A 57,671-nucleotide genomic window follows, 5' to 3' on the forward strand; every position below is an offset into this window, starting at 1 on the left:
TGCCCCGAATTTCCGGTGGTGGCCTTGTCTGCTGCGTGTGGTTTTGTCTTAATACCCCCCCCCCCCCCCCCCCCCCCCCCGCGGCGGCGGCCCCCCCCCCCCCCCCCCCCCCCCCCCCCCCCCCCCCCCTCCACTCACTATTTGGTGATATCGACCCCGGGTGCGGCATCGGTGATCACCGAATCGGCGGCCACGACCGCGGCACCGCGCTTGCGGCGGCCGGAACGCAGCCGCTTCTCCAGCTGGGTGGCGATCGTGGAGAGCAGCACGTTCAGCACGATCATGATGATCGCGACAACGATCAGCGCGGGGATGGTGTTCGATTCCGCGGCACCGAGCTGCTGGGCGCTGCGGACGACCTCCTCGTAGGTGATCACATAGCCGAGCGCGGAATCCTTCAGCGCGACCACCATCTGCGAGACCAGAGCCGGCAGCATGGCGGTGATCGCCTGCGGGAGCAGGATCAGCCGCATCAGCTGGCCCTTGCGCAGGCCCAGCGCGACACCGGCTTCGGTTTGCCCTCTGGGCAGAGTGAGGATGCCGGCGCGCACGATCTCGGCGATCACCGAGCCGTTGTAGATGGTCAGCGCCGTGACCACCGCGCCGAGCGCCAGGTACTCGGAGTCGAACACGTCGTACTCGGAGTACAGCGCGAACAGGAAGATCATCAGGATCAGCACCGGGATGGCCCGGGCGAATTCGACGATCGTGCCCGCGGTCCAGCGCACCCAGCGGTGATCGGAGAGCCGCGCGATCCCGAAGACCATACCGAGGATCAGGGCGAAAACGATCGACAGGACCGCGGCGATCACAGTGCCTTCGAGGCCGGGCAGGATATAGGTGGTCCACACCGCCCCGTCGAGGAACGGCTCCCATTTCTCGGCCGTGAACTGGCCCTGATCGGCGAAACCGCGGTAGACGAACCAGCCCGCGACGAGCACCGCCGCCAGCACGACGAGCGAGTAGACGATATTGCGGACGCGGGCGATCGGGCCCGGGGCGTCGTAGAGAACAGATGCCCTACTCATGATCGAGCCTCCTCGAAACAGCGTGATGTGGTCGGCGGAGATATCGCATTACCGGACCACCTCGAACCGTTTGGCCAGATGCCCGAACAGCAGGCCGGCCGGCAGCGTCAGGACCACGAAACCGAGGGCGAAGATGAGCCCGATGGTCAGCAGGGCCGCCTCGGTTTCGATCATGTTCTTCATCAGGAACGAGGCCTCGGCCACGCTGATCGCCGAGGCGACCGTCGTGTTCTTGGTCAGGGCGATGAAGACGCTACCCAGCGGTGCGATCACCGACCGGAAAGCCTGCGGCAGGACGATGATCCGCAGATTCTGCAGGAAGCTGAGTCCCAGCGACCGGCCGGCCTCGGATTGGCCGAGTGACACCGTGTTGATCCCGGAGCGCAGCGATTCGCAGACGAACGCCGCCGTGTACACGCTCAAACCGATAACCGCCCAGCGGAAATTGTTATCGGCCAGCGAGGTGGGACCCTCGGATGCCAGGTTCAGCCCGAGCGTGGAGTACAGGCCCAGCGAGCAGAACACCAGGATGAGGGTGAGCGGGGTGTTGCGGAATACGGTCACGTACGCGGTGCCGACCCAGCGGGCCACCGGTACCGGGGAGACCCGCATACCGGCGATGATCGTCCCCAGTATCAGCGAACCGACCGTGGCCAGCACGGTGAGTTTGATGGTCATCCAGAAGGCTTCGAGCAGTTGTGTGTCGTATTCCGAAATCAAGTCGAACACGGTACTTACGCGTCTCCAATCGGCGGGACAGGCCAGGACCGGAGGGCCGGGCCGGATCGAGTCCGGCCCGGCCCTCCGGTTCGGTGATCAGTACCGGTCCACCTTCGGGGATTCCGGGGTCTCGTAGCTGGCGGCCTTACCGACCGACTCCTGGAAAGCGGTGTCCCAGGCGCCCGAGCTGATCATTTCCTCGATGGCGTTGTTGATCTTGTCGCGGGTTTCCTGATCACCCTTCTTCACGCCGATCCCGTAGTTCTCGGTGGTGAACTTCTCACCGACGACCTTGTACTTGCCGGGCGACTGCGAGGCGTAGCCGGCGAGGATGATGTCGTCGGTGGTCACCGCCGCCACCGCGCCGCTGTTCAGGCCTTCCAAGCACAGCGAATAGGTGTCGTAGGTCTGCAGCTGCGTATCGGGATACTTCTTCTGGATGTTCTGCGCCGGTGTGGAGCCGGTCACCGAGCACACCGTCTTGCCGGCGAGACTGTCCGGACCGGTGACCTCGTTGTTGTCCGCACGCACCAGCAGGCTCTGCCCGGCCACGTAGTAGGGGCCGGCGAAATCGACCTTCTCTTTGCGCGAGTCGGTGATCGAGTAGGTGGCGACCACGAAATCGACCTGGCCGTTCTCGATCAGGGTCTCGCGCTGTGCGGAGGGCGCTTCCTTGAAGGTGATCCCGTCGGGTTGCACGCCGAGCTTGGCGGCGACATACTTGGCCACCTCGACGTCGAACCCGCTATAGGTGCCGTCGGTATTGCGCAGGCCCAGACCGGGCTGGTCGTATTTGATGCCGATGGTGAGCTTGCCCTCCTGGGCATTCTGCACGGCGGTCTTATCGCTGCCACCACCACAGGCGGCGGTGGTGGCAGCGGTCACAGCTACGGCCACCGCACCGACCGCGAGGCGGAGTGCTCGGTTGATCCTCATCGGGTTCCTTCCCTCATCATCTTCTCGATGCTGCTGTGCCGGGGCGCCGTGTTCGCGTCCGTACCGGCAGGCGAAGTGTCAGTGGCTGAGAATCTTGCCCAGGAAGTCCTTGGCTCGATCGGACTTCGGCGCACTGAAGAATGTTTCCGGGTCGGTATCCTCCACGACCTGGCCGTCCGCCATGAACAGCACCCGGTCGCCGGCGCGGCGGGCGAATCCCATCTCGTGGGTGACGACCAGCATGGTCATCCCCTCTTTCGCGAGCGAGACCATCACATCGAGCACCTCGTTGACCATTTCCGGGTCGAGGGCCGAGGTGGGTTCGTCGAAGAGCATCACCTTGGGGCTCATCGCCAGGGCCCGGGCGATCGCGACGCGCTGTTGCTGGCCGCCGGACAACTGAGCCGGGTATTTATCGGCCTGATTGGCGATACCGACACGTTCCAGCAGTTCCATGGCCCGCGTGCGAGCCTCTTCCTTCTTGGTCTTGCGAACCTTGGTCGGCGCGAGCATGACGTTCTCCAGGATCGTCTTGTGCGCGAAAAGGTTGAACGACTGGAAGACCATGCCGACATCGGCCCGCAGGGCGGCCAGGCCACGTCCTTCGGCGGGCAGCGGCACACCGTCGACCTGGATCTCTCCGGAGTCGATCGGCTCCAACCGGTTGATCGTGCGGCAGAGCGTCGATTTACCGGAACCGGAGGGGCCGAGCACGATCACCACCTGCCCGCGCGGCACCTCGAGGTTGACATCGCGCAGCACATGCAGGGCGCCGAAATGCTTGTCGACAGCGCGGAGGGAGATCATCGGCGGTGCGGTGGTGTCGCCCGCCGCAGCAGGCGCGTCGGTGGCGTCGGTGGCGTCGGTCATGAAGATGACCTTAAGCCGAAATTCCTGATTTGCGCGCCTTTTGCCGACACACCCGGACGCCACACCGTTCGGACATTCGCCTTTAACTCGCCGGTAATCCTTTGTAATCCTTTCGCCCGGTGGCGATTTGCCGACCGGGACGCCGAGCCGGCATCGGGCTCCCGTGCCCTCCGGCCGGCGCGGAGACTGGTACTCCGGCGCATCCGGATGGTAGGGCTTCCAGGGGGTGGGCCCGTCTGGTGCCGGAGCGACCGAGCGGGGGAGCGGCGCGGAGGAGTGAAGAAACAGACCACGGGCCCGTACCCTGCGACGCCGGAGGCGGCGCCGAAAGTACAGCCCGTACCCTGGACGGGTGGATTCGATCGGACAGGTAGCGCTTCCCAGCCGGGTAGCGCCGGCGGACGGGCGCAGTTACGAGGTCCGCACCTTCGGTTGCCAGATGAACGTGCACGATTCCGAACGCTTGTCCGGCCTGCTGGAGGATGCGGGCTATACCAGGGCCGCGCCCGGCGCGACCGCCGACCTCGTGGTGTTCAACACCTGCGCGGTGCGGGAGAACGCCGACAACAAGCTGTACGGCACGCTCGGCCACCTCGCGCCCATCAAGGCGTCGCGGCCCGGTATGCAGATCGCGGTCGGCGGCTGTCTGGCCCAGAAGGACCGCGATACCGTGGTGCGCAAAGCGCCCTGGGTGGATGTGGTGTTCGGCACACACAATCTCGGTGCCCTGCCGGTATTGCTGGAGCGGGCCCGCCACAACGATGAAGCCCAGGTGGAGATCCTCGAATCGCTGGAGGCCTTCCCGTCTACCCTGCCCGCGCGGCGGGAATCGGCCTACGCGGGCTGGGTGTCCATTTCGGTCGGCTGCAACAACACCTGCACCTTCTGCATCGTGCCGTCGCTGCGCGGGAAAGAAGTCGACCGGCGACCCGGCGATATCCTCGCCGAGGTTCAGGCCCTGGTCGACCAGGGAGTCGCCGAGGTCACGCTGCTCGGGCAGAACGTCAACGCTTACGGTGCGTCCTTCGCCGATCCGGACCAGCCCCGCGACCGGGGCGCATTCGCGAAGCTGCTGCGGGCCTGCGGGGGTATCGAGGGGCTGGAGCGGGTGCGGTTCACCTCCCCGCATCCGGCCGAATTCACCGACGATGTGATCGAGGCGATGGCCGAGACCCCGAACGTGTGCCCGCAGCTGCATATGCCGCTGCAGTCGGGGTCGGATCGGGTGCTGAAGTCCATGCGGCGCTCGTACCGGCAGGCCCGGTTCCTGGGAATCATCGAGAAGGTGCGGGCGGTGATGCCGCATGCGGCGATCACCACCGATATCATCGTCGGCTTTCCGGGGGAGACCGAAGAGGATTTCCAGCAGACCCTCGAAGTGGTGCGCCGCGCGCGGTTCACCAGCGCGTACACGTTCCAGTATTCGCCGCGGCCGGGAACGCCGGCGGCGGAGATGGCCGATCAAATTCCCAAACAGGTGGTGCAGGACCGGTACGACCGCCTCATCGCGCTGCAGGAACAGATCTGCCTGGAGGCCAATCAGGCCTTGATCGGCACGGAGGTGGAACTGCTGGTCGCCGCCGGAGCCGGGAAGAAGAACGCGGCCACTGCCCGGATGAGCGGCCGCGCCCGCGACGGCCGGCTGGTGCATTTCCGGCCCGACGGAGCCGCCGAGGGGATCCGGCCCGGCGATGTGGTGACCGTCGAGGTGACCGGAGCGGCCCCGCATCACCTCGTCGCAGACAGCGGAGTCCGTATCCATCGCCGGACCCGGGCCGGTGATGCGCATCAGGCCGGTATCACCCCCAAGACCGCGCCCGTCGGGGTCGGGCTCGGGTTGCCGCGGATCGGCGCCCCGGAACCGGAACCGGTCAGCGCGGGGTGTGGCTCCGGATGCGGAATATGACCGTGCCCGGTGACGGTGATCGGGAGCCCGCGGATCGGCCGGACGACGACGACAGGTCCGGGGCCGGCCCGGAAGACGAATCAGCCGATGGAGACGAGGACGCAGTGAACCCGGCCGAGACCACGGAGAAATTCGAGGAGTTCCGCGACGACCTGGACGAGGTCGAACGCCGGATCGCGGGGGAGATCGATCCCGGTGTGCGCGCCATGGTGGTGGCGGTCGCGGTATTCGTCCTGCTGCTGTCGCTGGTCCTGCCGCACGCCGGCACCGCGCGCGGATTCGACGTGCTGCTGGGGTCCGAAGCGGCCGGTTTCGAGCACATCGGATTGCCGTCGCGGATCTTCGTCTGGTTCGTGCTGGTGTTCGGGATCGGGTTCTCGCTACTGGCCCTGATGACCCGGCGCTGGGTGCTGGCCTGGCTCGCGGTGGCCGGTTCCGCGATCGCGAGCGCTTTCGGTGTCTTCTCGATCTGGCACCGGCAGACGCCGGGTATCGACAACTATATGGGGGCGGGCCCGGGGGTCGGCCTGATCGTGGGCACGATCGCGGTCATGGTGCTCACCTTCCACTGGGTGAAGGTCGTATGGAGCCGGACCGCGGTGCAACTGGCCGCCGAGGAACAGCGGCGGATCGCGGCGGCCGCCGACGAGGAGCGGCAGCGGCGCCGCCGCCTCGGCGAGGACTGATGACCCGGGGTGCGCCGCGGAACATACCGCGGCGCCCGGATCAGAGGTTGCTGACCGCGCCCTCCGCAGCCTCGGCCCATTCGCGCCACTGTTTGGCCTGTTCGAGAGCCTTCTCGGCATCACGGGTCTTGCCCGCGGCGCTGGCCTTGGCGGCCTGTTCCTCGAACTGGGCGACCCGCTCGCGGAATTGTGCCGCGCGCGCCAGGGCCTCCGGGTCGGTCCGGCGCCACTGCGCGTCGGCTGCCTGACGGACCCGCTTCTCCAGCGCACGCAGCCTACTTTCCAGGTCGTGCATCCGCTCGCGGGGTACCTTTCCGATGGCGTCCCAGCGTTCCTGCAGGTCACGCAGGGCGGCCCGGGCGCCCTCGAGATCGGTGTCGGGGTCGATATGCGGTTCGTAGCTGCTGAGCAGCTCTTCCTTCGCGGTCGCGTTATCGGTGAACTCGGCATCACGCTCGGACGCGGCGGCATTGCGGGCGGCGAAGAAGACATCCTGGGCGCTCTTGAAACGGCGCCACAGGGCCTCGTCGGCTTCCCGGGGTGCCCGGCCGGCGTTCTTCCATTCGACCAGCAGGTCCCGGAAGAGCCCGGCCGTGGCCGGCCAGTCGGTGGAACCGGAGAGTTCCTCGGCGCGGACGCACAACTCTTCTTTGCGGGTCTTGGCGGCCGCGCGTTCCCGGTCGAGTTCGGCGAAATGCGCGCCGCGGCGCCGGTTGAACGCCTCGCGTGCCTTCGAATACCGGCGCCAGAGGGCATCGTCGACCTTGCGGTCGACCCCGCGGATGGTCTTCCACTCGTCGAGGATTTCGCGTAGCCGGTCACCGGCCGCTTTCCACTGGGTGGATTCCGCGGCGATCTGCTCGGCCTCGGCGGCGAGCAATTCCTTGCGTTCGGTGTGCTCGTGCCGGGTGCGCTCTTTTTCCTCCTTGGCATGCGCGGCCGCTTCGTCGGAGTGTTCGGCGATCGCGTCGAGCCGGGCCGCCAGACCTTCGATATCGCCGATGACCGCGGCCGTGGGCAGGCTCTCCGCCAGCGCGAGCGCGGCGGCCTTGGTCTTGCGGGCGTCGGTCCCGGCGGCCAGGCGGGCCTCGAGCAGAGCCACCTCGGTGGCCAGGTCGTCGAACCGGCGGCCGAAATGCGCGAGACCTTCGGCGGCATTACCGGCCTGCCAGGAGCCGACGATCCGTTCGCCGTCGGAGGTTTTCACCCACGCGGTGCCGTCGTCGTCGACCCGGCCCCACTTGCTGGGGTCGGTCGTGGTGGGCACGACCACCGGATGCGGATGTTCGACGGCCGGATCGGCGGCTTTCATCGCGGCGGGCGAAGGATGGGCCTCGCCGGGTTTGGGACGGCTGCCGGGCTTGGGAGCGGGAGACGGGCGGCCGGCGGTGCCGGGGCCGGGTTTGGCTGTTCCGTTGCTGTGGGTCATTGCTCCTCGTCCCTGCCGCGCGTCACGGCTGCCTGGTTTACGCGCTGCACATTCTGGCTATGCTCTGCTCATTCTGGCTACGCCCGCGCATTCTGGCCACATCCGCCTGTCGACGAGGTCGTCGCGCGGACCCGGCGCTCGTCGCATCCACCACTCATCGGCCCACGCCGCCGTGCTCCGGCAACCGCTCTGCCGACCCGGCGACATAGGGCCGGACCTGCGGATCCGGACTCGCCGACACCTGTTCCGGATACTTCGCACCCTAGCAATTACCACCCGGTTTCCGGGAGAGACACTCATACCCGTCGCATGAGCACGACGGTGCCGGGCGGACCGACCGCATCCCGGCCGCGCGGGCACGGGCTACGGTTGACGTCGTGTTCTGTCTTGCGGCTCTCATCCCCTCGCCGCCCGTCCTGGTTCCGGAAGTGTGCGGCGGGGCGGCGCCGGCCGATGCGGGGCCACCGGCGGGCACGGCTGCGGCCGAATCGCCGGCGGCTGCGGTCGCCGCGTTGCGCACCGCGGTCCTGGCAACCGGACAGGCGCTGGCCGAGGTGACCTCGCAGTGGACCGTGCTCGGGGTGGGCGCCGCCGAGCAGGTCTACGACGCCGTCGCGACGGGCACATTTCGTGGTTTCGGCCCGGACGTGGTGGTCTCGCTCGGGGCGGGGTCCGATGTCCCCGCCGATCCCGACTTGCCGCTGGCCGTGCTCATCGCCGGCTGGTTGCGCGGTGCCGTGGCGCCACGTGCGGTGGTCCGGGCGCAGATCCTGGCGTCCGGCAGCCCGGCCCAGCGGTATGCCGAGATCGGGGCGAAACTGCGGGCTGAACTCGACGCGGCCGACGAACCACAGGGAGTGCTCGTGGTCGCCGACGGCGCGGCGACCTTGTCCACGGCCGCGCCCGGATATTTCGATCCCCGGGCTGCCGCTGTGCAGGACGCGCTCGAGCGGGCGCTGGCCGCGGGTGACGGAGCCGCGCTGCTGGAGATGGATCCCGATCTGTGCGCCGAGCTGATGGTGTCCGGGCGGGGTGCGTACCAGGCGCTGGCCGGGCTTTTCGCCGGCGATCCGGCACCACCCGTGGTGAGCGAGCGGTACCGGGACGCACCGTTCGGGGTCGGCTATTACGCAGGGTTGTGGCGTCCGGGCGGCGAGCGGTGATGCGATACCTCCGCCTTCGCTGCGGCATCCCCGGATCACGCGCGCTCCTTTCCGGGGATGCGCTGTGAGCGGGGGGTGCCCGGTCGCGGTGGTCGGTCCGACGGCCACCGGGAAATCGGATCTGGCGCTCGAGCTGGCCGAACGGCTCGGCGGCGAGATCGTCAACATCGATGCGATGCAGTTGTACCGGGGGATGGATATCGGGACCGCGAAACTGCCGCCGGAGCAGCGGCACGGGATCGTCCACCACCAGCTCGACGTCCTCGAGGTCACCGAGACCGCCACGGTTGCCGCCTATCAGGTGGCGGCGTCGGCCGATGTCGAGTCGATCATCGCGCGCGGGCGTATCCCGGTCATCGTGGGGGGCTCGATGATGTATGTGCAGGCCCTGCTGGATCAGTGGGAGTTCCCGGCCACCGATCCGCAGGTGCGGGCCAAATGGGAGGAACTGCTGGCCGAGCAGGGTGTCGCCGCGGTACACGAGGCATTGCGCCGCGCCGACCCGGCCGCCGCGGCCACCATTCTGCCCACCGATGGGCGCCGGATGGTGCGGGCCCTGGAGGTCGTCGAACTCACCGGACGGCCGTTCGCGGCGTCCGCGCCGGCGGTCGGTGCGCCGCGCTGGGGGACGCGGATCCTCGGTGTGGATCGCGAGACCGCGGAATTGGACGACCGGATCGCGCAGCGCACCGCGGCAATGTTCGATACGGGTTTGGTGGACGAGGTGCGCGGACTGGTCGACCGTGGCCTACGGGAGGGTCAGACCGCACGCCGCGCGATCGGTTATGCCCAGGTGCTGGCGTTCCTGGATCAGGAGTACGACCTGGACGAAGCGCGGGAGCGCACCTTCATCGGTACCCGGCGCTATGTCCGGCGGCAGCGCTCCTGGTTCCGCCGCGACCACCGGGTGCGTTGGGTGGACGGCGCGGATCCGGCCTCGGCCGAGACGGCGCTCGCGCTGCTGGCAGACTCTGCTGTGCCCCGTTCCGGGGCGTCCGATTCCGTAGCGAAGGAGCCGACCCGGCCGTGACCCGGCAGATCCACAGCCGCAATGCCGCTGTCCAGGTGTGGACGGCCTATCTCGACAACCGGGCGAAACGGAATCGGGACGGCCGGTTCCTGGTGCACGGTGTCCGGCCGATCACCCAGGCGCTGGCCCACGGCTGGCCGTTGGAGACCTTGCTGTACCGGCTCGGTGACGATCCGGGCCTCTCCTCGTGGGCACGGGACGTTCTCGACAGCTGCGCCGTACCGGCTGTCGGTCTCGCCCCGGAACTGATGGCGGAGCTGGGGGAGAAGAGCGCCGGTGCGCCCGAACTGGTGGCGGTCGCCGAGTACGCCCCCGCCGACCTGGCGGGCTACACCGCCGGCGATCCGGGTGACGCCCCCGTGGTCGTGGTGTTCGATCGGCCGAACTCACCGGGGAACCTGGGCACCCTCATCCGGTCCGCCGATGCCTTCGGAGTCTCGGCTGTCCTGGTCAGCGGGCACGGCGCCGACCAGTACGACCCGCGATGTGTTCGTGCTTCCACGGGCTCGCTGTTCTCGGTGCCCGTCTTCCGGGTGGCGGGCCCGGCGGAGGTGCTCGAATTCCGGGACAGGCAGGTGGAGCGGGGCATCCCCACCCGGATCGTGGGTACCGACGAGCGCGGCGCCCGCGCCGTGTTCGACCATGATCTGCTCGACGCCACGATCCTGGTGCTGGGTAACGAGACCAGCGGGATGAGTGCCGCCTGGTTGGCAGCCTGCGACGATACGGTTTCCATCCCGATGGGCGGTACCGCGAGCTCACTCGGGGCGCCGTCCGCCGCGGCGGTGGCCCTGTACGAAATTTCCCGGCAACGCCGGACGTTTGCCAGATGACAACTCCGGACGAGGAGAACCGACCGACGTGCACGAGGGCGAAGACGTGACCACCAGGAGCGAGAAGGCCGTCGAATTCACCAAGGGGCACGGCACCCAGAACGATTTCGTGGTGCTGCCCGACCTGGACGTGCGACTGCACCTCACCCCGGCACGGGTGGGCGCACTGTGTGACCGGCGCCGCGGGCTCGGTGCCGACGGTGTGCTGCGCGTCGCGCGCGCCGGCCGGCTGCTGGCTGCCGATGTCCTGCCCGGCCTGCCCGAGGGCGTCGGTCCCGACGACTGGTTCATGGACTATCGCAATGCCGACGGCTCGATCGCCGAAATGTGCGGTAACGGCGTCCGCGTGTTCGCCCACTACCTGGTGTCGCGTGGACTGGCCGGAGGTGAGCGTTTCGTGGTGGGCAGCCGGGCGGGCGCGCGCCCGGTCACCGTGCACGCCGCCGGGGCGGCGCTGGGCGAGGTGACCGTGGAGATGGGGCCGGTGGGTGTGCTCGGGGAGTCGACGGCCACGGTCGCCGGATGGGGCTACTCCGGGTTGGGTATTGATGTCGGAAACCCGCATCTGGCGTGCGTCGACCGCACTTTGTCGGCGGAATCACTGGCGAAACTGGATCTCACGGCACCGCCCGGATACGACCCCGATATGTTCCCGCGCGGCGTCAATGTCGAGATCCTGACCGGACTGGACGCCGGGCGTGGGGTCGATATGCGAGTGTACGAACGTGGGGTGGGGGAGACCCGTTCGTGCGGTACCGGCACGGTCGCCGCGGCCGCATCCGCGCTGGTCGCCGATGGTTTCGACCTCGCCTCCGACAGCGGCGAAGTGGCTGTCCGAGTACCCGGCGGCGAGGTCCGGGTCGGGGTGAGCGGGGGTGCGGCCTGGCTGCGCGGTCCCTCCGAACTGGTCGCGACCGGGGAGCTGTCCGCGGACTGGTGGACCGCGCAGTAAGCCCACCACCGGGAAATTCATATGCGCCGACCAGCGCATCAGTGGCAGCATGGATGGTGTATGAGAAGAAATGACACGTCCGGGACCAGCGGATGGTCCCATGAAGCGTTCGACACCGAGTCGCCCGAGCTGGATCCGGGCGACGATGCGGACGTTATCGATATCAGCGCCGCGGGCCGCGGCGGCGATACCCGGCTGCCCGACGGCCGCGCCACCGACCCCACCACCGGTGAACTCCAGTTGGACGAGCGCAGTGCGCTGCGGCGAATCGCCGGTCTGTCCACCGAGCTCACCGATATCACCGAGGTCGAGTACCGGCAGCTGCGCCTCGAGCGCGTGGTGCTGGTGGGTGTCTGGACCGAGGGCAGCGTGGCACGCGCCGACGCGAGCATGGCCGAATTGGCCCGGCTCGCCGAGACCGCGGGCTCGGAGGTACTCGAGGCGCTCATCCAGCGCCGTGACCGTCCCGATCCGGCCACCTACATCGGCTCCGGCAAGGCCGACGAACTGCGCGCGGTGGTGCTGTCCACCGGTGCGGACACTGTCATCTGCGACGGTGAGCTCACACCCGCGCAGCTGACCGCGCTGGAGAAGGTCGTGAAGGTCAAAGTGGTGGATCGCACCGCGTTGATCCTCGATATCTTCGCCCAGCATGCCACCTCCCGTGAGGGTAAGGCGCAGGTCGCGCTCGCCCAGATGGAGTACATGCTGCCGCGGTTGCGCGGCTGGGGTGAGTCCATGTCGCGGCAGGCGGGCGGCCGGGCCGGGAGCAACGGCGGGGTGGGCCTGCGCGGTCCCGGTGAGACCAAGATCGAAACCGATCGTCGCCGGATCCGGGAGCGGATGGCCAAACTGCGCCGCGAGATCCGCGAGATGAAGACCGCCCGCGACACCAAACGCGCACGCCGCACATCCAGCGGTGTGCCCGCGGTGGCGATCGTGGGCTACACCAACGCCGGTAAATCGAGTCTCATGAACGCGCTGACCGGGTCCGGCGTGCTGGTGCAGGACGCGCTGTTCGCCACGCTGGATCCGACCACTCGCCGCGCACCGCTCGAGGACGGCCGCGAGGTCGTGTTCACCGATACCGTCGGTTTCGTCCGGCACCTGCCGACCCAGTTGGTGGAGGCATTCCGCTCCACCCTGGAGGAGGTCACCGGGGCCGATCTGCTGCTGCACGTGGTGGACGGTTCCGATGCATTGCCGGTCGAGCAGATCAAGGCCGTGCGCGAGGTCGTCACCGATGTGGTGCGTGAATCGGGTCAGCCGGCGCCACCGGAGTTGCTCGTGGTCAACAAGATCGACGAGATCGATCAGGTGGGCCTGGCCCGCCTGCGTGCCCTGCTGCCCGACGCCGAATTCGTCTCCGTGCACAAGGATCTCGGCATCGAGCAGTTGCGCACCAGGCTCGGCGAGGTGCTCGGCGGTCTGGATGTGGAAGTGAGCGTTCTGCTTCCGTACAGCCGCGGCGATCTGCTGGCCAGAATCCATGCCGACGGCCGGATCGCGCAGTCCGAGCACACCGAGAACGGAACGCGGGTCCAGGCCCGGGTGCCGCGCTCACTGGCCGCCGCGCTGTCGGGCTACGCGCACGCGGGGGCCGCTGAAACGTAGCGGTTACCGGCGCGCGTCGGCCCGGCTAATTCTGTCCGTCACAGTGTGGGACTTCGCATATCCGGGTGTTACTTCCGCTGATGTCGATTCACAATTGATAGCGATCGACTTCAGGAGGGATTTATGTCACATACCGGCGGCGGTTCCGGTACCGGCCGGGACCACGACGAGCCGGCCCGGCGGTTGAGCGACGGCGCGCCGCTGTCGGTCGACCTCAGCGACACCGATCTGCGGGTGCTGGAGGCGGCACTGGCCCCGATGCGGACGTGGAGCGACCCGCGGTTCTTCGGTCTGTCGAATATCCCCGAGTCCGGACCGGTCCTGCTGGTCGCCAACCACAACCTGCTCGGCATGATGGACGCGCCGCTGCTGCTGCCGGAGATCCTGCGCCGGCGGGGCCGCCTGATCCGCGGCCTGGCCGAGAATGTGCTCATCCGGGTTCCGGGCGTGCGCCACGTGCTGCACTACTACGGCTCGGTGCGTGGTACCCGGGAGAACTGCCGGACACTGCTCGAGCACGGTGAGGCCGTGATCGTCTTCCCGGGTGGCGGCCGCGAGGCGATCCGCCGTAAAGGGGAGAAGTACGCACTGCGCTGGGAGGGGCGCACCGGTTTCGCCCGGATGGCGATCGAATGTGGCGCCCCGATCCTGCCTGTGGCCATGATCGGTGTCGATGACGCCTATGACATCGTCGCCGATAAGGACGATCTGCTGCTGCGCCCGCTGCGCCGGGTGGTCGAGGCCCTCGGTATACACGCCGAGCTGACCCCGCCGCTGGTGCGTGGTCTGGGCCCCACGCTGATCCCGCGACCCGAGCGGTTCTATTTTTCGGTCGGTACCCCGATCGATCCGGAGCCGTGGCGCGAAGCTCCTGACCTCGACGACGCGGCGGAACAGCTGTCGCTCATGGTGCAGAAGGCGGTGCGCGAGGAATTGACCTTCCTGCTCGGGGAACGCGACCGCGACCGTGGCCGGACCCTGTACGGACGCCTGCGCGAACTGCTTCCGGTCTGATTCGGCGCCCACGCTACGCATCGGTGAATGGTTGCGCGGTGCGATTACCTGATGCAGAACCGGAGCACCTGCGAATTCCGGGTGTGAAGTGAACAGCGGTTCGCACTCCGGGTACGGTGGATCACAGTGACGGGCCGGCGCGGCCCCGTCCGGAGTGTTCACTAGGAGGTTGGTGTGGAGCGCACACTGTTCGAACCCGAGCACGACCTGTTCCGGGAGTCGTACCGGAAGTTTCTCGAGACGCATGTGGCGCCGTTCCACGACCAGTGGGCGGAGCAGGGTGTCGTGGACCGGGCTGTCTGGCTCGAGGCCGGTAAGCAGGGATTCCTCGGGATGGCGATGCCGGAGGAGTACGGCGGCGGCGGGGTCAAGGATTTCCGGTACAACTCGATCCTCACCGAGGAGACGGTCCGGGGTCAGTACTCCGGGCTGGGTTTCTCGCTGCACAACGATGTCATCGCGCCCTATCTGCTGGAGCTGGCGAACGAGGAGCAGAAGAAGCGCTGGCTGCCGAAGTTCTGTTCCGGCGAACTCATCACCGCTATCGCCATGACCGAACCGGGAACCGGTTCGGACCTGCAGGGCATCAAAACTCGTGCGGTGCGCGACGGTGACGACTGGGTGCTCAACGGCGCGAAAACCTTCATCACCAACGGCATCAACTCCGATATCGTCATCGTGGTCGCGCAGACCGACCCCGAGAAGGGGGCGATGGGCTTCAGCCTGCTGGTGGTCGAACGCGGGATGCCGGGCTTCGAACGCGGCCGCAATCTGGACAAGCTGGGCCTCAAGGCCCAGGACACCGCCGAGCTCAGTTTCACCGATGTCCGGGTGCCCGCCGCCAACCTGCTCGGGCAGGAGGGCATGGGCTTCGTCCATCTGATGCAGAACCTGCCGCAGGAGCGGCTGTCGATCGCCGTGATGGCGGCCGCGGCGATGGAAACCTGCCTGGAGTACACCTGTCAGTACGTGCGCGACCGTAAGGCGTTCGGCAAGCCGATCGGTGCGTTGCAGAACACCCGCTTCGTGCTGGCCGAGCTGGCCACCAAGACGACCGCGGTGCGGGTGCTGGTGGATCGCTGCATCACCGAACTGAACGCCGGCACGCTGTCCGTCGAGGACGCCGCCATGGCCAAGTGGTGGAGCACCGAGGAGCAGGTCGAGCTGATCGACCGCTGCCTGCAGTTGCACGGCGGTTACGGCTATATGCGGGAATACCCGATCGCCCAGGCCTATCTGGATGCGCGCGTGCAGACCATCTACGGCGGCACCACCGAGATCATGAAGGAAATCATCGGGCGCAGTTTGAAGCTCTCCTGAGCTCGTATTGTGGCCCGGTCCGGGGTTCCCGTCGCGACGGAAACCCCGGACCGGGCCTTTCTGTGATGACTCCGGGCGCCGCGGACTGGAACCGGGTCAGGCGCTGATCCGGAAGTCCTCGGTCTGTTTGCCGCCGAAATAGGCCCGCGTCTCGCGGTATACCAGCGGAGACAGGATCAGCAGGCCGATCAGGTTCGGCAGTGCCATCAAACCGTTGGCCACATCGGAGAAGGTCCACACGGTCTTCAGCTCCGTGGTGGCGCCGAGATAGACCACGGCGATGAACACGATCCGATACGGCAGCACCATGGTATTGCCGAACAGGAACTCCATACAGCGGTCGCCGTAGTAGGACCAGCCGAGGATGGTCGAGAAGGCGAAGAAAACGATGCTGATGGTCACGATGATGCTGCCCCACGTGCCGGGCAGTGCGTCGGCGAAGGCTTGGGCGGTGTAGGTCGCCGGTGAGGCGTCGGTCTCCCAGACTCCGGTCACCACGATCACCAGGCCGGTGAAGGAAACCACGACGAGCGTGTCGATGAACGTTTGCGTCATCGACACCAGCGCCTGCCGCACCGGGTGGCTGGTCGAGGCCGCGGCCGCGGCGATACCGCCGGTGCCCAGCCCGGACTCGTTGGAAAAGATCCCCCGCGCCACGCCGTACTGAATGGCCGCGGCCACGCCGGCGCCGACAAAACCGCCGGTCGCGGCGGTACCGGTGAAGGCATCGGAGAGGATCTCGCCGATCGCCGCGGGCAGGTCGTCGATGCGGAAGATCAGCACCGCGAGTGCGCCCAGGATGTACAGCACGATCATGACCGGCACGAAGATGCTGGCGACCCGGCCGATTCCCTTGATCCCGCCGAGAATGACCGCGGCGGCCAGGACGGTGATGATCAGCCCGGTGATCCAGGTCTGCAGACCCCACTCGGATTCGATATTCGCCGCGACCGTATTGGCCTGCGTCATATTGCCGATACCGAACGAGGCCACGACGCCGGCGACCGCGAAGAATCCGCCGAGGACGATGCCGAGCGGGCCTTTGATGCCTTTCCGAAGGTAGTGCATCGGACCGCCGGCCTGTTTTCCGGCGGAATCGGTGCGGCGGAAGCGGACACCCAGGAACGCTTCGCTGTACTTGGTGGCCATACCGACCAGCCCGGTGATCCACATCCAGAACACCGCGCCCGGTCCGCCGAGTGAAATAGCGGTGGCGACGCCGGCAATGTTGCCGACACCCACGGTGGCTGCCAGTGCGGTCGACAACGCCTGATAGTGGGAGATATCGCCTTCGGCATCGGCATCGGCATCGCTGCGATCGACGAAGCCCAGCCGGAACGCGAGGGCGAACCGGCGGAACTGTATGCCGCGCAGTAATACGGTCAGATACAGCCCCGTCAGCAGGAGTAGGGGGATGAGCAGCCAGGGACCCCAGATGAAATCACTGGCGTTGCCGAGGAACTCGCCAATATCGAACATTTCCGCCTCGTGGTATGGACTGCGGGCACGGCCCCGCAATCACCGGGCCGCCGGTAGGTCACAGGCGGCATTCCGGTTGGCATTCAACCACTCATCTCCGATGCGGGTGCGGTGAGTATGCATGATACAGATCAGACACACTGGCACATATGTATCTAAATAGGCCTGATGGGCAGCGCCGGGGACGCCGCAGTCGGTCGTTCGCGCGGCCTGTCCAGGGGATGGATCGTGATCCGGCTGCCTGTACCCGGGGCACCTGCCTCGGCGAGGCGGACCGAATTCAGGAAACGTCGTGGAGGGGTTCCTCCCGTCCGGGAGCGGTGACCAACGGGAGGTCCAGCGTGGTGCGAATACCCGGTGCCGCCGCCACCACAGCGGGAATGGCGTTTACCACGCGCATGGCGGTGGCCACCAGTCCGGCGTGGTTGTGGTCGCCGTGATCGCTCGAGAGGCGGATATCGACGCTGTAGTGCGGTTCGCCGGTGATCTCGACCCGATACGAGCCGCCCTCCTGGGCCGGTTGCGGCCACTCGGGGGCCAGATCCGCCCGCAACCGGGTGACATGTTCGAGCACCGTGACCACTTCGTCGCCGACCATCCCGCGAACCTCGAACCGCATCCCCGCGGTGGTGCCCGCCGTAATCGCCCCGGCCGCGATCTGGAAGTCCTCCGGCGCGGGAATCCGCTCGTGGGTTTCGGTCACGGCATCCAGTTCCACCCCGAGCCCGGCCGCCAATTGCCGCACCACACTGCCCCAGGCCAGGGACAGCACGCCCGGTTGCAGCAGCATCGGGGTCTCGTCCAGCGGCTTGCCGAAACCCATGATGTCGAACATCACCGCGGCATTGTCGTAGGTGGCGTAGTCGACGATCTCCATGCAGCGGACCTGGTCGACCCGCCGGCAGGTGCCCGCCAGGGCCAGCGGCAGCAGATCGTTGGCGAAACCCGGATCGATACCGTTCACGAACAACGACGCGCCACCCGCCGCCGCGGCCTCCTCGATCGGGCGCAGCAGATCATCCGGTAGGACCTGCCACGGATACTGCAGGAACACCGGGGCGCTGGCCACGATGTCGACACCCGCTGTCAGGATCTTCCGCAGATCCGCGAGTGCTTCGATGAGCCGGTTGTCGGTCATGGCCGTATAGACCACACAGTCCGGTTTCGCGGCGAGCAGGGAATCCGAATCGGTGGTCGCCACGACCCCGGTGCGGATATCGAGGCCGGCGAGTTCCCCGGCGTCGCGCCCCTCTTTCTCGCTACCGGAAACCCGGACCCCCACCAGTTCGAGCCGCGGGTCGGCGATGATTCCGGCCAGGGCATGCCGGCCGACATTGCCGGTGCCCCAATGCACTACGCGAAATGTCACGGGTTTCTCCTCACAGATCCGGGATCGGGATATCGAGATTGGGGGCCACCAGACCGCCGTCGGTCTCGATGACCTTCCCGGTCAGGTAGCTGCCGGCCGGTGAGGCCAGGAACAGGGCGGTGGCCGCGATTTCGGACGGGTCGCCGAGCCGGCGCAGCGGTGTCGCCCGTTCCAGCGCCCCGCGCATGGTGTCGTCAGCGGCGACGACCTCCAGGGACGACGTCGCGATGGACCCGGGAGCAATGGCGTTGACCCGGATACGCGGGCACAGGTCCATGGCGGACAGCCGGGTGTAGTGCGCGAGTGCGGCCTTGGCGGTGCCGTAGGCGGCGAACGCACGGCCCGGCATCCGGCCCATCGCCGAGGTGATATTGATGATCGAACCGCCGTCGGCCGTGTCCAGCATGATCGGTACGGCGGCCCGCACCAGGGCGTGGGCATTGGCGACGTTGAATTCGAACGCCCGGGTCATGGCGTCCGGCGTCGTATCCAGCAGGGGCTTCGGCATGGCGCCGCCGACATTGTTCACCACGATATCGAGACGGCCGAATTCGTCCGCGGCGGTGGTCGCCAGCGCGGCACAGGCCTCGGCATCGGCGAGATCGGCGACCACGATATGGGCTCGGCGGCCCAGTTCCCGTACCTGATCCGCGACCGCGGTGAGGTCGGATTCGGTGCGCGCGGCGATCACGACGTCCGCGCCGGCCTCGGCGAAGCCCACGGCGATCGCGGCGCCGAGCCCGCGTCCCGCGCCGGTTACCACGGCGACTCGGTCGTCGAGCCGGAACTTCTCCAGAATCATGGCTGCTCCTGAGGTCGAGTAACGATGCTGTCGAGTATTCGACGTACTACTATCGGATAGTCGATGCAGTGTAGGGCCGGACCGGCCGGGCGACAAGGGAGCAGATGGATATGACACCTTCGGGATCACCGCCCACCCGCCGGGTGGTCTCCGTGGTGGAACTGCTCGCGGAATCCGAACGTGCGCTCACGGTTTCCGAGATCGTCGACCGGCTGTCCCTGGCCCGTGCGACCGTGACCGCCGTGCTCAACGAACTGTCCGCGGCCCACTGGGTGGTTCGCGATGCGAGCCTCGCCTACCGGCTCGGACCGGCCCTGGCCCGGCTGTCCGCGGCCGGACCGGCGGAGGCCGGTGCGGTGGTCGGCGTGGAACTGGCCGCGCTGGTCGACTCCGCGGGTTGTGGGGCGACGCTGAGCCGGATCGCCGACGATCGGCTGACCATAGTGGCGAAACGGCATGCGGGCGAGCGAATCGTGCCGGGTCTCTCGGTGGGACAGTCGATTCCGCTGGCCTATCCGGCGGGTGCGGCGGTGATGCCGTGGCGCCCGGCCGCCGAACGGGAACGCTGGCTGAGCTCGCCGGCCGCGCGGCCCGGAGCCCGTGACCTCCTGGACTTCGTCACGGCGCACGGGTTCGCCATGTTCCGCCCCGAGGCGGACGATGCCGGGCTGGTCGACGTCCTCACCGAACTCCTCGGCGCCCTGGGGGCCGAACTGCTCCAGCCGGCGCTGCGGGCGAAGCTGCTGCGCCAACTCGGACGCCTCACCGCGCGTGCCTACACCGAAGCCGATATCGAAGACCCGCAGGCCCTTCCGGTCAGCTACGTCTCCGCGCCCGTGTTCCGTGGCAGCGACGCCCCCTACGAGGTGCAGCTCGGCCCCTTGCGCGCGGAGGTCGGACCGGCTGACCGGGCGCGCTATATCGAGGTTGCCCGCGCCGGCGCCGCGGCGATCTCGGTGGCCCTCGAGTCCACCGCAAAGCCGGTCGGCGCCGGCACTTCTCGGGTGGAATGACCCCGGAGCCCTGCCGCGGTGTGCCGGGCTTCCGGAGGGGCCGCGGCGATCACCCGACATCGCGCCGCGGTGGCGAGGTGGCGCGGCCGATGGATGTGCGGCTGTTCCTGAATTCCGGTGCGGCGCACCGAGTGGCGCGCATTCGGTGCCCTGCTCCTGCGGGGAACAGTCCCCGGTGCGCGGGGGTTCCGGTCAGCGGAGCAGTTCGGCGACCTCGCGCGGGGTCCAGCGCCCGGATGCGCCCGGGCGGCTGGCGAGGTAGGCGGCGGTGTCGTCACGCGACCAGCGGTGGGCTGTGCGCAGGCCGGTGCCGATCTGGCGCAGGTACTCCGGAGCCGGTGGATTACCGCGCAGCTCACGCCAGCGCCAGGCGGCGGTGAAGGTGACGACCGGCACGCCCTCGTACGACCCGGGGCAGACAAGGGTTTCGTATCGGCCCGGGCCGAAGCTCGTGCGACCGGTACGCAGTGCCTCGGTCAGGTCCAGGTCGGTTCCGGCCGGGCGGTACATCTCCTGGGCCGCGATATCACTGAACTGGGCGCGGGTGAGCAGATAGGCGTGCGCGGGGGTTTCGGCGGGGGTGCCGGGATCGTAGAAGGCCCGTCCGCCGGTCCAGATCGCCGATTCGGTGGCGAAATAGAGCAACCCGGGCAGGACGATCCCGGCCGACCGCGCGGGAAGCGTCCGATCCCGGCAGCCGCGCCCGGGCCGGCCGTCGCGCTCGGCACCGGGGGCCCCGGCGGTCGCGCCGGTCGGGGGGACGCCGGTCAGATAGCAGTGCAGGCGATCCGGATTCGCGTTCGACCCGTACGCGGCGTACCACACCAGGTCGAGAGTGCCGACGGTATCGGCGGCGCTACGTGGGCGCGCCGCCGGGACACCGATTCCGGCCATCTCTGCTCACTCCGTTCGTCGCCGCCGGCACCGCCCGCTCGCCGCGCCATCCGGACTTCGGCCGCCGGGAGGACCGCGCAGCGCCGTCCGAGCGGCTGCTCAGATCTTGCGGATCACCGTCACCACTTTGCCCAGAATCCGCGCGTCGTTGCCCGGAATGGGCTCGAACAACGGATTGTGCGGCATCAGCCAGACATCCTTACCGCTGCGTTTGAACGTCTTGACAGTGGCTTCGCCGTCGAGCATGGCCGCGACGATATCGCCGTTGTCGGCCACGTTCTGCTGCCGGACCACCACCCAGTCGCCGTCGCAGATGGCGGCGTCCACCATGGATTCACCGACGACCTTGAGCAAGAACAGTGATCCGTCGCCGACCAGTTCGCGGGGCAGCGGGAACACGTCCTCCACAGCCTGTTCGGCCAGGATCGGCCCGCCCGCGGCGATCCGCCCCAGCACCGGGACGTAGGTGGGGATCGGCTGGTCGGTAGCGCCGTCCTCGGTGCCGGGGCGCGTGGTCTCGGCGGGCGTCAACGTGGTCACCGAGCGCACCGCTTCGTCCATCCCGCGGACATCGACGGCGCGGGGACGGTTGGGGTCGCGCCGCAGATAGCCTTTGCGTTCCAGCGTGCGCAGCTGGTGGGCGACCGACGAGGTCGAATTCAGTCCGACCGCGTCGCCGATCTCGCGGATGCTCGGCGGGTAGCCGCGCATGCTCACCGAGGAACGGATGACGTCGAGCACCTTGCGCTGACGCACGGTGAGATCCGCCCCGGTCGCCGCCGGTTCGGGGCCGGTGCCGGGATCGGTCCCGTCACCCGTCTCGTCTGATCGGCTCACCACAACCGCCCTTTCTCGTCGGTCCGCGCCGCCGGTGGAGTGCCCGCCGGACGGGCCCGCTCCGGACGTGCCCGAAGTTCATAACGTGGGAGTGAATCTAGTCCGAGCGCTCCGATCTATCAAACATCTGTTCGAGGTATGTCCGGTGTTGCTACTGACATTATCCCCCTCGCGTGGTAGAAATCGAACATCAGTTCGTCGAACATTTGATCGAATACCGCCCATGGTTTCCGCGAGCGACCAGCACGGAGGTCCATCCGATGAACACTGCGATCAGCGTGACCGGCACCGGTGCGTGGGAAGACGCCACCACCCGGACGGCACCCGTTCCGATCCCGCCGGGGGAGACCGGAACAGGCTGTCCAGGTGGTGACGTGTCACCGGTGTGGGATATGCGCCCCGAGCGTGCCTCCCGCCCGTGCGCGCCTCTCACGCGCCGGGCCGGGATACGCGGCGGCCGCCCGCCGGCCGCGCTGCGAACCACTCCGGCACGCCGGGGTCCCGCGGTGCCGCCGCCCGTTCCGGGCGATCTGGCGGACGTGGCCCGTGCCGGATACGCGGCGACGGCCACCACCGCGGTGGTGACCGCCGCCGTGGTCGTCGGCTTTCTCGCCCTCGCGCATCTCCGGGCCCCGGACCCGGTGCCCACCTCGGTTCCGGCCGGAATCCCGGCCGTGGCGGTACCGCCGGAAACCGACGGCGCACCCGGGGTCCGGTAGCGTGCCGACCGCGTGTGCGTGCGGTCCCGGGGTGAGCGCAACCGGGGTAGACCCCGAGCCGGTATCCTCGACATGTTATGCCGATGTGCCGGTGCTCGTCACCGGTCCACCCGGTACCGGGTCACCGCCCGGTACCCGCGCTCGCCGGACCCGAGACCGGCGCCGGTTCGGCCGCGAGCGTTTGCGACGAAGGACCTCGGATGCACTGCCCGTACTGCCGACACCCCGACTCCCGGGTCGTCGACTCGCGACTGGCCGACGAGGGCGCGGCCATTCGCCGCAGACGCGCGTGCCCGGAATGCGGCCGCCGCTTCACCACCGTGGAGACGGCGATCCTCTCGGTGGTCAAACGCAGCGGGGTCACCGAACCCTTCAGCCGGGAGAAGGTCATCCGCGGGGTGCGCCGCGCCTGCCAGGGACGCGAGGTCGACGACGACGCGCTGAACCTGCTCGCCCAGCAGGTGGAGGACGCGGTCCGCGCCAAGGGGGCACCCGAGGTGCCGAGCCATGAGGTCGGCCTGGCGATACTCGGGCCGCTACGCGAACTGGACGAGGTGGCGTACCTGCGTTTCGCCTCGGTCTATCGATCGTTCACCTCGGCCGAGGATTTCGAACGCGAGATCCGGGAAATCCGGGAGGCCCGCGCGGCCGTCGGCGCGGGCGACTGAACAACCCGAGTACCTGCCCACACCGACCACTCTGTTCGGCGGACGTCACGAGACCGCATCCCTCCCGGCCCTTCCCGGGCAGGTACGGCGGGATTCAGCGGCGAACGGCCGCGATCGCCTTCTCGATACGTTTCACCGACACCGGGTAGGGGGTGCCCAGTTTCTGGGCGAACAGGCTCACTCGCAGTTCCTGGATCATCCACCAGATCTCGGTGACCTCGGGCGACCGCCTCCGCGATTCCGGCAGACCGGCGAGCAGCCGGGCATAGGCCGTCGCCGCCGTACCTACCTCTGCCATCGCCGCGCGATCACGGACGGCCGATCCGGGAAGCGCCGCGAGCCGGGCGGCGGCCGCCCGCAGATATCGCGGTAACTCCCGGAGCCGCACGGGCCCCCACTCCGAGACGAACCCGTCGAAAACCAACTCGCCCAGCTGATCCCGGACATCCTCGGCGATATCGGTTTCCCGGACTCCGGGCAGCGCGCTGGACACCTCATGCGCCGCCGCCAGCGCCGGAATCACCAGACGGACGATCCGGGTGACCACCTCGGTGAACTTCGGGCGGAGGGCCGTGAGGAGACGGTCGAACCGGTCCGGGTCGCGGACCGGTCCGCCCGCGGCGTTGATCAGTTGATCGGCCGCCGCGGCCCGGCAGTCCTCCACGAGGGCGTCCACCGAACCGTAGGGGTTCTGGCTCAGCACCAGCCGGTCCGCGGGCGACAGACCGGCGGTGACGGCGCGGACCGACGTCGGGATCGCGCCCAGCACCAGCGCCCGGGTTCCGGCACGCATGGCCCGGGCCTGCTCGCCCGGCGTTTTGAGGACCCGTACCGCGACCCCCTCGGCTTCCGGGACAAGGGCGGGGTACCCCGTGATCGTCTGACCGCCGACGTCCCGGCGCACCGTCGGGGCGAGTGTGCCGAGGGATTCCGAGGTCCACACGGCGGCGGGCGCCCGTTCGGCACTCGCCGTGGCCGCGGCCACCGACGCCGACACCTGATCGGACAATCGGCTCCGCAACTGCGCCAGGCTCTTACCGGTGTCCAGGACCCGGCCATCGGTGTCGACCACGGCGAAGGTCATCCGGAGGTGATCGGGGAGTGCGGCCGGATCCAGATCGCCCGGTGCTATCGGCAGACCTGCGAGCCGGGTGAGTTCCCGGGCCAGACCGGTGCGTATCGGTTCGGCCCGGGCGGTGAGCGCGGACAGGGCGGCGGCCGCGAAGTCCGGGGCGGGTACGACCGTGCGGCGGAGTTGTTTGGGCAAGGTCTTGATGAGGGCCGCCGCCAGTTCCGCCCGCATCCCGGGGACCAGCCAATCGAAGCCGACCGCCCGGACGTGAGCCAATTGCGCCACCGGAATCCGCACCGTCACACCGTCGTCGGCCTGTCCGGGCTCGAACTGGTAGCTGAGCGGGAAGGACAGCTCGCCCTGGCGCCAGGTGTCCGGGAATGCCGCCGGGTCCAGCCGGTCGGTGCCCTCGTTGACCACCGCGTCGGTGGTGAAATCGAGCTGGTGGGGGTCTTCGCGCGCGGCGGTCTTCCACCAGGTGTCGAAATGCCGGACCGAGACGATATCGGCCGGAATGCGCCGATCGTAGAAATCGAACAGCACCTCGTCGTCGACCAGGATATCGCGGCGCCGGGCCCGGTGCTCGAGGTCGGCGATATCCTCGAGCAGCGCGCGATTGCGGTGGAAGAACTCGTGCCGCGTCTGCCATTCGCCCTGCACCAGGGCATGGCGCAGGAACAGCTCCCGGGTGGTTTCCGGGTCGATCCGGCCGTAGTCGACGAGCCGGCCGGTGACCAGGGGAATGCCGTAGAGCGTCACCCGTTCGTAGGCGCGCGCGGTGCCGCGCTTGGCCGACCAATGAGGTTCGGAGTAGTTGCGTTTCACCAGATCCCCGGCGAGCCGCTCGGCCCATTCAGGTTCGACCCGGGCCGCCATCCGGCCCCACAACCGGGAGGTTTCCACCAGTTCCGCCGCCATCACCCAGCGCGGTGGCTTCTTGGCCAGCGCCGAACCCGGGAAGATCATGAACTTGGCGTTGCGGGCACCCAGGAACTCCCGGGATTCGGCCTCGCGGACACCGATATGCGACAGCATGCCCGCGAGCAGTGCCTGGTGGATCGCCGTCGAATCCCAGGGATCGGTATCCGGCGTCATATCCTCGAGCGCGCGCGGACCGGCCGCCCGGACCTCGGCGGTCTCGGTGGCCGGCACTTGCCTACCGTCGTTGTTCCGCTGCGGTGTCCGCGTATCCCGCGCGTTCCCGGCTTCCCGCTCGGGTTTCCGGGTATTGCGGCCGCGTCGCCGGCGAACCGGCGCAGTGCCCGCAATATCGCCTGGGGCCTGCGGGGCCGATTCGGCCGACCGGTCGTGCAGCGACCAGCCCATTCCCTTGGTGATGGTGCGTAGCTGGCCGTAGAGGTCCTGCCATTCCCGGATTCGCAGGTAGTGCAGGAACTCCTCGCGGCACATGCGCCGGAACCGGTTGGCGGACAGGGCCCGCCGCTGACCGTTGAGGTACTCCCAGAGCCGTAGGTATGCGAGGAAATCGGAATGGGGAACCCGGAAGCGAGCGTGCGCGGTATCGGCGGCCTGCTGCTGATCCGCCGGTCGCTCACGCACATCCTGGATCGACAGCGCTGCCACGATGACCAGGACATCGGCCAGACAGCCGGTGCGATGGGCTTCGACGAGCATGCGGCCCATGCGCGGATCCACCGGCAGCCGTGCCATTTCCCGCCCGGCCGGCGTGAGCGTATGCCCGGATTCCGATCTGCCCGGGCCCCGGGCATCCGGTCCCGATCCATCCGACGGCTCGGAACTCGACATCCGGGCAGCGTTCTCGGCGGGGCCGGGAGCTTCCCCGGGGTCGAACTCGGCCGTGGACACGACCCCCGCGCCGGCCGAGGCGGCCGCAGGTTCCCGCGCGTCTCCAGGGGAAGTCGTACGCGACTCGACCGAGTGGGCGGTACCCGGACCCGGCGCGCGCCGGACGAGGGCGCCCAGCTCTTCCAGCAGCGCGACCCCGTCGCGGACCGCCCGGCTGTCCGGGGGCTCGACGAAGGGGAACCGCTCGATATCGCCGAGACCGAGCGCGGTCATCTGCAGGATGACCGCGGCGAGATTGGTGCGCAGAATCTCCGGATCGGTGAAAACCGGCCGGGACTCGTAATCGTCCTCGGAATACAGGCGGATACAGATCCCGTCCGCTACCCGGCCGCACCGGCCGGACCGCTGCCGGGCCGAGGCCTGCGAGATCGACTCGATCGGCAGCCGCTGAACCTTCGTCCGCATCGAATACCGGGAGATCCGCGCGGTGCCGGGATCGATGACGTAGCGGATCCCGGGGACCGTCAGCGAGGTTTCGGCGACATTGGTGGCCAGCACCACCCGGCGCCCGGTATGCGGGGCGAAGACACGATGCTGTTCGGCCGCCGACAGCCGCGCGTAGAGGGGGAGGATCTCCGTGCGCGCGAGCTTCAGGTCGCCGAGTGCGTCGGCGGTATCGCGGATCTCCCGTTCGCCGGAGAGGAACACCAGCACATCGCCGTCGCCTTCGGCGAACAGTTCGACGACGGCGTCGCAGATGGCATCCACCGGGTCCCGGTCCACCGCGCGGTCCTCGTCGTCCGGTTCCGCGGGCACCGGGATGGTGAGCGGGCGATAGCGGATCTCGACCGGATACGACCGTCCGGACACCTCGACGATCGGTGCCGGGGTGCCCGCGGCGTCGGCGAAGTGCCGGGCGAACAGGTCGGGATCGATGGTGGCCGAGGTGATGATGATCTTGAGGTCGGGCCGGCGGGGCAGCAGCTGCTTCAGGTATCCGAGCAGGAAGTCGATATTGAGACTGCGCTCGTGCGCCTCGTCGATGATGATGGTGTCGTAGGCGCGCAGCAGCCGGTCGCGCTGGATCTCGGCGAGCAGGATTCCGTCGGTCATCAATTTGACCAGGGTGTGTTCGGCCGCCTGATCGGTGAAACGCACTGTATAGCCGACCGCGTCGCCCAGTTCGGTGCCGAGTTCGGTGGCGATCCGATCCGCGACCGTCCGGGCCGCCAGCCGGCGCGGCTGGGTGTGGCCGATCGCCCCGCGGATCCCGCGGCCCAGCTCCAGGCAGATCTTCGGGATCTGCGTGGTTTTCCCGGACCCGGTCTCGCCGGCCACGACCACCACCTGATGGGCGGCGATGGCGGCGGCGATATCCGCGCGCCGCGCCGTCACCGGGAGCTGTTCCGGATAGGTGATCGCGGGCAGCGCCGCGCGCCGGGCCGCGACCCGTTGTTCGGCAGCGGTGATCTCGGATTCGATCCGGGTGAGATCGCCCCCGCGTCCCCGGTCGAGCTGTCTGCGCAGCCGGTGTTCGTCCCGGAGGGTGAGTGAAGCCAACCGGGTACGAAGCTCCCGGTGCGTGACTGCGGTCCTGGTCATGGCGTCAACCAGGGTAACGAAACCTCGGGCCGGGCCCGACGGCGGTCGTGGCGGGGCGGCCCTCCGGTCGTCGGGCTGTGCCGGGCACAGTCGTGGCGCGTGCCTGGAGGTGTGGTCCACACCATGCTGTTCCGCCCGGCCGTGCGCGCATATTCCGCGCGAAGCCGTGCCCGGCCGCGGACCTCGTGGGACCATGTCCGGAGGTGCGTCTTTCCGTGAAAGGCAGTGTGGCATGGTCGAATTCGATCTGAATCAGGTGGCTGTGCGGGTGCTTTTCGCCCTGGCCTTCGCCGTCGCGGCCGGGGTGGTGCTGACCGGGATTGCGCGCCGGCCGGCGCTTGCGGGCGCGCCGCGGGGCTCCGCCGGCTGCGCCGAACCCCACGGTGACGACGAATCGGCGGCAGCGCATCTGCTGATGTGCGCGGTGATGTCGGTCATGGTGTTGTTCCCCGCGCAGGCACACGGCCATGCGCTGCACGGTGTGCTCCTCGCGATGACCCTGGTCTTCACGCTGCTGCTGGCCGACCGGATCGCCCGGGGCAATCGCGCACCGGGCGCGCGCCCGCATATCGGCGCACTCGGGTATCACCTCGTCGCGGCCGCGGTGATGCTGGCGACCATGTCCGGGCATTCCGCGGGCCACAGCGAGGGGCCGGGTGCCGTACCGGCCACTGTTCTCGCGCTGCTGTTCCTGGCGGATGCGGTCGCGGTGACGGGGACCGCGCTACGCGGCCGGCGGCTGTGGTGGGCCGATCATCCGGCGGTACCCGGACGCGGGCTGCCGTTCGCGGTGTTACCGCATGTGATCATGGATCTGGGCATGGCCTATATGCTCTTCGCCGCCGCGTCGAGCTGAACGCGGTCGAGTGATCCGGCTACGCCTCGGACACCCGTCCGCGGTGTACCGTGGAGATCCGGACATACCGGGGTGCCAGCGCGGTCCGCAGCAGTTCGGCGACGGCACCCGCCCGGTCGGCGGCACTGCCGCAGGTGAACACATCGACGAAAATATCCCCGGTCTCCGGATACGTATGCAACGAGGCATGGGATTCGGCGAGCAGCGCCAGCACCGTGACACCGTGCGGTTCGAACTGTTTGGCCACCATCTCGCAGAGGGTGACGCCCGCGGCGGCCAGCGCATCGCGCAGCGCGGCCTGCAGCCGGTCGATATCGTCGCACAACGCGCTGTCGACCCCGCCGAACTCGGCCAGCACATGCCGGCCGGTGAACTCCGCCGTCACGACCCCTCAGACCTCACTCACTCGCACGCGGTGCCGGCGGTCAACCGGACACCACCGTGACCTCGTCGAACACCACGTCGCCCGCGGCATCGGATTCGGCCAGATCCACGGTCGCGATTATCGCCCATCCGTGATCACCGGACGGATCGTCGAGGGTCTGGCGTACCTGCCAGAAACCGGGCCGTACCTCGACCCGGAACAGCTGCGGGCCGCGGGCGTCGGGCCCGGTGCCGATGCTGTCGTATTCGGCGAAATACGGCGCGAGACCGCCCGCCCAATCCGGGCCGGGAGACAGTTCGGCCAGTTCCGTCCAACGCTGCCGGGCGGCGAGCTCGACCCGGCGGAACATCGCATTGCGCACCATGACCTTGAACGCGCGCTCGTTCGCCGTGATGGGACGGATGGTTTCGGCGCCGAACGCGATCTGCTCGGCGTCGGTTTCCGCGCCCGCACTCGTCAGCTGCTCCCATTCGTCGAGCAGACTGGAATCCACCTGCCGAACGAGCTCACCCAGCCATTCGGTGAGATCGTCCAGTTCCTCGGTCCGGGCCGCTTCCGGCACGGTGCGTCGGAGCGCGCGGTAGGCGTCGGCGAGATAGCGCAGCACCACCCCTTCCGAGCGGGCCAGCTCGTAATACGAGATCAACTCGGTGAAGGTCATCGCCCGCTCGACCATATCCCGGACCACCGACTTCGGCGAGGGCGCGAATTCCGACAGCCACGGGTGCCCGGCCCGGTAGGTCTCGTAGGCGCCGTCGATCAGTTCCGCGAGCGGTTTCGGCCAGGTGATCTCCTCGAGCAGTTCCATCCGCTCGTCGTAGTCGATCCCCTCGGCCTTCATCTCGGCGACCGCCTCACCCCGCGCCTTGTGCTGCTGGGCCATCAGCAGTTGCCGTGGATCCTCCAGCGTCGCTTCGACCAGCGACACCATATCGAGTGCATAGGTCGGTGTGGCGGTATCGAGCAACTCGAAAGCGGCCAGGGCGAACGGTGACAACGGCTGGTCCAACGCGAAATCACGCTGCAGATCGACAGTGAGACGGGCGTACCGGCCCTTCTCGTCCGGTTCGCTCAGCTGCTGTACCACCCCGGCGTCGCGCAGCGCCCGGTACAACCGGACGGCCCGCAGGATATGGCGACGCTGCGCCGGGCGCGGCTCGTGATTGTCCTCCAGCAGATGGCGCATCGCCTGGAAACAATTACCGGGGCGCGCGATCACGTTCAGCAGCATGGCGTTGGTCACCGCGAACCGCGACACCATCGGTTCGGGGGCGGCCGCCACCAGCCGTTCGAAGGTTTCCTCGCTCCACGAGACGAAACCTTCGGGCGGCTTGCGCCGCTGAACCTTCCGCATCTTCTTCGGATCGTTACCGGCCTTCGCGAGGAGCCGGGTGTTCTCGACCTCGTGCTCGGGTGCCTGCACCACCACCGTGCCCATGGTGTCGAAACCCGCACGTCCGGCGCGCCCCGCGATCTGATGGAACTCCCGGGCCTTGAGGCGCCGGGTGCGGACACCGTCGAACTTGGTGAGCCCGGTCAGCAGCACAGTGCGAATGGGTACGTTGATCCCCACGCCGAGAGTGTCGGTGCCGCACACCACCTTCAGCAGTCCGTCCTGGGCGAGCCGCTCCACCAGCCGCCGGTATTTGGGCAGCATCCCGGCGTGGTGCACGCCGATACCGTGCCGGATCAGTCGCGACAGTGTCTTTCCGAAACCCGAGGAGAAGCGGAACTCACCCAGGGCCTCGGCGATAGCGTCTTTTTCGGCGCGGCTCGCGAAATTCGCGCTGGTCAGCGCCTGCGCCCGCTCGAGTGCGGCCGCCTGGGTGAAATGGACGACATAGACCGGCGCCTGATGAGTGGTCACCAATTCCGTGAGGGTTTCGGTGATCGGCGTCCGCGCGTAGGAGAAACTCAGTGGCACCGGACGTTCGGTGCCGGCCACCACCGCGGCACCGCGACCGGTACGCCGTTCGAGATCGGCGGCGAAGAAATCCACCTCACCGAGGGTCGCCGACATGAGCAGGAACTGCACGCGGGGCAGTTCCAGTAGGGGAACCTGCCAGGCCCAGCCGCGCTCGGGGTCGGCGTAGAAATGGAATTCGTCCATCACCACCTGGCCGATATCGGCGTCCGGTCCCTCGCGTAACGCCAGATTCGCCAGGATCTCGGCGGTAGCGCAAATGATCGGGGCGGTCGGGTTGACCGCCGCATCGCCGGTCACCATGCCGACCCGGTCGGCTCCGAAAACATCGCAGAGCGCGAAGAACTTCTCGCTCACCAGCGCCTTGATCGGGGCGGTGTAGTAAGTGCGCCTGCCGCTGGTCAGTGCGAAGAGATGCGCGCCCACCGCAACCAGGGATTTTCCCGATCCGGTCGGGGTGGCGAGAATGACGTGGGACCCGGCCGCCAATTCCATCAGCGCCTCGTCCTGCGCGGGATACAGGGGCGTGCCCTGCTCGGCTGCCCATATCGCGAACGACTCGTACAATGCGTCGGCGTCGGTCCCCGGTATCTCGAGCAGTTCGGTCAGATCCACCCGGGACACCCTACGGGCTGCTCCGCCGAGATCACCGGCACGGTGGGCGTGTGCCGGTGATCATCGTCGTCAGTTCTGTTCGCCGTCGTCGGTGTAGCCGCCCTGTTCGGCGAGGAAACGTTCGAACTCGGCACCCAGCTCGTCACCGCTGGGCAGTTCGCCCTCGCCGACCAGCAAGCTGGACTGGCGTTCCTGGGCGGTGACGAAGGTGTCGTACTGCCGCTCCAGCGCGGAGACGACCGTCTCGACCTCGGGATTACCGGCGATATGCTCGTTGACCTGCTCGCGGACCCGCGCCGCAGCCTCACCGAGCGCGGCGAGCGGAAATTGCAGCCCGGAGTTCTCGCCGAGATGTTCGAGCAGGGTCTGCGCCGCCTCCGGGTAGGACGTCTGGGCCAGGTAGTGCGGAACGTGGACCGAGAAGCCCAGCGATTCGTGCCCGTGCTGAGCCATCCGATACTCGAGGAGGGTGGAGGCGCTCGCCGGCACCTGCAGCTCGCCCGGCCAGCGCTGGTTGTCCGGGATGAGATCGCGATTCGAGGAATGCGCCGTCACCCCCAGCGGCCGGGTGTGCGGAATGGCCATCGGGATGGCGCTGAGCCCGATACTTCGGCGCACCCCGAGCTGCTCGGCCAGCAGCCGGACCGCCGTGGTGAACTTCTCCCAGCGCAGATCCGGTTCCATACCGGCCAGCAGCAGGAACGGTGTGCCCGCGGTGTCGCGTACCGCCCAGAGGTTCAGCTCGGGTTCGGCGTAGTCGGCGAAATGGTCCGATTTGAAGGTCATCAGCGGTCGCCGCGACCGGTAGTCCAGCAGTTCGTCGACATCGAACGAGGCGACGAGTTCGCTCTCGAGGCTCTCCCGCAGATGGGTCGTGGCCAGCCGGACGGCATGGCCGGCATCCGAGTAACCCTCGAGGCCGTGCACCAGAACCGGCCCCGAGCCGTCGTCGGAGGACAGCTGCGGAGCGGGGAACTCCAGTTCGTACATTCGCGACTCGTAGTCCATCGCGTACTCCTTCCTGCGCGATCCGCCGGCGGGCCGGTCGTGCACCATGCTGCTGGTATCCGCTGCCGCGCCGCGAGCCGCGAATCACACTCCATTGTCCCCCATGACGATGAACGGCCATACGCGGCCGCACATCGGCTCTTTGTGGTGACAACAGCGGCTGCCGCCGGTGAATTCCCGGTCCCGAGCGGCTTCGATGCTGTTCGGGGGTCCGCGCCCGGCGAGCGCAGGGGGAGTTTGGCACAGCGGGCGCGCGAATGTGCCGATTTTCGCCTCGGTGGCTCGGGAAGGACCGGCGTCCGGTGTCCTGGGGCGTGGATCTGTGCACAGGCCGAAGTTATCCACAGACTTGTTCGATTCCGGGTATCCGCCCAGGTCACGGCGGCGAGCTGGGCTAGGGGCCGTCGCATGATCGGTCCATGACTCCCGCAGTGCGCTCCGTCACCCCGCCCTCCGGCCCGCCTTCCTCCGCCGTCACATCTCCGACGTCCGGCCATTCGCCGGCGCTCCGGTCCGGCCGGGCGCGCTCCGGTGCCGGACCGCGTGGCCGCTGCCCGACCGCGCGGGCACTCGCCGGCGATCCGCCGCCGGGGCCGGCCGCCCCGGTACCCACACCGGCCGGTGTCGCGCCGCTCCCGCAGGGCGACGCCCCGCCGGTTGCCGATTCGCTGCTGCGCTGCGCCGAGGGTCCCGCCGGCGAATACGAGTGGCCGGCCCGCCCCGGACCGGCCCGTCTCGACGATCCGGGCGATCTGATCGCGGCGATTCCCGCCATGCTCGGCTTCCACCCGGAACGTTCGCTCGTGCTCGCGGTCCTGTGCGATGTCCCCGGCACGCCGCTCAGCGCGGTGATAGATCTGGTTGTCCGGTTCGATCTGTGGCAGCCGGCGACCGGGCACCCGGCCGACGATGCCATGGTCGCCGCGGCGGCAGCCCGGGTTTGTGCGCGTCCGGGGGTGGCGGGCGTGCTCCTGGTACTCGTCGACGACGGCCTGGAAGATCCGGAAGTATCGGTACCGCAATATATTCCGGTGCTGGAGCACCTCGAGCGCCTGCTCGCCCCGGCCGCTGTGCCGGTGCGGGGCGCGTGGGCGGCGCACACCATCGCCGCAGGAAATCCTTGGTGGAGTCTGACCGATCCGGATCGTTGCGGTCGCATCGCCGACCCGGCCGCCTCCAGGGTGACTTTGAGCCGGGTACTCGACGGCCGGCCCGTCCGGCACAGCCGGGCCGAACTCACGGCGCTGATCACGGCGGACACCGCCCTGTGCGCCGAGGTTTCGGCCGAACTGGGCGCGGCGAAGGACCGGGCCAAAGACCGGTATGCGGCGGCGGCCGGGCGGTCGGATCCGATCGGATTCCTGCGCGGTGAACTCGTCACCGTGCTCTGGTTGATCGTGAGCGCCGAATCCGGTGCGGAACTCGCCGCCCGGGAACTCGCGGACATCGCCGTCGCGCTCCGCGACCGCGAACTCCGTGACTGTATGTTCGCCCTCGCCGCGACACCGCACGCCGCCACGGCCGAACAGCTGTGGGTCCGGCTGACCTGTGCCCTCCGCGGCGCGGACCGCGCCGAAACAGCCACTCTGCTGGGCTATTTCGCCTACGTTCGGGGGGACGGCCCGTTCGCCGGGATCGCTTTGGACGCTGCTCTCGAGGCCGACCCGCAGCACTCCATGGCCACGCTGCTGCACACCGCGCTGGAGGCCGGGATGCGTCCCGAACGCCTCCGCGATCTGGCGCGGTGCGGACGGGACTGCGCTGCCGGCTTCGGTGTCGATCTGGACGCCGAGCAGTGGTGAACTCGCGCCTTCCGGGACTGCTCGCCGGCCGCTGCTGCGGGGGCGATCGGCGATCCTCAGCGAGCGCTGTGCGCGCGCGAGCCGAGGCCCCGCAGGTACTCCCACGCTGTCGATACGATCTCGCCGAGATCGTTGTGCTCCGGTTTCCAGCCGAGTTCGTCGACCGCCCGTCGGCTGGAGGCGATCAGGACAGCCGGATCGCCGGCCCGCCGGGGTGCGTCGACCGCCTCGATCGGGCGGCCGGTGACCCGCTCGCACGCCGAAATCACCTCGCGCACCGAGAACCCGGTGCCGCTACCGAGATTGAAGACGCGATGAGTCCCCGCGGTAGCGGATTCCAGGGCCAGCAGGTGCGCCTGCGCCAGATCCAGAATGTGGATGTAGTCCCGCACCGCCGTCCCGTCCGGAGTGGGCCAATCGGTGCCGAACACCGCGATGGACTCGCGGTGGCCCGCGGCCACCTGCAACACCAGTGGAATCAAATGGGTTTCCACTACCCGGTTCTCACCCAGTCCGCCGTAGGCGCCGGCCACGTTGAAATAGCGCAAACTGGTCGCGGCCACGCCGTGCGCGACCGCGTACGACGTGATCGCGTGGTCGATGGCCAGTTTGGACGCACCATACGGATTGGTGGGCCGGGCGGGGGCATCCTCGGTGATCGGGACCTGCTCCGGTTCGCCGTACACCGCCGCGGTCGAGGAGAAGACGAGCCGGGGAGTACCGGTCTCCCGCATGGCCTCGAGCAGGGTGAGCGTTTTCACCACATTCCCGTGCCAGTACTTTTCCGGCCGCTGCACCGATTCACCGACCAGCGATTGCGCCGCGAAGTGCAGCACGCCGTCGAACCGGCGGGTGCGCAGCAGGTCCGGTGCGGCCTCGGCCACATCTCCCTCGACGAACTCGACACCCGTGGGCACTCCGTCCGCATTGCCCGTCGACAGATCGTCCACGACCACGACCTCATGCCCCTGCTCCCGCAGCACGAGCGCGCAGACCCCACCTACATAACCGGCACCGCCGGTGACCAGAAGTTTCACGGGTCAGACCAGCTTTACCTGGACGGCGTGGGCCAATTCGTCGGGAAGTTCGAAATTCCCGTGCCCCGGAACAGTGATCACCACGGCTCCCGGTTTGCTCTCGACCGTCACGCGGGCATCGGGAACCACGCCCGCTTCGCGCAACCGGCCGATGACCTCCGGATCCGTCTGGATATGCTCGGCCAGCCGGCGTACCACCACGGCATGTGTTTTGCCCTGCGGCAGCTCCGAGAGCCGCTTGAGCGGTTCTTCCAGCAGTGCGGTCGCGCCGATACCGAGTTCGTCCAGGCCGGGGATGGGGTTGCCGTACGGCGAGGTGGTGGGATGGTTGAGCACCTCGACCAGACGTCGCTCGACGTCCTCGCTCATCACATGTTCCCAGCGACAGGCCTCGGCATGAACGTTCTGCCAGTCCAGGCCGATGATATCCACCAGCAGACGCTCGGCCAGCCGATGCTTGCGCATCACGGCGACCGCCATACTGCGGCCCTTGTCGGTCAGTTCCAGGTGCCGGTCACCCGCGACCAGGAGCAGTCCGTCGCGCTCCATCCGTGCCACGGTCTGGCTCACCGTCGGTCCGCTCTGCTCGAGACGCTCGGCGATGCGGGCGCGCAGGGGTACTACGCCCTCCTCCTCGAGGTCGTAGATGGTACGGAGATACATCTCCGTGGTGTCGACCAGATCCTTCACTGTTGCCCCTTCGTCGGCACGAATTCTACCTGCGCACCAGCGACCCCGGTCGGACGGAGCGGGTCGCGTGACGCGATGGGAAAACTGGCGGCGCGCGGTCCGGCGCCGCTGTCGCACATACATGTATTTCTACTGCATGACAACGTCCGATGGGGTTCCGCCCTTCCCGATACGGTTGCGATCATGGCCACTTCAGCACCGGAGGCAGATCAGGGTGACGGCCCGGGCGCGACCGTCGTGTGGACGGACCGGTTCCTGGACTACTCCTGGACCCCCGAACACCCGATGAAACCGGTCCGGTTGCGGTACACCATGGCACTGGCACAGTCGCTCGGTGTGCTGGACGGGATCGAGACGCTGCGGCCGGACCCGGCCGATACCGCCGATCTGCTCCGGGTACACGCCGCGGACTACATCGACGCGGTGCGCCACGCGGTACCGGCGGCGCTACCGGGCGAGGAGCCCGCGGACCTGCCGTACGGGCTCGGTTCGGCCGACAACCCGGTGTTCCCGCGCATGCACGAGGCGTCGTCGGTGATCGTCGGCGGTACCCTGGCCGCCGCGCGGGCGATCGCCGCGGGTACCACCCGCCGGGCGGTGAGTATCGGTGGCGGGATGCACCATGCCATGCCGGGGCGGGCGGCCGGCTTCTGCGTGTACAACGACGTGGCGGTCGCGATCTCCTGGCTGCTCGACCACGGTTTCGACCGGATCGCCTATATCGATGTGGACGTGCACCACGGCGACGGGGTACAACACGCGTTCTACCGGGACCCGCGGGTGCTGACCCTGTCGATCCACCAGCACCCTGCGACGCTGTGGCCGAACACCGGCTGGCCGGAGGAAACCGGTAGCGGGCCCGGCGACGGTACCGCGATCAACCTCCCGCTGTTGCCCGGCACCCGCGATCCGCAGTGGCTTCGTGCCTTCCACGCGGTGGTGCCCGGGGCAGTGGCGGCGTTCCGGCCACAGCTGGTGATCAGCCAGTGCGGGGTGGACACCCACCGCGAGGATCCGCTCGCCGACCTCGAACTCGGCATCGAGGGTCAGCGGGCTGCTTTCGCCGCGATGCGGGATCTGGCCGATCGTTATGCCGAGGGTCGCTGGCTCGCCGTCGGTGGTGGCGGGTACGGCTTGGTGCGGGTGGTTCCGCGAGCCTGGACCCACCTGTTGGCCTTGGCGCTCGACCGCCCGGTGGACCCGGCGACCGCGATACCGCAGGATTGGATCGATCTCGTGCATACCGACAGGCCGCGGATATCGCCGCCCCGAACCATGGGCGATGGTGTGGATATCGCGTTCCAGCGCTGGGACGGGCCGGGGGGGACCGCGGAAACCGGGGACGCCCGGGTGGACCGCGCGCAGCGCGCGGTCGACACCGCCGTTCTCGCCACTCGCCGGGCCAGCTTCGGCCCGCTCGGCCTGGACCCGGAGGACCCGCGTGACTGACCCCGCCGACCGTGTACCCGACGATCCCGCGCCGGCGCCCCAGCACTGGCACGCCGATGTCCTGGCCTCCGACGGTGGTGTGGTGCGGCTGCGCCCGATCACGCCGGACGACGCCGACGAACTGCAGCGTTTCCACACCGCGTTGTCCGAGCGCACTCGCTACCTGCGCTATTTCGGTCCGTATCCGCGGATTTCGCCGAAAGACCTGCACTACACCACGCATGTCGACTATCGCGACCGCGTCGGGCTGGTCATCGTGCTCGGCGAGTCGATCATCGCCGTCGGCCGGTACGAACTGCTCGACCGGGCGGGTGGCCGGGCCGCCGAAGTCGCCTTCGTCGTCGCCGACGGGCACCAGGGCCGCGGTCTCGGTTCGATCCTGCTCGAACATCTGGCGGGGGCGGCGGCGGAGAACGGGATCGAAACCTTCGTCGCCGAGGTGCTGGCCGAGAACACGGTGATGGTCACCGTGTTCCGGGAGGCGGGTTACCAGGTGGAACGCAGCCGGGATGGTTCGGTGCTGCACCTGGAATTCGCGATCGACCCGACCGAGGCGCTGCGGTCGGTCCGTGATGCGCGCGAGCGGGCCTCCGAGGCACGCAGTGTCGGCAATCTGCTCGCGCCGGCGTCGGTGGCGGTGATCGGCGCGACTCCCAGTACCGGGCGGGTCGGCGGGGTGGTGCTGGCCAATCTGCTCGACGGCACATTCCAGGGCGCGGTGTACCCGGTGAACCCCGAACGCCGTTCGGTCCGCGGGGTGCACACGTATCGGACGGTGCGTGATATCCCGGATGAGGTGGATCTCGCGGTGGTGGCGGTACCGGCGGCCGCGATCGACTCGGTGCTCGACGACTGTATGGCCAAGGGGGTCAAGGGTCTGCTGGTGTTGTCGGCCGGGTTCGGTGAAACCGGGGAGCAGGGCCGCGCCGCCGAAGCGGATCTGGTCGCGGCCGCCCGCGGGCACGGGATGCGGGTGGTCGGTCCCAGCGCCCTCGGGATCGCGAACACCGATCCGGCGGTCGGGCTCAACGCGACGCTGGCCACGGTGCTACCCGGCCGCGGGCGGATCGGGTTCTTCTGCCAGTCCGGGCCTTTGGGGGTGGCGATCCTGGCCGAGGCGGCGGCTCGCAACCTGGGCTTGTCCACGTTCGTCTCCGCCGGGAATCGCGCCGATGTGTCCGGTAACGACCTCCTGCAGTACTGGGACACCGATGCCGATACCGATGTGATCCTGCTGTATCTGGAGAGTTTCGGAAATCCGCGCAAGTTCTCCCGGATCGCGCGCCGGGTCGCCCGGAACAAGCCGATCGTCGCCGTCAGTCCGAGCCGGCTTGCCGCGCGGGGGGATTCGGACGGATCGCTGGACCGCGCCATCGTCCGCGACCTGTTCGCCCAGTCCGGTGTCGTTCAGGCGGAATCCATCTCGGAGATGTTCGACTGCGCCGCACTACTCGGCTATCAGCCACTACCGCGGGGTCCGCGCCCCGCGATCGTGGGTAACAGCACGGCCCTCAACTGGCTCACGTCCGATGCCGCGCGCAGCGAGGGGCTCAGCGCGGCGGAACCGGTGGACCTGGGCCCGCAGGCGACTCCCGCGGATTACCTCGCCGCCGTGACCGCCGCGCTGCACAGTGCCGAGACCGACGCGGTGATCGTCATTTTCGCCCCGCCGATTCCACTGCCGCAGACCGGTTACGCGGAAGCGATCCGGGCGGCCGTGGCAGCGGCCCCCGAAGCAAAGCCGGTCTTGACCACGTTCGCCAGTGGGGACGGTATTCCCGATCTGCTCGCCGTGCGCGGGCCGGGAGCGGCGGCGGTCCGTGGTTCCATCCCGTCGTTCCCGGACCCGGCGCGTGCGGTGCGCGCGCTGGCCCGGGTCCAGCGGTACGCCCGCTGGCGGGACCAGCCGGTGGCACACGCTCCGGACGGTGCTGCCCGGCCCGGTGCCGATTCCGGTCGACCCGCCGGTATCGACAGCGAGCGGGCTGTCACGCTGATGGCGGGATGGATGGGCTCCCCGGACGGACGATGGCTGGCCGACGACGAAACCGTGGCCCTGCTGGATTGTTACGGTATCTCCGTCGTGGAGTTCCGGGCGGCGCGCGATATCGAGGCAGCGGTGGCCGCGGCGGAGGAACTCGGGTATCCGGTCGCCGCGAAGGCGACGAACGAGGGGTGGCGGAGCCGGCCCGATATGAGCTGGGTGCGATTGGATCTGTGGCGGCCGGAAGCGGTGCGCCAGGCCTACCGTGACCTGGTCGAGTTGTGTGGGGATCCGCTCCTGCATATTCAGCGGATGGCGCCCAAGGGAGTCGGCTGTGTGCTGCGGGTGCAGGACGATCCCGCGTTCGGGTCGGTGATCGAATTCGGCCTGTCGGGGCCGATTATCGAATTGCTGGGCGACCGCGCCTACCGCGCCTTGCCGTTGTCCGCGGAGGAAGCCGCGGCCCTGATCGATGCGCCGCGGGCGGCGCCGCTGCTCAACGGAACCCCGGCGAGCCCACGGGTCGACAAGGTGGCGCTGATCGACTTGACCCGACGGATTTCGGCGTTGTTCGACGATCTTCCCGAGATGCGCGAGCTGTCCTGCGAGCCGGTGCTGGCCAGCCCGGAATCGGCCGCGATTCTGTACGCCCGGGCCCGGATCGGCCCGCAGCCGAGCCGATTCGACACCGGCCCACGGCGTCTGGGATGACGCCGTACTGCTGCGGTGGCGGCGGGGCCCCGCGCTCGGCGGTCAGGTATCCGGAGCGTCGATCAGCGGCAGATGATGCGGTGCCGTATACACCGATGACCGGCCGAGGTGGCCGGTCATCGTGGTCTCGGTTCTGCTGGATGGTTCAGCTGGCGTAGGCACGCAGCCGGTCGGCACGCTCACCCTTGCGGAGCTTCGACATGACCTCGCGCTCGATCTGCCGGACCCGCTCCCGGGACAGCCCGAACAGCTTGCCGATCTGGTCGAGGGTGCGCGGCTGGCCGTCGTCGAGGCCGAAGCGCAACCGGATGACCTGCTGTTCCCGTTCGTCCAGGGTGTTCAGCACACTGCGGACATCGTGGTGCAGCAGGCCGGCGATCACCGCGCTCTCGGCCGAGGTCGCTTCCGAATCTTCGATGAAATCGCCCAGCGGGGCTTCTTCGTCGTTACCGACCGGCATGTCCAGGCTCACCGGATCGCGGCTGTGGTCGAGCAGATCGGCGATCTTCTCCACCGCGATACCCGATTCCGCGGCCAGTTCCGCGTCGGTGGCTTCCCGGCCGAGCTGCTGATGCAGTTCCCGCTTGATCCGGGCCAGCTTGTTGACCTGTTCCACGAGATGAACCGGGAGCCGGATGGTGCGGCTCTGATCGGCCATACCGCGGGTGATGGCCTGGCGGATCCACCAGGTCGCGTAGGTGGAGAACTTGAAGCCCTTGGCGTAGTCGAACTTCTCCATCGCCCGGATCAAGCCGAGATTGCCCTCCTGGATCAGGTCCAGTAGGGGCATCCCCCGGCCCGTGTACCGCTTGGCGAGCGAGACGACCAGGCGCAGGTTGGCTTCCAGCAGGTGCGACCGTGCCGTTTGGCCCTCGCGGACCACGATCGCCAGATCACGCTTGCGGGTCGCCGACAGTCGCTTGCCGGTCTCCAGCAGGTGCTGGGCATAGAGACCCGCCTCGATGCGCTTGGCCAGTTCCACTTCGTCGGCAGCGGTGAGCAGCGCGGTCCGGCCGATCCCGTTCAGGTACACGCGTACCAGGTCGGCGGCGGGGCTCTGGGCGTCGAGGTCCGTATCACTGGGGCGCACACGAGTGGTGGCGGGGCTTGTCATGACTTGCCTCCTGTCGGTGGTGTCTCACTCCGAACAACGGACCCGACATAGGGAAAGTTCCCTCACCGGGCGCGGATAAACCGCTCTGAACTGCGGTTTCCGCTGTGACGTTCTGAGAAGTTCCTGAGAACGGCACTGGTCGGGAAACGTGGTGCCACTGCCGCGAAGGGAGGTCGGCCTCGGTTTCGGCCCCGGGGCCGCGGTCGGGCTCAGCCGTTCAGACGGGGTGTACCAGTCCGTGCCGCACCAGACCGGTGACCACTCCCAGCGCCGCCGCGGCGAACTCCTGGGTCACCTCGTCGGAACCCTGGGACAGTGCCAGCAGTTCGATCAGTTCGTACAACGGCAGGCCGTCCGGCCGCATTCCCGCCAGCAGGGAGACGGTTGTCTCGTCCACCTCGTGCTGCCACCGGGGCCCGTCGCCCCGGTGGAGCCGGGCGACCCGATGCTCCCAGCCGTCGTCGCCGGGCAGCGAGACGCGTTCCAGCGCGGTCGCCGGATCGACCCGGTACCGGGACTGCCATGCCACGGCCGGATCCGCGACCACCGCACGTAACCAAGCGGACCGTTCGAAATACGCGAGCGCCTCCGCTCCCAGCGGATCGTCGAATCCGTGGGTCAGGTCTTCGGCCAGGACTTCGGTCGGTCCGTCGATCGCGCGCAGGTAGACGAACCCGAAGCCGATACCGGTGACACCCGCGTCGTCCAGGGCCGTGAGCCATTCCTCGGCCCGGTCCTGAGCGGCCGCACTCCGCGGGTCCAGTCCGGCGTCACGCAACCAGGTACCGACGTAGAGCGCGGGATCGGCGATATCGCGCTGGACGACCCACGCATCGATACCGTAGGCGGGCAGCCAGCCCGAGACCCGCTGCCGCCAGTCCGCGTCCTCGGTGTGCACCCAGGCGGCCAGTACCGTCGCCGTCCCGCCGGGCGCGAGCAGGTCCGGGGTGCGGGAGATCACCAGTTCGCTCGCGCCGTCGAGGGCGAGCCCGGAATCGCGGTAGGTGTGCTCGACCCGGGCGGGACCGACGACGAAGGGCGGATTGGCGACCACCTGATCGAACCGGCGTCCCGCGACCGGATCGAACCACGAGCCGGCGACCAGTTCGAGTTCGAGCTCGTTCAGCGCGGCGGTGGCCTCGGCCAGCCACAGCGCCCGCGGATTGACATCCGTGGCGGTCACCGAGCGGGCATACGTCGCGGCGTGGACCGCTTGCACACCGCAGCCGGTGCCGAGGTCCAGTACCGATCCGACCGGGGCGGTGGGCGTCGCCCGGAGCAGCGACAGCGAGGCATGGCCCACACCGAGCACATGGTCCTCGGTCAGCGTGCGGCGGTGCATCGAATCGTCGAGATCGGAAAGGATCCAGCGGGTACCCGCGCCACTGTCCAGCGGGCGCAGATCCAGGGCCGCCCGGACCCGGTGGCCGTCGGTGCTCAGGAGCCCGGCCGCGATCGCGTCGGCCACCGGCACCGGTGCCAGCGCCGCGGCCACCTCGTGTTCGGCGACCGCATCACCGAGCAGCAGCAGCCGGATCAGCGTGCCCAGGTCGCCGGCCGAGCGAGCGATGCGCCGCACCGGGACGGGCTCGCCGCGCCCGAGCGCACTGTGCGCTTCGGCGCCCAGTACCTCGAGCAGGGTGTCGGCGGTGTATCCCACGCGGGTCAGCGCCGTACGCAGGTCCGGGCACAGAGCGGTCAGCGGTGATCGGACGGTCGATCCGTAGGTGGGCACAGCCGTACTCTGCCACTCATGCGTTACGGCCCTGGCAGCCGGACGGAGTTCGTTGTGCTACCCGTCGATCGCGTCGTGGCGGCGTTCCTCCAGCGCGGGACGCGGCCGGTCCCAGCGGCTGGGTTCGTTCTTGTCCCGCGGCGGGCGATCGTTGGCGACGAGCACCGCGATCCACGGCAGTGGGACCGAGGCCACCATGATCAGCAACGCGATCAGGCCGTTCTCGAAGACGGCGTAGGAGATTCCGGCCAGGACCAGCGCCGGGATCCGGAACGCCATGATTATCGTGTACCGGCGCACGCGCGCACGGTGCTGGTCTTCGAAGGACGGTGCCGCCTCGGTGATCAGCGCCGCATGCCTGGCGTCGTCGCCGGGGAAATATCCGGACGAACGGGCGGGACGGGCCGGCCGCGGTGTACCGCTGTGTTCCTGGTCACCGAGTCCGCTCGCACCGGCGTCGATATGCTCCGAGCCGCGCCCGGAGTCTTCGCCGTGCTGCTGCATACCTTCGAGTCTTGCACTCCCGGGACTCGGGCGTAACCCCGGTGGGTCGCCCGCGTGCGTGAGGACATCGCCGCCGTACGGCATCATGGAGTGCGTGAGTACCGATACTCTGGTTCGCCCCGATACGACCACCGACGAGACCACCGGTGACGACACGCCGAAATTCTTCCACTATGTGAAGAAGGACCGGATCGCCGAGAGTGCCGTGATGGGCACCATGGTGGTCGCGCTCTGCGGCGAAGTCTTCCCGGTGACCCGCTCACCGAAGCCCGGTTCGCCGGTCTGCCCGGACTGCAAGAAGGTCTACGAGCAGCTGCGTAAGGGCGACTGAGCGCAGGATCAGCGCGTGGTCAGCGGCGCCGGTGTCCCACCGGTGCCGTCTTCGCGCGTGTGCGTGTGGTGTCCGCGCCGATGCGGCGGGATCCGGTGCGCACCCGGTTCCGCTGGTTCGCGGTCGGCGTCGGCCGAGTCCGGATCGCGGCGTTTGGCCAGCCACGCCTTGAACTGTTCGATCCGGGTGGCTCGCGCGGGCCAGAACTCCTGGACGGCCGCGTTGAACTCGGCGCCGAGGATCACCGCGAAACCGAGGAAGAACGTGAACAGCAGGAAAGCGATCGGGGTGGCCAGCGCGCCGTAGGTGACCCCGGTCCGGGTGATCAGGGTCAGATACCGGCGGAGCACCTCGCTGGCCGCCATGAAGAAGATCCCCGCGAACAGCGCCCCCCAGAACAGCCGGTGGTAGGGCAGGGAACTGTGCAGGGCGAGTTTGTAGAGCGTGGCCAGGCCGACGATGAGCAGGAGCAGTACCGCGGGGTAGTAGAAGGCGTCGATCAGCCGCAGCCCGGGTTCGCGCCAGCCGTCGGGCAGGATCCGGCCGATCAGTACCGGCCCGAGCGCCACCAGTGGCAGGATGAACACCGCGGCGACCAGGAATTGCACGTACAGCAGCAGGGCGAATATGCGCTGCCAGACCGGGTGCCGGGCGTCCTTCTGGTCGTGTGCTTCGACGATCGCGTCGACGAAGGTCGCCATGGCCGACGAGCCCGCCCACAGCGAGAGCACGAAGCCGGCCGAGACGAATGCCGCGCGGCCCTGGCCGAGGACATCGCGGACGGTCGGCTCGATGAGGTCGGTGACCACGCTGGGATTGAAGAGGTCACGGCTGAAGGTCAGGATTTTCGATTCGACGATCTCCACCGTGTCCGGCCCGAACAGGCCGCTCACGTAGCCCAGACCGCCCAGCAGGCCGAACAGCAGGGGGACCAGCGACAGGGTCTGCCAGAAGGCCGCGGCGGCCGATTTGGCGAATATCGAGTCGTTCCAGGATTTCACGGCCACCCGGACGATCAGGCGCCGGGTCTGGACGAGGGCACGGCGCAGCCACGAGGTAGCCGCCGGCGCGGTCCCTGGTTCGTGTCCGTAGCTGTGCATGATCAGTCCAGCATCGCCTACCCGGCCACCCTGTGGTGTGGCGCACGGCGAACGTGTCGGCGGTCGGCAGGTGAATCGCCGGTAACCGGCAGCTCCGCGGTGTGACACCTGTCGCGCCGCCCGTGCCGGTTTGGCGCCATCACGGCGACGGCCGCTAGTGTTTGTCTCCGTGACCGATGCGAGTGGCGCCACTGCGACGGAAGTTCCGGGCGCTTCCCTGCGCGCCTGGCAGCGGCGCGCGCTCACCCGGTATCTGGCCACCAAACCGCGTGATTTCCTCGCGGTCGCGACCCCGGGGGCGGGTAAGACCACCTTCGCGCTGCGGGTGGCGGCCGAACTGCTGGCCGATCGTACGGTCGACCAGATCACCGTGGTCGCCCCGACCGAGCACCTCAAACACCAGTGGGCCGAGTCGGGGGCGCGCGCGGGTATCGCGCTCGACTCGAATTTCTCCAATTCGACCGGTGGTACATCGGGGGATTACCACGGCGTCGTCGTGACGTACGCGCAGGTCGCTGCGCATCCGTTCAAACATCGGGTGCGCACCGAGAACCGGCGCACGCTGGTGATCCTGGACGAGATCCACCACGCCGGTGACGCGAAGAGCTGGGGCGACGCGGTGGCGGAGGCCTTCGGCGATGCCACCCGCCGGCTCTCGCTCACCGGTACCCCGTTCCGTAGCGACGACAGCCAGATCCCGTTCATCACCTACGAACCCGACGAGGCCGGGCTGCCGCGCTCGCGCGCGGATCACTCCTACGGCTACTCGGAGGCGCTGGCCGACGGGGTCGTGCGCCCGGTGGTTTTCCTCGCCTATTCGGGTGAGGCGCACTGGCGCGACAGCGCGGGCGAGGAGTACACGGCCCGTCTCGGTGAACCGCTGAACGCCGAGCAGACGGCCCGGGCCTGGCGCACCGCACTCGACCCCGCGGGCGATTGGATCTATGCCGTCCTGCGCGCCGCGAATATGCGGCTGGCGCAGCTGCGCGAGCGGGGGATGCCCGACGCCGGCGGTCTGGTGATCGCGTCGGATCAGGAACGCGCCCGGTCCTATGCCGAACTGCTGGAACATCTCACGGGTAACAAGCCGGTGCTGGTGCTGTCCGACGACCCCACGTCCTCGGCCCGGATCGGTGAGTTCGCCGCCGGGAATCAGCCGTGGATGGTCGCGGTGCGGATGGTGTCGGAAGGAGTCGACGTCCCGCGCTTGGCCGTCGGGGTATACGCCACCAGCGCCTCCACGCCGCTGTATTTCGCCCAGGCCATCGGCCGGTTCGTGCGTTCCCGGCGTACCGGCGAGACGGCCAGTGTCTTCCTGCCTTCGGTGCCGGTGCTGCTGGACCTGGCCGCGCAGCTCGAGGTCCAGCGCGATCATGTCATCGGTAAACCGCACCGCGAGAAGGACGGTCTCGACGACGAGCTGCTGATCGATGCGAACAAGCAGAAGGATGAACCCGGCGAGGAGGAGAAAGCATTCGTCCCCCTCGCCGCGGACGCCGAATTGGACCAGGTGATCTACGACGGTTCCTCGTTCGGTACGGCAACGTTTTCCGGTAGCGCGGAAGAAGCCGATTACCTGGGCATCCCGGGTCTGCTCGATGCCGAGCAGATGCGGGCGCTGCTGCGGGAACGACAGGCCAAACAGGTCGCGGATCGGTCCCAGCCCGAACCGTCCGTGCCCGCACCAGCACCCGGGCCGGCCGGTAATGCCGCCGCCGAACGAGTGGCGACGGCGGACAAACTCGGAGAGCTGCGCCGTGAACTGAACAGCCTGGTCGCCATGCACCATCACCGCACGGGGAAGCCGCACGGGGTCATCCACGGCGAATTGCGCCGTCAGTGCGGGGGCCCGCCGACGGCCCTGGCCACGGCCGACCAGCTGGGCGAGCGTATCGCCGCGCTGCGCCGTATGTGATCCGGAGCCCGGATAGGTCTTCCGGTGTTCGCCGGTACGCCTAATCCTTCGGTGGGGCCGGCCAGGCGGCCATGGCGCGGTCGATGGCGCTGGTGAGTTCGTCGTGGTGCGCGCCGTCGCGGGCGCGGATGGACAGTCCGTACAGGACCGTGGTGTAGAACGCGGCGAGTTCGCCGGTGTCGGTATCGGCGGGCAGGTCGCCTGCGGCCACGCCGCGATCGAGGCGGGCGCGAATATCCGCCGCGGTTCCACCGCGTTTTTCGACCAGGAAGCTGCGGACGCTCTCCGTCCGGGTGGTGTAGCTGGGACGCTTCGGCGCCGCCGACGATATCGCCGCGGCGGTCGCCTTTCTGGCCGGTGCCGCGGGACGCAGCATCACCGGTTCGTTCGTGACGGTGGACAGCGGAACCAATGCGTGAGCCGGAACCGGTCGCCGTGGTCACCCCGCCGGTGACCGGTGCACGTCACCGACCCGCACGGTTCGGGCGGGTCACCGCCGGGTTCGCTCCGCGCGGGCGCGATCGTGAGCGGTGCGGATGAGTTCGCGAATCGTTGGTGCCGTGCGGGGTCCCGGGTCGACCACGGCCAGCCATCCCGCGGTCCCGTACACGGGGTGGGCGATCAGGGTATCGGCCACGCTCGGGTCGTAGTCGATCGAATTCGCGTCCCGCGGAGCGCGGCCGGTCCGCGCCCGGAAAACCTCCGCGCCGACACCGATGTTCAGCCGGAAGGTTCCCGGCCGGTTCAAGCGCGACCTCTCGTCGCCGGGGTAGTCCTTGGTGACGATGGTCGCGAACGGCTGGGTCCGCGCCGGGATCCGGCCGTCGGGGGCGTAGTAGAAGAACGTATCGCCCCAGGCGAGTTCGGGCGATCCGTCGCCGGGGCCCGGTCGCAGCGTGAGTACCCCGTCGAATGCGGCGATATATCCGATGATCTCGTCGATGGTCATGAGTTCCAGCGTTACATTGATGTGCTTGTGGAGACTTCCGGCCAGATATCGACAGGTGATGGCGTGAAAAGCCGCAACTCGGCGGGTTTGCGCACCGCGGAGCTGGCGCGCCGCACCGGGTATTCCGTTCAGCAGTTGCGCAACCTGGAGCGCGACGGTGTGCTGCCCGCCGCGCCCCGGACACCGGCCGGGTACCGGACCTACGGCGAGTCCCACGTGTGGTCTGCGCGCGCGTACCGCGAGTTCGCGGCCGGTACCGACCCAGCTACGGCGAAGACGATCCTGCGCGCGGCGCATTCGGGGGATATCAGCCGGCTGTTCGCGCTGCTGGACTCCGCGCATGCCCGGCTGGATCGCGAACGCCGTGACCTCGATGCGGCCCGTGCGGCGGCCCGGGCCATCGCCGACGAACCGCTCGGCGATATCGGCCCGGGCGACGCGATGAGCATTTCCGAGCTCTCACGGGCGCTCGGCGTCCGCGCGTCGACCCTGCGGCACTGGGATGCTGCCGGGCTGGTCGTCCCGCATCGCCGTACCGGCCGGGAAGCCCGCCGCTACACCCCGGACGATGTACGGGCCGCCCGACTCGTCCACCAGCTCCGGCTGGCGGGCTACGGTATCGAACCGCTACGTCAGCTGGTTCCACAGCTGCGCGGATGGCGCCGGTGGGACGATCTGGCAGCCGCGCTGACGGCCCGCGCCACCCGGATAGACGCCCGCTCCGGATCTCTGCTGGGCGGTACTGCCGCGCTGAACACCCTGCTCGGACTGCAGCAAGCCCGATGAGCGCATCACCACCGGCGAGGCCGCGGTACACCACCGAGAGCAACCACCATCATCACCCGCCCCGGCGCCTCAGCGGAGAGGTGCACACGGAGTGAGCACCGGCGACGCCCGAGGAGGACGGCGATCCCGCGGTCGGGCACCACTGCGAACCGGCGGCCGGTCAGCTGCGAACCACCGGACTTTCCGGGGTGCCGGAGACGGTGTCCGATCACCCACACGAGTCACCGGACGCTGTCATGCCTCGAAGAACTGTGCGGGATCCACCGTGTTGAGCGCTATCCAGCGGGGGCTCTCGGTCGGTGGTGCGGAATCGTCCGGGGCCGGGTCCCGGCCGTAGCCCTGGAGGTCCAGGCCGAACCGGGGGTTCTCGTCCACCTGGCGGGCGAGCTCGTAGAAGGTGGCCAGTACGTGGACACATCGTGCGGTGCGGGCGGTGCACGAGCAATCGATCGCCGCCGGTTCGGGCGCTACCGAGACGCCGGCGTCCATCGCGGCGGAGTACATATCGTCGGTCGGCATTGTCGGCTCGGTGCCGACGATTGTCGCCAGGGCGGTGACCGCCGGCCGGGAGAGTGGCGCTAGTTCGATATGGGTGATCGAGGCCTGACCCCCGCGGTGGATATGCGACCGCACGATCCGGCCCTCGGTCTCGGTCCGTACACCGTTGTTGCGGGCGATACTGCGGGCGCGAGGGAGCAGCGGATCGGGCCGGGTCTGGCGCAGCGGCTCGGCCAGCCGGACCCAGTCCATACCCCACCGCGTGTATCCGAATTCGTTGTCCGCCATTCAGCTCCCTCGCTTCCGCCGCAGCACTTCCAGCAGCCGGTCGTCGTCGAGCCGGGCCAGATCGGCGATCCCGGTGCCGGCGCCGAGTTCGGTGAGTGCGGATTTGCGGCGCTGCATATCCGCGATGTGTTCTTCCACGGTGGTCGCCGAGGTGAGTGTGGTGATCGTGACGGTGCGGGTCTGGCCGATGCGGTGCACCCGATCGGAGGCCTGGGCTTCGACCGCGGGATTCCACCACCGGTCGAAATGGATCACATCGGCGGCCCGCGTGAGGGTGAGCCCGGTGCCGGCCGCCCGCAGACTCAGGACCAGCACCGGCGGGCCCGCCGGGGACTGGAATTCGCCGACGATGGCCGCGCGTTCGGTCTGCGAGAGACCGCCGTGGAAGAACGGCACACTGATCGCGAACCGTTCCCTCAGATGCCGCACCAGCAGCTCTCCGGTGCCCCGATATTGGGTGAAGATCAGTGTCGGCGCGGCGTTCTCGAGGTTGCCGGACACGATATCGGTGCACAGATCGAGTTTTCCGGACCGCCCGGCCAGCTCATCGGTATCGCCGTTCACCAGACCGGGGTGGTTGCACACCTGTTTCAACGCGGTGAGCGCTGCCAGGATCCGGGTCTGCCGCTGGGCGCCGGCGCCGAATCCCTCGTCCGCGGCGCGGTCGAGCAGGCTGTCGTACAGCCGCTCCTGCTCCGGTGTGAGATCGCAGAGCAGATCCGCGTGGATCTTGGCCGGTAGCGATGCCGCGACCTGGTCCTTGCGGCGCGCCAGCAGCACCGGCTCGACCGCGTCCCGCAGCCGGGCGGCCGCGGTGGCCGAACCTTCCTCGATGGGTTTGACGAAGCGCCGCCGGAACTGGGTGCGGTGCCCGAAGATACCGGGCGCCACCAGGTGCAGCAGGGCCCATAATTCGTCCAGGTGATTCTCCACCGGGGTGCCGGTGAGCGCGACGATCGCGGCCGCCGGTACCGCCCGGGCCGCCTTGGCGACCTGGGTCCGCGGATTCTTCAGTGCCTGGGCCTCGTCGTAGACGACGGTGGTCCACGCGGTTCCGGTGAGCAGGCTCCCGTGCCGGCGCAGGACGGGATAGCCGGTGACGACCACGGTCCCCGGCGCGGCGTCGAGGTTCCCGCCTCGCCAGGCCACCGCCTGCAGGCCGGGTGCGAAACGAGCGATCTCGTGCACCCAGTTGCCCACCAGCGATGTAGGGCACACCACCAGCTGGGCTCCGTGCCCGGCCCGGCCGGTCAGCAGGCCGATGGTCTGCAGCGTTTTGCCCAGACCCATCTCGTCCGCGAGGATCGCGCCGCCGTGGCGCGCGACGGTTTCCCGCAGCCAGCCGATACCCCGAGCCTGGTAGGGGCGCAGTCCTGCCTGCAGGGCAGTGCGGAGTTCCGCGGCTACTCCGGTGGTGTCCCGGAGGACCGACAGGGCGTGCTCACGGTCCACGAGGGCGGTTCCCTGGGCGTTGGGTACTGCGTGACCGGCGACCGGCATCCGGGCGGGTTCGCCGGCGAGGGTCGCCCGCCAGGCGCGCGTGGATGGTCCGGGTCGTTCCACCGGCACGGCGGCGAACCCCTCGGGGTCGACCAATGCGCAGCGGACCGGTGTCACCTGCAGGGTGGCGCTGCCGGCGCGAGCCTGAGCCAGGGTGCCGCCGGGCACGACCAGCGGCAGGGTCGCAGTGTCGCCGATTCCCTGTGGGGCCGGGCCGGGTTCGGACCCGGTCCAGGTCCACAGCGCGAACATGTGCCGGTCGGGGAGATAGGTGGTCTCGGTGGTCGGCAGGGTGCACCCCCAAAATCATCGTATTGCGTACGGAGTAATATTCGAACGCGTACGGTACCGGATTTGTTCCGCAGTGCCCGGACAGGCCCGCATCGGGGCCGCGCCGGTGGAAGGAGATCGATGGACAGCAACCCTTGCGATCGACGGCCTTCCGATGCGGGCATCCCGCGGGCGGGCCGGGCGGACGGCGCGGGCCTTCCTGTGCGGCACCCCACGTTCCGTCGCGTCCGTACGCACCGGGGGCTGTGGTGAGCCGGGATGCCGATCCGGCGCGGACACTGCTGGAATTGCTCTGGCGGCACGAACTGCCACCCCGCAAGGGTGGGCGGGGACCGCGGCAGACCGTGAGCGTGGACGATGTCGTCACGGCCGCGGTGGGATTGGCGGACCGGGAAGGCTACGACAAGGTGTCTATCCGGGCGGTCGCCGCGGAGCTGGGTCTACGGCCCATGAGCCTGTACACCTATGTGCCCAGCAAGGACGCACTCACGGTCCTGATGGTCGACGCCGTCGCCGCCGCGGACACGCCCATCCCTGCGGACTTGCCGGTCCGCGACCGCCTGATCGTCGTCGCCCGGCAGATCCGGGATGAATTCCTGGCGCATCCCTGGCTTTTCGAGGTCCCGTCGTGGCGGATGGTGCTGGGTCCGGGCCGGATGCGCCGCTACGAGCGGCAATTGGCCGCCGTAGCCGATGCGGGACTCGACGATCCCGAAATGGACCGGGTGATCGCGGTGCTGACCCAATTCGCCACCGGCAACGCCCGTACCGCGCTCGCCGCGGTGCGCAGCACCCGGGAACAATCGGATGCCGAGTGGTGGGAGGCGTACGGGCCGGTGCTGAGCGAGGTGATGCCGGCCGTCGACTATCCGCTGTCCACCCGGGTGGGTGCCGCTGTCGGTGAGCTGTATCAGGCCCCGGGCGACCCGGAGGGAGACTTCGACTACGGCCTCGAGCGCTTGATCGACGCGATCCTGCCCGGATAACCCGTGGCGGGCGACCGGAGGGTCGCCCGCCACGGAAAAGCGGTCTTCAGTTGTTCGATGCTGTTGTGTCGGACGCGAGGACGGTCAGAGAGCGGGAGCGGATTCCGTGTCGATCACGGCTTCCAGTTCGCGCAGTCGTTCCATATGTTCGTTCGCGTGATGCTGGCAGAAGAGCAACTCGCCACCTGCGGGCAGAACGGCACGCACACGGGCAGCCGCCCCGCAGCGATCGCAGCGATCAACCGCGGTCAGTGGGGTGCTTGTCAGGGTTCCTGGCATGACTCCTCCGTCCTGGCTTCCGGCACAAAGACCGTTCACCTGGTGTGAGGCCCGTGGTCACTCCGCGGGCTCGCTTCCGCTACTTCCCAGCAGTGGTATGACTACTCTGTCAGACGTTCGGGGCTTCGGGTTTGTTCCCTGTGGCGAACCACTGTGTTTTCCCTAACACGACCAGCGGTTTCCGCCTGTGGCGAACACCGCGGGCCGGGCATGGAAAACCGGGAGAGGCCGCTGCTCCGGACGACTGTCGAGTTGTGTATCGGAGGTTACCCGTGCCCAGTGACACTCACACCCTTGTTCACCTCTGTACTCCCGCTGAGTGGGCCACCGCGCGCGAAGCCGGTGCCCACCGGCCGCTCTCGCTGGAGACGGAGGGGTTCGTGCATCTGTCGGCACCGGACCAGGTGCACCTTCCGGCCAACCGCTTGTTCGCCGGCCGCGCCGATATGCTGCTGCTCCGGCTGGACCCGGAGCGGCTGGCTGCCCCGGTGCGCTGGGAGCCCGGTGTGCCCGGAGACGATCCCGCGCTGCGTTTCCCGCACCTGTACGGCCCGCTGCCGGTATCGGCGGTGATCAGGGTGGAAGAGTATCGGCCGGGCCCGGACGGGCTGTACGCGGCGTTGACCGGTTGAGCGGCGGTTTTCCGGGACCGTGCGGATTCACCGTTCCGCGCTCAGTTCCCGGGCGAGGATCGCCGCCTGGACCCGGGAGCGCATCCCCAGTTTGGTCAGCACCCGGGACACGTGTGTTTTCACCGTCGTTTCCCCGATGAACAGCCGGGCGGCGATCTGCGCATTGGACAAGCCGGCGCCCAGGCAGTCCAGCACCTCGCGTTCGCGGCCGGTGAGATCGGCCAGTCCCGCCGGCGGCTGCGGTCGCGCGGTGGCCGCGCCCGCGAAGGCATCGATCACCGTGCGCGTGATCTCCGGCGCGAGTACGCCGTCGCCGGCGGCCACCCGCCGGACCGCCTCGATCAGGTCCGGGCCGGACGCGGATTTCAGGACGAAACCGCCGGCTCCCGCCCGGAGGCTCTCGAACACGTATTCGTCCAGGTCGAAGGTGGTCAGGACAAGCACCCGGGCGAGGTCGCCGGCGGTGATCCGGGCGGTCGCGGTGATGCCGTCCACGCCCGGCATCCGCACGTCCATCACCACCACATCCGGGCGCAGCGCACGTGCCTGGGCCAGGGCCACCTCGCCGTCCGCGGCCTCGCCCACCACCTCGATATCGTCGGCTGTGTCGAGAATCATGCGCAGGCCCACCCGGATGGCGGCGTGATCATCGGCGATGAGGACCCGGATCGTCATCCCGGTTTCCCTACCGGCTCCGCGACCGCGGTGAGTGGCAGCCGGGCCCGCACCCACCAGCTCCCCGATTCGGGTCCGGCACGGAAGGTGCCGCCCAGTGCCGCCGCCCGTTCGCGCATATTGGTCATTCCGCGGCGCACCGTGGCCCTGGCAGCGTCCGGGCGGATCGCCGGGCCGGCGAGCGGGTTGCGCACCGCCAGGACGAGCGCGGTGGCCTCGGTGTGCACGTCGATATCGATCTCCTGTCCCGGTGCGTGTTTCATCGCATTGGTCACGGCCTCCTGGATGATCCGGTAGGCCGCCTGATCGACCGCGCCGGCCGGCACGAGGGTGCCGAGCTGCTGTCGCACCCGCACCCGCATTCCCGCCTGCCGGGCCGCGGCCACCAGCTGGGACAACTGCGCGAGCCGGCCCGGCGCGGTGATTTCCGGCGCATCGTCGTCCCGGCGCAGCAACCCGATCATGGTCCGCATCTCCCGCAGCCCTTCGACGCTGTTGCTGCGGATGGCGGCGAGGATCCCGGCCAGCCGCCGGTCGGGGTCGGACCCGTCGAGTCCGGCGATGGCCGCCTCGGACTGCAGCGCGATCGCCGAGAGATGACCGGCGATCACATCGTGCAGATCGCGGGCCATGGCCTTCCGTTCGTCGGCCACTGCGGCCCGGCGGTCCAGTTCCGCCACCAGGGTCAGAGCGCGGCCGCGGGCGCGCTCGGCCTCGGCGGCGTCCTTGTGGGCGCGTACCGTCAGCCCCCACCACAGCGACGTGCCCACGAAAGCCGCTGCCAGGACCAGCGCCAGCACCATATAGCGCCAGTTCTCCGTGATCGCCAGCACCACTCCGGCGGCCGTGGCCGACAGCGCCAGCCATGCGACCACCGCGCCCTGCATCTGGCGGTAGGTGCCGTACACGACCGCCGCGTAGATCAAATCGGTGTAGACGAGCCAGACCGGCAGCGTCGGCCCGAGCATCAGATCGAACGCCAGCGGAATCAGCCCCACCACCATCGCGGTGATCGGTGCCCGGCGCCGCACCAGCAGTACCGCGCACACCAGCGCGAGAATCGCGAAGCGCGGGGCCAACGGTGTGGACGGCCCATCGGCGGAGACGAACAGCATATGGAAGCCGGCCAGATACAGCAGGGCCCCGAATACGAACCACCCGATCGCGATGACGATGTCTTTTGCCGTCGCCGATAACGCCGACCATCGTTGCATCTCTTCATCACAGCACACGGCGCGGCGCGTGGCGTCCATCGAAATAACGATCCGCAGTCGTACCGAACACACCCCCGCATCGCTCGGGTCTGGACCGGAGGGGGAGCCGGGTCCGGGTACGCCACGGCCCCTGAGCATCGCGGGAACCGGTGGTTCCGTACGTGTTCAGGGGCCGTGGCGTACCGGGCCGTGTGCGACGCTCAGTCGAGGTAGTCGCGCAGGACCTGCGAGCGGCTGGGGTGCCGCAGTTTGCTCATGGTCTTGGATTCGATCTGCCGGATCCGTTCGCGGGTGACCCCGTACACCTGCCCGATCTCATCGAGGGTCCGCGGCTGGCCGTCGGTGAGACCGAACCGCAGCCGCACCACACCCGCCTCGCGTTCGGACAGGGTTTCCAGCACCGACTGCAGCTGGTCCTGCAGCAGGGTGAAGCTGACCGCGTCCACCGCGACAACAGCCTCGGAATCCTCGATGAAATCACCGAGCTGGCTGTCACCTTCGTCGCCGATGGTCTGATCCAGCGAAATGGGCTCCCGGGCGTACTGCTGGATCTCCAGCACCTTCTCCGGGGTGATATCCATTTCCTTGGCCAGTTCCTCCGGCGTGGGCTCACGGCCCAGATCCTGGAGCAGCTCGCGCTGGATACGGCCCAGCTTGTTGATCACCTCGACCATATGCACCGGGATACGGATGGTGCGGGCCTGGTCGGCCATGGCGCGGGTGATGGCCTGCCGGATCCACCAGGTGGCGTACGTGGAGAACTTGTAGCCCTTGGTGTAGTCGAACTTCTCCACCGCGCGGATCAGGCCGAGGTTGCCCTCCTGGATCAGGTCCAGGAACGCCATCCCGCGGCCGGTGTAGCGTTTGGCCAGCGATACCACCAGGCGCAGGTTCGCCTCGAGCAGGTGGTTCTTGGCGCGGTTGCCGTCGCGGATGATCCAGTTGAAATCGCGGCGGATGGTCACCGGCGGCTTTTCCCCGGCCTCGGTGAACTCGCGCATCTTCTCGGCCGCGTAGAGGCCGGCCTCGATCCGTTTGGCGAGTTCGACCTCCTCTTCGGCGTTGAGCAGCGCGACCTTACCGATCTGCTTGAGGTAGGCCCGCACCGAATCCGCGGAGGCGGTGAGTTCGGCGTCCTTGCGGGCCTGGCGTAGCGCCTCGGACTCTTCTTCGTCCCAGACGAAATCACCGGAGGCCTTGTCCGCGGCGGTCGGCTCGGAGGTCCCGTCCGCCTCGCTCTCGGGTTCCTCCTCGGCGACCTCCGCGACCAGCTCGTCGCCCTCGTCGGTGAGATCGTCCTCGGAGACCTCGAGGTCTCCGAGATCCGCCACATCGAGCGAGTCGTCGTCCGGCTGTTCCTCGCCCGGGCCGGGGGCGCCCGCGCTGCCGGCCTTCTTGGCAGGAGCCTTCTTGGCCGCGCCTTTCTTGGCGGCGGCCTTTTTCGCAGGGGCCTTTTTCGCTACGGCTTTCTTGGCCGGGGCCTTTTTGGCCACGGCCTTACGGGCCGGGCGTGCCGCGGGAACTTCCGTGGCCTCGGCGTCGGCCGATTCGGCTGTCTGACGGGTATTCGTGGCTACCACGTACGCCCTTTCGTGACGGTCTCGTGCGGCGTCACGCCAGAGTAGTATTCCGGCGGAGCGGTCTGTCGGGTTTACCGGCTAAATCGCCGGTCGGGTGTCCGGCTCACCGCCGGGTCCTTCCATTGTAACGATCGACCAGTGTGCCCTTGCCCGTGCGGCGGACATCTTCAGGGGGTGATTCCGGCATCGACAGCCATGGCGGCGCCCACGATACCCGCTGTGTTGCGCAGGTCCGCGGGGACCACCCGGGTGCGGTTGGTGAGCAGCGGAATCCACTGGTCGGCATCGCGGCTGATCCCGCCGCCGGCGACGAACACCGTCGGCCAGAACAGGTCTTCCAGCCCGCGTAACACCGTACTGACCCGGGTCGCCCACTCGGGGTAACTCAGGTCTTCCCGTTCTTTGACCGATGCCGCCGCGCGGTGTTCGGTCTCCATTCCGCCGACCTCCAGATGCCCGAGCTCGGTGTTCGGTACCAGACTGCCGTTGTTCAGCAGGGCCGAGCCGATGCCGGTGCCGAAGGTCAGGAGCAGTACCAGGCCGTCGATATCGCGGGCCGCGCCGAAGGAATCCTCGGCGAGTCCCGCGGCGTCGGCATCGTTGAGCACGGTGACCTCGCGGCCGTCGAGCGCGTCGGAGAACAGGGATCTGGCATCGGTGCCGATCCAGGATTTGTCCACATTGGCGGCGGTATGGGCGACGCCGTCGAGCACGACGCAGGGCAGCGTCAGCCCTACCGGGCCGTCCCAATCCGCCTTGGCCACCAACTGTGCGACGGCCCCCGCGACCGCGTCCGGTGTCGACGGATGCGGTGTGGCGATCTTGATGCGTTCGTGCCGGAGTTCCCCGGTCTCGAGGTCGACCGCGGCGCCTTTGACGCCGCTACCGCCGATATCGATCCCGAACGCGTGCCGTCGAGACATGCGGGTTCCCTCGTTCCCTGTGCTGGATGATGTCGTCCTGCAGCGCACCTGCCCCGGCGCGCCGGCCGGGCCACGCGAGAACCTCGCGGAGGCGCTGGTCCGCCACCCGGCCTCGCGATACCGCCCCCGGGCCCACGCGGGCCGGTGTGGTGTGCACGACAAGACTAATGTGCGCGCCCGGATGCCC

The 57,671-nt window shown here is 68.7% G+C and carries 51 protein-coding genes; 22 read left to right on the forward strand and 29 right to left on the reverse strand.

From position 1 onward, the window contains the following. Positions 1-137: 137 nt before the first annotated feature. The 4 genes from ACIA75_RS13635 to ACIA75_RS13650 form a co-directional block, all read right to left on the reverse strand. Complete coding sequence (locus tag ACIA75_RS13635; protein WP_397103543.1) at positions 138-1,028, reverse strand: amino acid ABC transporter permease; 891 nt, start codon at positions 1,026-1,028, stop codon at positions 138-140. Positions 1,029-1,076: 48 nt separating this feature from the next. After that, positions 1,077-1,757, reverse strand: a complete 681-nt coding sequence (locus tag ACIA75_RS13640) for an amino acid ABC transporter permease (protein ID WP_397103545.1) — start codon at positions 1,755-1,757, stop codon at positions 1,077-1,079. Between the two features lie 87 nt (positions 1,758-1,844). Continuing rightward, a complete protein-coding gene (locus tag ACIA75_RS13645) occupies positions 1,845-2,684 on the reverse strand; it encodes a glutamate ABC transporter substrate-binding protein (protein WP_397103547.1) in 840 nt (279 codons plus the stop codon). Between the two features lie 78 nt (positions 2,685-2,762). Further along, positions 2,763-3,491: an amino acid ABC transporter ATP-binding protein gene (locus ACIA75_RS13650; protein WP_397105283.1), complete on the reverse strand. Its 729-nt coding sequence runs from the start codon at positions 3,489-3,491 to the stop codon at positions 2,763-2,765. A gap of 415 nt (positions 3,492-3,906) precedes the next feature. Between ACIA75_RS13650 and miaB the strand changes: the two genes are divergently transcribed. Next, positions 3,907-5,460, forward strand: a complete 1,554-nt coding sequence (miaB, locus tag ACIA75_RS13655) for a tRNA (N6-isopentenyl adenosine(37)-C2)-methylthiotransferase MiaB (protein ID WP_397103550.1) — start codon at positions 3,907-3,909, stop codon at positions 5,458-5,460. Further along, positions 5,457-6,146, forward strand: coding sequence for a hypothetical protein (locus ACIA75_RS13660; RefSeq protein WP_397103552.1), 690 nt, complete (start codon positions 5,457-5,459; stop codon positions 6,144-6,146). The genes miaB and ACIA75_RS13660 overlap by 4 nt, the downstream gene beginning before the upstream one ends. A gap of 40 nt (positions 6,147-6,186) precedes the next feature. On the opposite strand, the gene ACIA75_RS13665 is transcribed toward ACIA75_RS13660, so the two are convergent. Next, positions 6,187-7,575 carry a DUF349 domain-containing protein gene (locus tag ACIA75_RS13665; protein ID WP_397103554.1) on the reverse strand — a complete coding sequence of 463 codons (1,389 nt, stop codon included), beginning with the start codon at positions 7,573-7,575 and terminating at the stop codon, positions 6,187-6,189. Between the two features lie 377 nt (positions 7,576-7,952). Here ACIA75_RS13665 and ACIA75_RS13670 point away from each other — a divergent pair, with 377 nt between their 5' ends. The 7 genes from ACIA75_RS13670 to ACIA75_RS13700 all read left to right on the forward strand — a co-directional run bounded on the left by ACIA75_RS13670 (position 7,953) and on the right by ACIA75_RS13700 (position 15,501). Next, on the forward strand, positions 7,953-8,738 hold the full coding sequence (locus tag ACIA75_RS13670) for a hypothetical protein (RefSeq protein WP_397103556.1): 786 nt from the start codon (positions 7,953-7,955) through the stop codon (positions 8,736-8,738). 64 nt (positions 8,739-8,802) lie between these two features. Further along, positions 8,803-9,768, forward strand: a complete 966-nt coding sequence (miaA, locus tag ACIA75_RS13675) for a tRNA (adenosine(37)-N6)-dimethylallyltransferase MiaA (protein ID WP_397103558.1) — start codon at positions 8,803-8,805, stop codon at positions 9,766-9,768. Continuing rightward, a complete protein-coding gene (locus ACIA75_RS13680) occupies positions 9,765-10,601 on the forward strand; it encodes a TrmH family RNA methyltransferase (protein ID WP_397103560.1) in 837 nt (278 codons plus the stop codon). The genes miaA and ACIA75_RS13680 overlap by 4 nt, the downstream gene beginning before the upstream one ends. A gap of 28 nt (positions 10,602-10,629) precedes the next feature. Next, on the forward strand, positions 10,630-11,553 hold the full coding sequence (gene dapF / locus ACIA75_RS13685; RefSeq protein ID WP_397103562.1) for a diaminopimelate epimerase: 924 nt from the start codon (positions 10,630-10,632) through the stop codon (positions 11,551-11,553). A 60-nt stretch (positions 11,554-11,613) separates the two neighbouring features. Then, positions 11,614-13,167 carry a GTPase HflX gene (gene hflX / locus ACIA75_RS13690; protein WP_397103564.1) on the forward strand — a complete coding sequence of 518 codons (1,554 nt, stop codon included), beginning with the start codon at positions 11,614-11,616 and terminating at the stop codon, positions 13,165-13,167. Between the two features lie 123 nt (positions 13,168-13,290). Further along, positions 13,291-14,181 (forward strand): lysophospholipid acyltransferase family protein, encoded by an 891-nt coding sequence (locus ACIA75_RS13695; RefSeq protein ID WP_397103566.1) that lies wholly within the window; start codon positions 13,291-13,293, stop codon positions 14,179-14,181. Between the two features lie 174 nt (positions 14,182-14,355). Further along, positions 14,356-15,501, forward strand: a complete 1,146-nt coding sequence (locus ACIA75_RS13700; protein WP_397103568.1) for an acyl-CoA dehydrogenase family protein — start codon at positions 14,356-14,358, stop codon at positions 15,499-15,501. A 96-nt stretch (positions 15,502-15,597) separates the two neighbouring features. Here the strand turns inward: ACIA75_RS13700 and ACIA75_RS13705 are convergent, their stop codons facing one another. The 3 genes from ACIA75_RS13705 to ACIA75_RS13715 all read right to left on the reverse strand — a co-directional run bounded on the left by ACIA75_RS13705 (position 15,598) and on the right by ACIA75_RS13715 (position 19,151). Next, the gene (locus ACIA75_RS13705) at positions 15,598-16,980 is read right to left on the reverse strand and encodes an alanine/glycine:cation symporter family protein (protein WP_397103570.1); all 1,383 of its coding nucleotides are present in this window, start codon (positions 16,978-16,980) and stop codon (positions 15,598-15,600) included. A 280-nt stretch (positions 16,981-17,260) separates the two neighbouring features. Next, on the reverse strand, positions 17,261-18,349 hold the full coding sequence (locus ACIA75_RS13710; RefSeq protein WP_397103572.1) for a diacylglycerol kinase: 1,089 nt from the start codon (positions 18,347-18,349) through the stop codon (positions 17,261-17,263). A gap of 10 nt (positions 18,350-18,359) precedes the next feature. Continuing rightward, positions 18,360-19,151 (reverse strand): SDR family oxidoreductase, encoded by a 792-nt coding sequence (locus ACIA75_RS13715; RefSeq protein ID WP_397103573.1) that lies wholly within the window; start codon positions 19,149-19,151, stop codon positions 18,360-18,362. Positions 19,152-19,261: 110 nt separating this feature from the next. Between ACIA75_RS13715 and ACIA75_RS13720 the strand changes: the two genes are divergently transcribed. Then, positions 19,262-20,164 carry a helix-turn-helix domain-containing protein gene (locus ACIA75_RS13720; RefSeq protein ID WP_397103575.1) on the forward strand — a complete coding sequence of 301 codons (903 nt, stop codon included), beginning with the start codon at positions 19,262-19,264 and terminating at the stop codon, positions 20,162-20,164. Positions 20,165-20,356: 192 nt separating this feature from the next. On the opposite strand, the gene ACIA75_RS13725 is transcribed toward ACIA75_RS13720, so the two are convergent. Together ACIA75_RS13725 and lexA are read right to left on the reverse strand one after the other, a co-directional pair. Continuing rightward, positions 20,357-21,058: a histone deacetylase gene (locus ACIA75_RS13725; protein WP_397103577.1), complete on the reverse strand. Its 702-nt coding sequence runs from the start codon at positions 21,056-21,058 to the stop codon at positions 20,357-20,359. Between the two features lie 99 nt (positions 21,059-21,157). Then, positions 21,158-21,814, reverse strand: a complete 657-nt coding sequence (gene lexA, locus ACIA75_RS13730) for a transcriptional repressor LexA (RefSeq protein WP_397105285.1) — start codon at positions 21,812-21,814, stop codon at positions 21,158-21,160. A gap of 341 nt (positions 21,815-22,155) precedes the next feature. On the opposite strand from lexA, the gene ACIA75_RS13735 reads away from it, so the two are divergent. Beyond that, complete coding sequence (locus ACIA75_RS13735) at positions 22,156-22,614, forward strand: hypothetical protein (RefSeq protein ID WP_397103579.1); 459 nt, start codon at positions 22,156-22,158, stop codon at positions 22,612-22,614. 200 nt (positions 22,615-22,814) lie between these two features. Continuing rightward, entirely contained in the window at positions 22,815-23,282 is a 468-nt protein-coding gene (gene nrdR / locus ACIA75_RS13740; protein ID WP_397103581.1) for a transcriptional regulator NrdR, read from the forward strand. A gap of 94 nt (positions 23,283-23,376) precedes the next feature. On the opposite strand, the gene hrpA is transcribed toward nrdR, so the two are convergent. Beyond that, the gene (hrpA, locus tag ACIA75_RS13745) at positions 23,377-27,723 is read right to left on the reverse strand and encodes an ATP-dependent RNA helicase HrpA (protein WP_397103584.1); all 4,347 of its coding nucleotides are present in this window, start codon (positions 27,721-27,723) and stop codon (positions 23,377-23,379) included. Between the two features lie 232 nt (positions 27,724-27,955). On the opposite strand from hrpA, the gene ACIA75_RS13750 reads away from it, so the two are divergent. Further along, positions 27,956-28,579, forward strand: coding sequence for a DUF5134 domain-containing protein (locus ACIA75_RS13750; RefSeq protein WP_397103585.1), 624 nt, complete (start codon positions 27,956-27,958; stop codon positions 28,577-28,579). A 19-nt stretch (positions 28,580-28,598) separates the two neighbouring features. Here the strand turns inward: ACIA75_RS13750 and speD are convergent, their stop codons facing one another. From speD to ACIA75_RS13765, 3 genes are all read right to left on the reverse strand, one after another. After that, positions 28,599-28,964 carry an adenosylmethionine decarboxylase gene (gene speD / locus ACIA75_RS13755; RefSeq protein ID WP_397103587.1) on the reverse strand — a complete coding sequence of 122 codons (366 nt, stop codon included), beginning with the start codon at positions 28,962-28,964 and terminating at the stop codon, positions 28,599-28,601. A 40-nt stretch (positions 28,965-29,004) separates the two neighbouring features. Then, positions 29,005-31,503, reverse strand: a complete 2,499-nt coding sequence (locus tag ACIA75_RS13760) for a DEAD/DEAH box helicase (RefSeq protein ID WP_397103589.1) — start codon at positions 31,501-31,503, stop codon at positions 29,005-29,007. Between the two features lie 69 nt (positions 31,504-31,572). Beyond that, a complete protein-coding gene (locus ACIA75_RS13765; protein ID WP_397103591.1) occupies positions 31,573-32,511 on the reverse strand; it encodes a PAC2 family protein in 939 nt (312 codons plus the stop codon). Between the two features lie 419 nt (positions 32,512-32,930). On the opposite strand from ACIA75_RS13765, the gene ACIA75_RS13770 reads away from it, so the two are divergent. Next, positions 32,931-34,313 carry a DUF4192 domain-containing protein gene (locus ACIA75_RS13770; protein ID WP_397103593.1) on the forward strand — a complete coding sequence of 461 codons (1,383 nt, stop codon included), beginning with the start codon at positions 32,931-32,933 and terminating at the stop codon, positions 34,311-34,313. A 56-nt stretch (positions 34,314-34,369) separates the two neighbouring features. Here the strand turns inward: ACIA75_RS13770 and galE are convergent, their stop codons facing one another. Then, entirely contained in the window at positions 34,370-35,350 is a 981-nt protein-coding gene (gene galE / locus ACIA75_RS13775) for a UDP-glucose 4-epimerase GalE (protein WP_397103595.1), read from the reverse strand. Positions 35,351-35,353: 3 nt separating this feature from the next. Continuing rightward, positions 35,354-36,040, reverse strand: coding sequence for a metal-dependent transcriptional regulator (locus tag ACIA75_RS13780; protein ID WP_397103597.1), 687 nt, complete (start codon positions 36,038-36,040; stop codon positions 35,354-35,356). 183 nt (positions 36,041-36,223) lie between these two features. On the opposite strand from ACIA75_RS13780, the gene ACIA75_RS13785 reads away from it, so the two are divergent. Both ACIA75_RS13785 and ACIA75_RS13790 read left to right on the forward strand, forming a co-directional pair. Continuing rightward, positions 36,224-37,489, forward strand: a complete 1,266-nt coding sequence (locus tag ACIA75_RS13785; protein ID WP_397103599.1) for an acetoin utilization protein AcuC — start codon at positions 36,224-36,226, stop codon at positions 37,487-37,489. Further along, a complete protein-coding gene (locus tag ACIA75_RS13790; RefSeq protein ID WP_397103600.1) occupies positions 37,482-40,184 on the forward strand; it encodes a GNAT family N-acetyltransferase in 2,703 nt (900 codons plus the stop codon). Before ACIA75_RS13785 ends, ACIA75_RS13790 begins: the two co-directional genes overlap by 8 nt. 145 nt (positions 40,185-40,329) lie before the next feature. Here the strand turns inward: ACIA75_RS13790 and ACIA75_RS13795 are convergent, their stop codons facing one another. The 3 genes from ACIA75_RS13795 to ACIA75_RS13805 form a co-directional block, all read right to left on the reverse strand. Next, positions 40,330-41,298: a sigma-70 family RNA polymerase sigma factor gene (locus ACIA75_RS13795; protein ID WP_397103601.1), complete on the reverse strand. Its 969-nt coding sequence runs from the start codon at positions 41,296-41,298 to the stop codon at positions 40,330-40,332. Between the two features lie 217 nt (positions 41,299-41,515). Continuing rightward, positions 41,516-43,033, reverse strand: a complete 1,518-nt coding sequence (locus ACIA75_RS13800) for a methyltransferase (RefSeq protein WP_397103602.1) — start codon at positions 43,031-43,033, stop codon at positions 41,516-41,518. Between the two features lie 57 nt (positions 43,034-43,090). Beyond that, entirely contained in the window at positions 43,091-43,537 is a 447-nt protein-coding gene (locus ACIA75_RS13805) for a DUF3099 domain-containing protein (RefSeq protein ID WP_397103604.1), read from the reverse strand. A gap of 94 nt (positions 43,538-43,631) precedes the next feature. Here ACIA75_RS13805 and ACIA75_RS13810 point away from each other — a divergent pair, with 94 nt between their 5' ends. Then, entirely contained in the window at positions 43,632-43,868 is a 237-nt protein-coding gene (locus ACIA75_RS13810) for a DUF3039 domain-containing protein (RefSeq protein ID WP_397103606.1), read from the forward strand. Positions 43,869-43,876: 8 nt separating this feature from the next. Here ACIA75_RS13810 and ACIA75_RS13815 read toward each other — a convergent pair whose 3' ends face one another. Further along, the gene (locus ACIA75_RS13815; RefSeq protein ID WP_397103608.1) at positions 43,877-44,968 is read right to left on the reverse strand and encodes a YihY/virulence factor BrkB family protein; all 1,092 of its coding nucleotides are present in this window, start codon (positions 44,966-44,968) and stop codon (positions 43,877-43,879) included. 169 nt (positions 44,969-45,137) lie between these two features. Here ACIA75_RS13815 and ACIA75_RS13820 point away from each other — a divergent pair, with 169 nt between their 5' ends. Then, entirely contained in the window at positions 45,138-46,883 is a 1,746-nt protein-coding gene (locus ACIA75_RS13820; RefSeq protein WP_397103610.1) for a DEAD/DEAH box helicase, read from the forward strand. 40 nt (positions 46,884-46,923) lie between these two features. Here the strand turns inward: ACIA75_RS13820 and ACIA75_RS13825 are convergent, their stop codons facing one another. After that, positions 46,924-47,259 carry a hypothetical protein gene (locus ACIA75_RS13825; RefSeq protein ID WP_397103612.1) on the reverse strand — a complete coding sequence of 112 codons (336 nt, stop codon included), beginning with the start codon at positions 47,257-47,259 and terminating at the stop codon, positions 46,924-46,926. Between ACIA75_RS13825 and ACIA75_RS13830 the strand changes: the two genes are divergently transcribed. Next, positions 47,234-47,302 carry a hypothetical protein gene (locus ACIA75_RS13830; RefSeq protein ID WP_397105287.1) on the forward strand — a complete coding sequence of 23 codons (69 nt, stop codon included), beginning with the start codon at positions 47,234-47,236 and terminating at the stop codon, positions 47,300-47,302. The two genes, ACIA75_RS13825 and ACIA75_RS13830, sit on opposite strands and share 26 nt — an antisense overlap. 71 nt (positions 47,303-47,373) lie before the next feature. Here the strand turns inward: ACIA75_RS13830 and ACIA75_RS13835 are convergent, their stop codons facing one another. Then, positions 47,374-47,832, reverse strand: a complete 459-nt coding sequence (locus ACIA75_RS13835; RefSeq protein ID WP_397103614.1) for a DUF6194 family protein — start codon at positions 47,830-47,832, stop codon at positions 47,374-47,376. A gap of 63 nt (positions 47,833-47,895) precedes the next feature. On the opposite strand from ACIA75_RS13835, the gene ACIA75_RS13840 reads away from it, so the two are divergent. Continuing rightward, a complete protein-coding gene (locus ACIA75_RS13840) occupies positions 47,896-48,618 on the forward strand; it encodes a MerR family transcriptional regulator (RefSeq protein WP_397103616.1) in 723 nt (240 codons plus the stop codon). A gap of 234 nt (positions 48,619-48,852) precedes the next feature. Here the strand turns inward: ACIA75_RS13840 and ACIA75_RS13845 are convergent, their stop codons facing one another. Both ACIA75_RS13845 and ACIA75_RS13850 read right to left on the reverse strand, forming a co-directional pair. Continuing rightward, complete coding sequence (locus tag ACIA75_RS13845) at positions 48,853-49,404, reverse strand: hypothetical protein (protein WP_397103618.1); 552 nt, start codon at positions 49,402-49,404, stop codon at positions 48,853-48,855. Further along, entirely contained in the window at positions 49,405-51,156 is a 1,752-nt protein-coding gene (locus ACIA75_RS13850; protein WP_397103620.1) for a DEAD/DEAH box helicase, read from the reverse strand. Between the two features lie 287 nt (positions 51,157-51,443). On the opposite strand from ACIA75_RS13850, the gene ACIA75_RS13855 reads away from it, so the two are divergent. After that, positions 51,444-52,181, forward strand: a complete 738-nt coding sequence (locus ACIA75_RS13855) for a TetR/AcrR family transcriptional regulator (protein ID WP_397103622.1) — start codon at positions 51,444-51,446, stop codon at positions 52,179-52,181. Positions 52,182-52,265: 84 nt separating this feature from the next. On the opposite strand, the gene ACIA75_RS13860 is transcribed toward ACIA75_RS13855, so the two are convergent. Then, positions 52,266-52,460, reverse strand: coding sequence for a hypothetical protein (locus ACIA75_RS13860; RefSeq protein ID WP_067664704.1), 195 nt, complete (start codon positions 52,458-52,460; stop codon positions 52,266-52,268). Between the two features lie 272 nt (positions 52,461-52,732). Between ACIA75_RS13860 and ACIA75_RS13865 the strand changes: the two genes are divergently transcribed. Continuing rightward, a complete protein-coding gene (locus tag ACIA75_RS13865) occupies positions 52,733-53,092 on the forward strand; it encodes a DUF952 domain-containing protein (RefSeq protein ID WP_397103625.1) in 360 nt (119 codons plus the stop codon). 27 nt (positions 53,093-53,119) lie between these two features. Here ACIA75_RS13865 and ACIA75_RS13870 read toward each other — a convergent pair whose 3' ends face one another. From ACIA75_RS13870 to ppgK, 4 genes are all read right to left on the reverse strand, one after another. Then, the gene (locus tag ACIA75_RS13870) at positions 53,120-53,767 is read right to left on the reverse strand and encodes a response regulator (RefSeq protein ID WP_397103627.1); all 648 of its coding nucleotides are present in this window, start codon (positions 53,765-53,767) and stop codon (positions 53,120-53,122) included. Then, the gene (locus ACIA75_RS13875) at positions 53,764-55,020 is read right to left on the reverse strand and encodes a sensor histidine kinase (protein WP_397103629.1); all 1,257 of its coding nucleotides are present in this window, start codon (positions 55,018-55,020) and stop codon (positions 53,764-53,766) included. The genes ACIA75_RS13870 and ACIA75_RS13875 overlap by 4 nt, the downstream gene beginning before the upstream one ends. 161 nt (positions 55,021-55,181) lie before the next feature. Then, a complete protein-coding gene (locus ACIA75_RS13880) occupies positions 55,182-56,561 on the reverse strand; it encodes an RNA polymerase sigma factor (RefSeq protein WP_397103631.1) in 1,380 nt (459 codons plus the stop codon). Between the two features lie 167 nt (positions 56,562-56,728). Beyond that, positions 56,729-57,484, reverse strand: coding sequence for a polyphosphate--glucose phosphotransferase (gene ppgK, locus ACIA75_RS13885; protein WP_397103633.1), 756 nt, complete (start codon positions 57,482-57,484; stop codon positions 56,729-56,731). Between the last annotated feature and the right edge of the window lie 187 nt (positions 57,485-57,671).

The sequence above is a fragment of the Nocardia sp. NPDC051750 genome (genome assembly GCF_044453135.1).
GTDB lineage: Bacteria > Actinomycetota > Actinomycetes > Mycobacteriales > Mycobacteriaceae > Nocardia.

Coding starts and splice junctions, on each gene's coding strand:
- ACIA75_RS13635 (WP_397103543.1), bottom strand. CDS start 1,028: ATGAGTAGGGCATCTGTTCTCTACGACGCCCCGGGCCCGATCGCCCGC.
- ACIA75_RS13645 (WP_397103547.1), bottom strand. CDS start 2,684: ATGAGGATCAACCGAGCACTCCGCCTCGCGGTCGGTGCGGTGGCCGTA.
- ACIA75_RS13650 (WP_397105283.1), bottom strand. CDS start 3,491: ATGATCTCCCTCCGCGCTGTCGACAAGCATTTCGGCGCCCTGCATGTG.
- ACIA75_RS13660 (WP_397103552.1), top strand. CDS start 5,457: ATGACCGTGCCCGGTGACGGTGATCGGGAGCCCGCGGATCGGCCGGAC.
- ACIA75_RS13665 (WP_397103554.1), bottom strand. CDS start 7,575: ATGACCCACAGCAACGGAACAGCCAAACCCGGCCCCGGCACCGCCGGC.
- hflX (WP_397103564.1), top strand. CDS start 11,614: ATGAGAAGAAATGACACGTCCGGGACCAGCGGATGGTCCCATGAAGCG.
- ACIA75_RS13695 (WP_397103566.1), top strand. CDS start 13,291: ATGTCACATACCGGCGGCGGTTCCGGTACCGGCCGGGACCACGACGAG.
- ACIA75_RS13705 (WP_397103570.1), bottom strand. CDS start 16,980: ATGTTCGATATTGGCGAGTTCCTCGGCAACGCCAGTGATTTCATCTGG.
- ACIA75_RS13715 (WP_397103573.1), bottom strand. CDS start 19,151: ATGATTCTGGAGAAGTTCCGGCTCGACGACCGAGTCGCCGTGGTAACC.
- ACIA75_RS13720 (WP_397103575.1), top strand. CDS start 19,262: ATGACACCTTCGGGATCACCGCCCACCCGCCGGGTGGTCTCCGTGGTG.
- ACIA75_RS13725 (WP_397103577.1), bottom strand. CDS start 21,058: ATGGCCGGAATCGGTGTCCCGGCGGCGCGCCCACGTAGCGCCGCCGAT.
- ACIA75_RS13735 (WP_397103579.1), top strand. CDS start 22,156: ATGAACACTGCGATCAGCGTGACCGGCACCGGTGCGTGGGAAGACGCC.
- nrdR (WP_397103581.1), top strand. CDS start 22,815: ATGCACTGCCCGTACTGCCGACACCCCGACTCCCGGGTCGTCGACTCG.
- hrpA (WP_397103584.1), bottom strand. CDS start 27,723: ATGACCAGGACCGCAGTCACGCACCGGGAGCTTCGTACCCGGTTGGCT.
- ACIA75_RS13750 (WP_397103585.1), top strand. CDS start 27,956: ATGGTCGAATTCGATCTGAATCAGGTGGCTGTGCGGGTGCTTTTCGCC.
- ACIA75_RS13765 (WP_397103591.1), bottom strand. CDS start 32,511: ATGGACTACGAGTCGCGAATGTACGAACTGGAGTTCCCCGCTCCGCAG.
- ACIA75_RS13770 (WP_397103593.1), top strand. CDS start 32,931: ATGACTCCCGCAGTGCGCTCCGTCACCCCGCCCTCCGGCCCGCCTTCC.
- ACIA75_RS13785 (WP_397103599.1), top strand. CDS start 36,224: ATGGCCACTTCAGCACCGGAGGCAGATCAGGGTGACGGCCCGGGCGCG.
- ACIA75_RS13795 (WP_397103601.1), bottom strand. CDS start 41,298: ATGACAAGCCCCGCCACCACTCGTGTGCGCCCCAGTGATACGGACCTC.
- ACIA75_RS13805 (WP_397103604.1), bottom strand. CDS start 43,537: ATGCAGCAGCACGGCGAAGACTCCGGGCGCGGCTCGGAGCATATCGAC.
- ACIA75_RS13815 (WP_397103608.1), bottom strand. CDS start 44,968: ATGCACAGCTACGGACACGAACCAGGGACCGCGCCGGCGGCTACCTCG.
- ACIA75_RS13825 (WP_397103612.1), bottom strand. CDS start 47,259: ATGCTGCGTCCCGCGGCACCGGCCAGAAAGGCGACCGCCGCGGCGATA.
- ACIA75_RS13835 (WP_397103614.1), bottom strand. CDS start 47,832: ATGACCATCGACGAGATCATCGGATATATCGCCGCATTCGACGGGGTA.
- ACIA75_RS13845 (WP_397103618.1), bottom strand. CDS start 49,404: ATGGCGGACAACGAATTCGGATACACGCGGTGGGGTATGGACTGGGTC.
- ACIA75_RS13850 (WP_397103620.1), bottom strand. CDS start 51,156: ATGTTCGCGCTGTGGACCTGGACCGGGTCCGAACCCGGCCCGGCCCCA.
- ACIA75_RS13860 (WP_067664704.1), bottom strand. CDS start 52,460: ATGCCAGGAACCCTGACAAGCACCCCACTGACCGCGGTTGATCGCTGC.
- ACIA75_RS13870 (WP_397103627.1), bottom strand. CDS start 53,767: ATGACGATCCGGGTCCTCATCGCCGATGATCACGCCGCCATCCGGGTG.
- ACIA75_RS13875 (WP_397103629.1), bottom strand. CDS start 55,020: ATGGACGCCACGCGCCGCGCCGTGTGCTGTGATGAAGAGATGCAACGA.
- ppgK (WP_397103633.1), bottom strand. CDS start 57,484: ATGTCTCGACGGCACGCGTTCGGGATCGATATCGGCGGTAGCGGCGTC.